This is a genomic window from Streptomyces sp. NPDC021093, assembly GCF_044333135.1.
GTDB lineage: Bacteria > Actinomycetota > Actinomycetes > Streptomycetales > Streptomycetaceae > Streptomyces.
Genome location: NZ_JBIRQJ010000006.1, coordinates 281,387 through 331,223, shown reverse-complemented (window position 1 = coordinate 331,223; position 49,837 = coordinate 281,387). Strand labels below are relative to the sequence as shown.

Annotated in this window: 36 protein-coding genes and 2 tRNA genes (1 of these 38 only partly in view); 32 read left to right on the top strand and 6 right to left on the bottom strand. The window is 70.2% G+C overall.

All coding sequences use genetic code 11. From position 1 onward, the window contains the following. Window positions 1–94: 94 nt before the first annotated feature. Window positions 95–1,207, bottom strand: coding sequence for an acyltransferase family protein (locus ACH4SP_RS20550; RefSeq protein WP_398416877.1), 1,113 nt, complete (start codon window positions 1,205–1,207; stop codon window positions 95–97). Between the two features lie 305 nt (window positions 1,208–1,512). On the opposite strand from ACH4SP_RS20550, the gene ACH4SP_RS20545 reads away from it, so the two are divergent. Continuing rightward, entirely contained in the window at window positions 1,513–1,707 is a 195-nt protein-coding gene (locus tag ACH4SP_RS20545) for a hypothetical protein (protein WP_362410914.1), read from the top strand. Window positions 1,708–1,822: 115 nt separating this feature from the next. On the opposite strand, the gene ACH4SP_RS20540 is transcribed toward ACH4SP_RS20545, so the two are convergent. Beyond that, window positions 1,823–1,893 (bottom strand) — tRNA-Gly (locus ACH4SP_RS20540). A 144-nt stretch (window positions 1,894–2,037) separates the two neighbouring features. On the opposite strand from ACH4SP_RS20540, the gene ACH4SP_RS20535 reads away from it, so the two are divergent. The 5 genes from ACH4SP_RS20535 to clpX all read left to right on the top strand — a co-directional run bounded on the left by ACH4SP_RS20535 (window position 2,038) and on the right by clpX (window position 6,813). Beyond that, window positions 2,038–2,114, top strand: a tRNA-Pro gene (locus ACH4SP_RS20535). Between the two features lie 171 nt (window positions 2,115–2,285). Then, window positions 2,286–3,680: a trigger factor gene (gene tig, locus ACH4SP_RS20530; protein WP_398416874.1), complete on the top strand. Its 1,395-nt coding sequence runs from the start codon at window positions 2,286–2,288 to the stop codon at window positions 3,678–3,680. A 300-nt stretch (window positions 3,681–3,980) separates the two neighbouring features. Beyond that, window positions 3,981–4,586 (top strand): ATP-dependent Clp protease proteolytic subunit, encoded by a 606-nt coding sequence (locus ACH4SP_RS20525; RefSeq protein WP_398417206.1) that lies wholly within the window; start codon window positions 3,981–3,983, stop codon window positions 4,584–4,586. Window positions 4,587–4,638: 52 nt separating this feature from the next. Further along, window positions 4,639–5,316 carry an ATP-dependent Clp protease proteolytic subunit gene (locus tag ACH4SP_RS20520; protein WP_398416872.1) on the top strand — a complete coding sequence of 226 codons (678 nt, stop codon included), beginning with the start codon at window positions 4,639–4,641 and terminating at the stop codon, window positions 5,314–5,316. A 198-nt stretch (window positions 5,317–5,514) separates the two neighbouring features. After that, on the top strand, window positions 5,515–6,813 hold the full coding sequence (clpX, locus tag ACH4SP_RS20515) for an ATP-dependent Clp protease ATP-binding subunit ClpX (RefSeq protein ID WP_398417205.1): 1,299 nt from the start codon (window positions 5,515–5,517) through the stop codon (window positions 6,811–6,813). Window positions 6,814–6,878: 65 nt separating this feature from the next. On the opposite strand, the gene ACH4SP_RS20510 is transcribed toward clpX, so the two are convergent. Further along, the gene (locus ACH4SP_RS20510; protein WP_398416870.1) at window positions 6,879–7,838 is read right to left on the bottom strand and encodes a hypothetical protein; all 960 of its coding nucleotides are present in this window, start codon (window positions 7,836–7,838) and stop codon (window positions 6,879–6,881) included. A gap of 137 nt (window positions 7,839–7,975) precedes the next feature. Between ACH4SP_RS20510 and ACH4SP_RS20505 the strand changes: the two genes are divergently transcribed. Further along, a complete protein-coding gene (locus ACH4SP_RS20505; RefSeq protein ID WP_398416868.1) occupies window positions 7,976–10,600 on the top strand; it encodes a valine--tRNA ligase in 2,625 nt (874 codons plus the stop codon). Window positions 10,601–10,830: 230 nt separating this feature from the next. Then, the gene (locus ACH4SP_RS20500) at window positions 10,831–11,985 is read left to right on the top strand and encodes a sensor histidine kinase (protein WP_398416865.1); all 1,155 of its coding nucleotides are present in this window, start codon (window positions 10,831–10,833) and stop codon (window positions 11,983–11,985) included. A gap of 36 nt (window positions 11,986–12,021) precedes the next feature. On the opposite strand, the gene ACH4SP_RS20495 is transcribed toward ACH4SP_RS20500, so the two are convergent. Further along, window positions 12,022–13,083 carry a rod shape-determining protein gene (locus ACH4SP_RS20495; protein WP_398416863.1) on the bottom strand — a complete coding sequence of 354 codons (1,062 nt, stop codon included), beginning with the start codon at window positions 13,081–13,083 and terminating at the stop codon, window positions 12,022–12,024. Between the two features lie 130 nt (window positions 13,084–13,213). Here ACH4SP_RS20495 and ACH4SP_RS20490 point away from each other — a divergent pair, with 130 nt between their 5' ends. The 20 genes from ACH4SP_RS20490 (at window position 13,214) to ACH4SP_RS20395 (ending at window position 41,146) form a co-directional block, all read left to right on the top strand. After that, on the top strand, window positions 13,214–14,716 hold the full coding sequence (locus tag ACH4SP_RS20490; protein ID WP_398416861.1) for a bifunctional folylpolyglutamate synthase/dihydrofolate synthase: 1,503 nt from the start codon (window positions 13,214–13,216) through the stop codon (window positions 14,714–14,716). Between the two features lie 6 nt (window positions 14,717–14,722). Beyond that, complete coding sequence (locus tag ACH4SP_RS20485) at window positions 14,723–15,061, top strand: DUF4233 domain-containing protein (protein ID WP_398416859.1); 339 nt, start codon at window positions 14,723–14,725, stop codon at window positions 15,059–15,061. A 333-nt stretch (window positions 15,062–15,394) separates the two neighbouring features. After that, the gene (ndk, locus tag ACH4SP_RS20480; protein ID WP_398416857.1) at window positions 15,395–15,808 is read left to right on the top strand and encodes a nucleoside-diphosphate kinase; all 414 of its coding nucleotides are present in this window, start codon (window positions 15,395–15,397) and stop codon (window positions 15,806–15,808) included. Window positions 15,809–16,138: 330 nt separating this feature from the next. Next, window positions 16,139–17,158, top strand: coding sequence for a rod shape-determining protein (locus ACH4SP_RS20475; protein ID WP_185026424.1), 1,020 nt, complete (start codon window positions 16,139–16,141; stop codon window positions 17,156–17,158). Window positions 17,159–17,306: 148 nt separating this feature from the next. After that, entirely contained in the window at window positions 17,307–18,278 is a 972-nt protein-coding gene (gene mreC, locus ACH4SP_RS20470) for a rod shape-determining protein MreC (RefSeq protein WP_398416854.1), read from the top strand. A 12-nt stretch (window positions 18,279–18,290) separates the two neighbouring features. After that, on the top strand, window positions 18,291–18,956 hold the full coding sequence (gene mreD, locus ACH4SP_RS20465; RefSeq protein ID WP_398416852.1) for a rod shape-determining protein MreD: 666 nt from the start codon (window positions 18,291–18,293) through the stop codon (window positions 18,954–18,956). Continuing rightward, window positions 18,953–21,172 carry a penicillin-binding protein 2 gene (gene mrdA, locus ACH4SP_RS20460; RefSeq protein WP_398416850.1) on the top strand — a complete coding sequence of 740 codons (2,220 nt, stop codon included), beginning with the start codon at window positions 18,953–18,955 and terminating at the stop codon, window positions 21,170–21,172. Before mreD ends, mrdA begins: the two co-directional genes overlap by 4 nt. Window position 21,173: 1 nt before the next feature. After that, window positions 21,174–22,376: a rod shape-determining protein RodA gene (gene rodA, locus ACH4SP_RS20455; protein WP_398416848.1), complete on the top strand. Its 1,203-nt coding sequence runs from the start codon at window positions 21,174–21,176 to the stop codon at window positions 22,374–22,376. 116 nt (window positions 22,377–22,492) lie between these two features. Next, window positions 22,493–24,019, top strand: a complete 1,527-nt coding sequence (locus ACH4SP_RS20450; RefSeq protein ID WP_398416846.1) for a CHAD domain-containing protein — start codon at window positions 22,493–22,495, stop codon at window positions 24,017–24,019. A gap of 320 nt (window positions 24,020–24,339) precedes the next feature. Beyond that, window positions 24,340–26,265, top strand: a complete 1,926-nt coding sequence (locus ACH4SP_RS20445) for a TIGR03960 family B12-binding radical SAM protein (RefSeq protein ID WP_398416844.1) — start codon at window positions 24,340–24,342, stop codon at window positions 26,263–26,265. 247 nt (window positions 26,266–26,512) lie between these two features. Continuing rightward, complete coding sequence (locus ACH4SP_RS20440; protein WP_398416843.1) at window positions 26,513–27,904, top strand: hypothetical protein; 1,392 nt, start codon at window positions 26,513–26,515, stop codon at window positions 27,902–27,904. Window positions 27,905–28,225: 321 nt separating this feature from the next. After that, window positions 28,226–29,038, top strand: a complete 813-nt coding sequence (locus tag ACH4SP_RS20435; RefSeq protein ID WP_398416841.1) for a TIGR03936 family radical SAM-associated protein — start codon at window positions 28,226–28,228, stop codon at window positions 29,036–29,038. Between the two features lie 229 nt (window positions 29,039–29,267). Further along, window positions 29,268–33,938, top strand: a complete 4,671-nt coding sequence (locus ACH4SP_RS20430) for a ribonuclease E/G (RefSeq protein WP_398416840.1) — start codon at window positions 29,268–29,270, stop codon at window positions 33,936–33,938. A gap of 236 nt (window positions 33,939–34,174) precedes the next feature. Beyond that, complete coding sequence (galU, locus tag ACH4SP_RS20425) at window positions 34,175–35,083, top strand: UTP--glucose-1-phosphate uridylyltransferase GalU (protein WP_398416838.1); 909 nt, start codon at window positions 34,175–34,177, stop codon at window positions 35,081–35,083. Between the two features lie 80 nt (window positions 35,084–35,163). After that, the gene (locus tag ACH4SP_RS20420) at window positions 35,164–35,901 is read left to right on the top strand and encodes a sugar phosphate nucleotidyltransferase (protein WP_398416836.1); all 738 of its coding nucleotides are present in this window, start codon (window positions 35,164–35,166) and stop codon (window positions 35,899–35,901) included. Further along, window positions 35,889–36,980 carry an iron-containing alcohol dehydrogenase family protein gene (locus ACH4SP_RS20415; RefSeq protein ID WP_398416834.1) on the top strand — a complete coding sequence of 364 codons (1,092 nt, stop codon included), beginning with the start codon at window positions 35,889–35,891 and terminating at the stop codon, window positions 36,978–36,980. The genes ACH4SP_RS20420 and ACH4SP_RS20415 overlap by 13 nt, the downstream gene beginning before the upstream one ends. Before the next feature lie 180 nt (window positions 36,981–37,160). Next, window positions 37,161–37,481 carry a 50S ribosomal protein L21 gene (gene rplU, locus ACH4SP_RS20410; protein ID WP_185026398.1) on the top strand — a complete coding sequence of 107 codons (321 nt, stop codon included), beginning with the start codon at window positions 37,161–37,163 and terminating at the stop codon, window positions 37,479–37,481. A 12-nt stretch (window positions 37,482–37,493) separates the two neighbouring features. After that, a complete protein-coding gene (rpmA, locus tag ACH4SP_RS20405; protein WP_018103204.1) occupies window positions 37,494–37,751 on the top strand; it encodes a 50S ribosomal protein L27 in 258 nt (85 codons plus the stop codon). A 167-nt stretch (window positions 37,752–37,918) separates the two neighbouring features. After that, window positions 37,919–39,358 carry a GTPase ObgE gene (gene obgE, locus ACH4SP_RS20400; protein WP_398416830.1) on the top strand — a complete coding sequence of 480 codons (1,440 nt, stop codon included), beginning with the start codon at window positions 37,919–37,921 and terminating at the stop codon, window positions 39,356–39,358. Window positions 39,359–39,505: 147 nt separating this feature from the next. After that, entirely contained in the window at window positions 39,506–41,146 is a 1,641-nt protein-coding gene (locus ACH4SP_RS20395) for a glycosyltransferase family 2 protein (protein WP_398416828.1), read from the top strand. Window positions 41,147–41,223: 77 nt separating this feature from the next. Here the strand turns inward: ACH4SP_RS20395 and ACH4SP_RS20390 are convergent, their stop codons facing one another. Beyond that, the gene (locus ACH4SP_RS20390) at window positions 41,224–42,369 is read right to left on the bottom strand and encodes a glycosyltransferase (RefSeq protein WP_398416826.1); all 1,146 of its coding nucleotides are present in this window, start codon (window positions 42,367–42,369) and stop codon (window positions 41,224–41,226) included. After that, the gene (locus ACH4SP_RS20385) at window positions 42,366–45,272 is read right to left on the bottom strand and encodes a CDP-glycerol glycerophosphotransferase family protein (RefSeq protein WP_398416824.1); all 2,907 of its coding nucleotides are present in this window, start codon (window positions 45,270–45,272) and stop codon (window positions 42,366–42,368) included. Before ACH4SP_RS20385 ends, ACH4SP_RS20390 begins: the two co-directional genes overlap by 4 nt. A gap of 190 nt (window positions 45,273–45,462) precedes the next feature. Here ACH4SP_RS20385 and galE point away from each other — a divergent pair, with 190 nt between their 5' ends. The 4 genes from galE to ACH4SP_RS20365 all read left to right on the top strand — a co-directional run. Next, window positions 45,463–46,437, top strand: coding sequence for a UDP-glucose 4-epimerase GalE (gene galE / locus ACH4SP_RS20380; RefSeq protein WP_398416821.1), 975 nt, complete (start codon window positions 45,463–45,465; stop codon window positions 46,435–46,437). Window positions 46,438–46,676: 239 nt separating this feature from the next. After that, window positions 46,677–47,828 carry a glutamate 5-kinase gene (gene proB, locus ACH4SP_RS20375; RefSeq protein WP_398416819.1) on the top strand — a complete coding sequence of 384 codons (1,152 nt, stop codon included), beginning with the start codon at window positions 46,677–46,679 and terminating at the stop codon, window positions 47,826–47,828. A gap of 173 nt (window positions 47,829–48,001) precedes the next feature. Further along, window positions 48,002–48,526, top strand: coding sequence for a hypothetical protein (locus ACH4SP_RS20370; RefSeq protein ID WP_398416816.1), 525 nt, complete (start codon window positions 48,002–48,004; stop codon window positions 48,524–48,526). Window positions 48,527–48,811: 285 nt separating this feature from the next. Further along, a protein-coding gene (locus ACH4SP_RS20365; RefSeq protein WP_398416814.1) for a glutamate-5-semialdehyde dehydrogenase crosses the window boundary here: on the top strand, window positions 48,812–49,837 show its 5' portion. It continues 270 nt past the right edge of the window; 1,026 of the gene's 1,296 nt are visible here — the first part of the coding sequence; it begins with the start codon at window positions 48,812–48,814; the stop codon falls past the right edge of the window.

Sequence of the window (49,837 nt, the reverse complement as noted above, 5' to 3'; positions counted from 1 at the left end):
CCCGCCGCCACCCCCCCCCCGGGGCCACCCCCCCCCCCGGGGGGGCGGGCCCCCCCCCCCCCCCGCCCCCGCCCCTCCGCATGCCCGCCCGCCCCTACGAACCCTTCCGGAACGCCCACGACAGATCCGGCTCCGCCACCGCCCGCAGCGCCCGCCGCACCGGCGGCGTGCACAGCACCGTCACCATGGCCACCGCGGCCAGCGTGACCACGACCCGCCCCGGCGGTGTGTCCAGGTGGAGCCGCTCCACCCACCCCGCGTAACCCGCGTACTTGATCACGAAGCCGTGCAGCAGGTAGCCGCCGATCGTGCCCGCGCCCAGCGCCGTGAACCACATCCGCCGCCGGGGCACCCACGCCAGGAAGCAGGCGGTCAGCACCAGCGCCGCACCGAACATCGCGAACGTCATCAGCACCCCCAGCCACCACGGCTGGTCCATCTCCTGCGCACTGTGATTGCGGTACACCCAGTCCAGCTGCGTCCGCGGCGCCGCCCAGTACAGGAAAGCCGCCGACGCCGCGAACACCGGGATCGCAGCCCACCGCACCGACCACCGCTGCACCAGCCGGAAGTGCTGCGGCCGCAGCCGCAGCCCCAGCACGAAGAACGGCAGGAACTGCAGCACCCGCTGCACCGACAACTGCTCGCTCATGCCCGGCGTCACCGACGCCGCCGCCGCGACGAGCAGCGAGATCTGCACCGGCCACCGGACCGCCATGAACAGCGGGGTCAGCAGCCGCCACACGAACAGCGCGAGCAGGAACCACATCAGGAAGTACGGCGACAGCAGATGCGGCGTCATCGGCCCGTCCTCCATGTACGCGAAGAACCCCGCGTACACCGTCTGGAAGACCACGTACGGCACCACCACGCTGGACACGAGCCGCATCAGCTTGTGCGGACGCATGTCGAAGGACCGTGAGAAATAGCCGGAGATCAGGATGAAGGCCGGCATGTGGAAGACGTACACGAGCATGTACAGCGCTTCGGTCGCCCGGCTCCCGGAGAGCACCAGCGGCCATGAGTGGCCCACCGCGACCAGCACGATCGCCAGGTACTTCGCATTGTCGAAGTAGGCGTCCCGTCTGCCTTCGCCCGGTACGGGCACGGGAGCCTTCGCCGATGAACGGGCGGGCCGCAGCGGCGGCACCGGTTCCGTCAGCGGAGGCAGCGGGGCCCTCTGTTGCGCCTGGGGAGACTGGAGCATTTGAGGCACCCTAGTGGCGCCTACAACGATCCGTCACGCATCACCGTTCCGCCGTCGCGCGCCGCCGCGACGGCCGCGCACCGGTTCCGCGGTGATTTCGACAGGCACCCGGCGGCGGCTCCGCGGCGTACGAGCAGGTGCACTACGGCCAAGATCACGTCGTGATCCGGCCATCGGGGCTCATCAACAGTGCGTCACCCGGCAGTCAGTGGTGGGGTGTTGGTGGCACGATGGCCTGGCGGGGGAAGCACTGGGCCGTGTGTCCCCGGGCCGGCAAGGCGGACCGACCAAGGGTGTGATCAGTTGTGGCCATTTCACTGTCAGTGGTGCTGTTGTTGGCAGTCGTTCTCGTGGTGTTGATACGAGGAGGCTCGCTCAAGGCAGGACCCGCTGTCGTCGCGGTGCTCTTCGGGTTCTTCCTTGCCTCCACGGGCATGGCGGACGACATACAGCGTTTCCTCAACTCCCTTGCCAGCACCCTCAACAACATCAAGTTCTGAGGTCGGTACGTGATGGGGACCAGGAGCCGGAGTGCGCGGAGGAACGCCTAGCGGAGGAACACCTGAAAGACCTCCGGCCCGGCGAGCGAACTCACCGGGCCGGAGGCCGTTGCAGAGCGGGCGACGGGAATCGAACCCGCGTAGCTAGTTTGGAAGACTAGGGCTCTACCATTGAGCTACGCCCGCACACGCACCGCAGGGACGCCGGAGCGACCGCGGTACGGAGAGCATCGTAGCGGGTCCTGGAGCGTCGGCGCACACCCCGTATCCACGAGCCGGTAAAGCGGCCGACGCAGTGCCCGCGGGCATGTACCCTACGTGTCGCACCGACGGGGTGTGGCGCAGCTTGGTAGCGCGTCCGCTTTGGGAGCGGAAGGTCGTCGGTTCGAATCCGGCCACCCCGACCAGCAGAATCCTTCTTCAGGTTCCCTCACAAGATCGCATTGTGGGAGCACGTCCGCTTGCCGTTACTATGCAAGCTGCGTGCCCGTGTGTCTGATACCGGGCCCGATCAGCAGGACCGCCCACTGAAGCGGTTCGGCAGAACCCAAGAAGTCAGCCACCAAGGAGACCGAACCGTGAAGAGCGCCGTGGAGACCCTGAACCCGACCCGGGTTCGGCTCAGCATTGAGGTGCCCTTCGAGGAGCTCAAGGACAGCCTCGACGCGGCGTACAAGAAGATCAACCAGCAGGTCACGGTGAAGGGCTTCCGCAAGGGGAAGATCCCGAACCGAGTCATCGACCAGCGGTTCGGCCGTGGCGCTGTTCTGGAGGAGGCCGTCAACGACGCCCTCCCGAAGTTCTACACCGAGGCCGTCAACGAGGGTGAGCTGAACCCGCTGGGTCAGCCCGAGGTGGACATCACGGAGCTGAAGGACGGCGAACTGCTGTCCTTCACCGCCGAGGTCGACATCCGCCCGACGATCGAGATCCCGGACTACTCCGGCATCGAGGTCGAGGTCGACGCCGTCACCGTCTCCGACGAGGACGTCGAGAAGGCTGTCGAGGACCTGCGTGGTCGCTTCGCCTCCACCAACCCGGTGGAGCGCGCCGCCGCAGACGGCGACGTCGTCACGATCGACCTTGAGGCCAAGGTCGACGGCGAGGTCCTGGAGGACGGCGTGGCCGAGGGTGTTTCGTACACCATCGGCTCCGGCGAGCTCCTCGAAGGCATCGACGAGGCAGTCAAGGGCCTGGAGGCCGGTGGCGAGGCCACCTTCACCTCCGAGCTCAAGGGCGGCTCCGCCGAGGGCAAGGAAGCGGAGGTCACCGTGAAGGTGTCCGCCGTCGCCGCCCGTGAACTCCCCGAGCTGGACGACGAGTTCGCCCAGATGGCGAGCGAGTTCGACACCCTGGAGGAGCTGAAGGCGGACAGCCGCAAGCGCCTTGAGGGCACGAAGCAGTACGACCAGGCCACCCAGGCCCAGGAGCGCGTGCTCGACAAGCTCATCGAGCTCGTCGAGGTCCCGATCCCCGAGAACCTCCTCGCGGACGAGGTCAAGACCCGCAAGCACAACCTGGAGCACCACCAGCTCGGTCAGATGGGCCTCGACCTCGCGAAGTACCTGGAGATCCAGGGCAAGACCGAGGAAGAGTTCGACGCCGAGACCGCCGAGCAGGCGATCAAGGGCATCAAGACCCAGTTCATCCTCGACGAGCTGGTCAACAAGGAGAAGCTGAACGTGAACCAGGAGGAGCTCACCGAGCACCTCATGCGTCGCGCGCAGTCCTCCGGCATGTCCCCGGACCAGTTCGCCCAGGCCGTCGTCGAAGGCGGCCAGGTGCCGATGCTCGTCGGCGAGGTCGCCCGCGGCAAGGCGCTCGCCGTCGTCGTCGAGGCCGCCACGGTCAAGGACACGAACGGTGAGCTCGTCGAGCTCGACGACGACGAGGACGAGACCGCCGAGACGGTCGACGCCGACGCCGCCGCCGAGGGCGAGGCCGACGTGAAGGACGCCGCCGAGGCCAAGTAGGCCCCGACAGCCCCTGAGCACAGCCCCAGAGTCACGACGACGGGCCCGGACGCACCACTTGCGTCCGGGCCCGTCGCCGTCCGCCCGGCAGCCCCCCACGCCCCGTACGACAGGCCCGCACACCTGATCCCACGACCTTGCGCTCCCAGCGAACAGTTCCGGTAGCGGGATGGCGTTGTCCTACCTGCGCGTTAGGGTCCATGAGTAGGCGGGTTGGGTGGGATACCCGACTCCCCGTACGAAGACGCTGAGACGGCCGGAGCCGTCAGAGACGAGCAGGTGGAATACGTGACGAATCTGATGCCCTACGCCGCCGGCGAGCAGTTCCTCGGTGGAGGCCTCGGCGACCAGGTCTACAGCCGACTGCTTGGCGAGCGCATCATCTTCCTCGGCCAGCAGGTCGACGACGAAATCGCCAACAAGATCACGGCGCAGCTCCTCCTCCTGGCCGCCGAGCCGGAGAAGGACATCTACCTCTACATCAACAGCCCCGGTGGCTCGGTCTCGGCCGGCATGGCGGTCTACGACACCATGCAGTACATCCCGAACGACGTCGTGACGATCGGTATGGGCATGGCGGCCTCCATGGGCCAGTTCCTGCTGACCGGCGGCACCGCGGGCAAGCGCTTCGCGCTCCCGCACACGGACATCCTGATGCACCAGGGCTCCGCGGGCATCGGGGGCACGGCCTCGGACATCAAGATCCAGGCCGAGTACCTGCTGCGTACCAAGAAGCGCATGGCGCAGATCACCGCCAGGCACTCCGGTCAGACCGTCGAGACGATCATTCGCGACGGCGACCGCGACCGCTGGTACACCTCCGAGGAGGCCAAGGAGTACGGCCTCATCGACGAGATCATCTCCGCCGCTTCGGGCGTTCCGGGCGGCGGCGGCACCGGGGCCTGACCCCCGCGGCCGACCCCCTCCGCAACTCCGCCCACCCCAGAACGCCACCAGGATGGTGAACACCCACATGAGTAACTTCTCCGCCCCCGGCGGCCTCTACACCGGCCCGCAGGTGGACAGCCGCTACATCGTCCCGCGCTTCGTCGAGCGCACCTCGCAGGGCGTCCGCGAGTACGACCCGTACGCCAAGCTCTTCGAAGAGCGCGTGATCTTCCTCGGCGTGCAGATCGACGACGCGTCCGCCAACGACGTCATGGCGCAGCTGCTGTGCCTGGAGTCGATGGACCCCGACCGCGACATCTCGATCTACATCAACTCGCCCGGTGGCTCCTTCACGGCGCTCACCGCGATCTACGACACGATGCAGTTCGTGAAGCCCGACATCCAGACGGTCTGCATGGGCCAGGCGGCCTCCGCCGCCGCCGTCCTGCTCGCCGCCGGTACGCCGGGCAAGCGCATGGCGCTCCCGAACGCCCGCGTGCTGATCCACCAGCCGTCCTCGCAGACCGGCCGTGAGCAGCTCTCCGACCTGGAGATCGCGGCCAACGAGATCCTGCGCATGCGGACCCAGCTGGAGGAGCTGCTCGCGAAGCACTCCACCACGCCGATCGAGAAGATCCGCGACGACATCGAGCGCGACAAGATCCTCACGGCCGACGACGCCCTGGCGTACGGCCTGGTCGACCAGATCGTCTCGACCCGCAAGACCACGGCCGCGGTCGCGGCCTGAAGCCCCGGGCCTGAAGCTCCGGGCCTGAAGCTCCGGCCGAGTGAAGTAACGGGTCCTGCCCACCCCTTGGCACGGTGCATGTCATCGTGAACCGTGCCAAGGGGGGCCCGAACGGGGGGTCGGGCAAGGTACCGTCGAAGATTGAGGCACCAGGAGCCGCTGTACCAGGCGGCTTCCCAGGCGAAGGGGATTCACCTCGTGGCACGCATCGGTGACGGCGGAGACCTGCTGAAGTGCTCGTTCTGCGGAAAGAGCCAGAAGCAGGTGAAGAAGCTCATCGCAGGTCCCGGTGTGTACATCTGCGACGAGTGCATCGATCTCTGCAACGAGATCATCGAGGAGGAGCTCGCCGAGACGAGCGAGGTCCGCTGGGAAGAGCTTCCCAAGCCTCGCGAGATCTACGAGTTCCTTGAGGGGTACGTCGTCGGGCAGGAGCCCGCGAAGAAGGCCCTCTCGGTGGCGGTCTACAACCACTACAAGCGCGTCCAGGCCGGTGAGAACGGCGGCGGTGCGAACCGCGAGGACGCGATCGAGCTCGCCAAGTCCAACATCCTGCTGCTCGGCCCGACCGGCTCCGGCAAGACACTGCTCGCGCAGACCCTGGCCCGCATGCTGAACGTGCCGTTCGCCATCGCCGACGCCACGGCCCTCACGGAGGCCGGTTACGTCGGCGAGGACGTCGAGAACATCCTCCTGAAGCTGATCCAGGCGGCCGACTACGACGTCAAGAAGGCCGAGACCGGGATCATCTACATCGACGAGATCGACAAGGTCGCCCGCAAGAGCGAGAACCCGTCGATCACCCGCGATGTCTCCGGCGAAGGCGTTCAGCAGGCACTCCTCAAGATCCTCGAAGGCACCACCGCCTCGGTGCCTCCGCAGGGCGGGCGCAAGCACCCGCACCAGGAGTTCATCCAGATCGACACGACGAACGTGCTGTTCATCGTGGGCGGCGCGTTCTCCGGCCTGGAGAAGATCATCGAGTCGCGGGCCGGCGCCAAGGGCATCGGCTTCGGCGCGACGATCCGCTCCAAGCGCGAGATCCAGGCGAGCGACCAGTTCTCGGAGATCATGCCGGAGGACCTGGTGAAGTTCGGGATGATCCCCGAATTCATCGGCCGTCTCCCCGTGATCACCTCGGTCCACAACCTGGACCGCGAGGCGCTCCTCAAGATCCTCGTCGAGCCGCGCAACGCACTGGTCAAGCAGTACCAGCGCCTCTTCGAACTCGACGGCGTGGAGCTGGACTTCGACCTCCCGGCGCTGGAGGCCATCGCCGACCAGGCGATCCTGCGCGGCACCGGCGCACGTGGCCTGCGGGCCATCATGGAGGAGGTCCTCCAGTCGGTGATGTACGAGGTGCCGTCCCGCAAGGACGTCGCCCGGGTCGTCATCACCGAGGAAGTCGTCCACTCCAACGTCAACCCGACCCTGGTGCCGCGCGAGCCGCGGATCATCGGGAAGGGCGACGGCGGGCGGCACGAGAAGTCGGCGTAGCGGTTCCTGACGTACGAGGAGGGCCCGGCCGGTAGCTACCGGCCGGGCCCTCCTCGTACACGGAACTAGTTCTTGACACGGACCTCGTTGCGGAGCTTGGCGACCTGCTCCGCGGTCTCCTCCATGCTCAGCGGCTGCTGCCCCACGCCGGCGGAGCCCCCGGCGAGCGTGCTGTAGTCGGCCCAGAAACAGATGTGGTTCGTGACGATCGCCCCGGTCTGCTTCTGCTTGCCCTGGATGGACTGGCACTTCATGAGGGCGTTGTCGAGCGAGCTCGGGCTGACGCTCTCGGGGCTGCCCAGGAGCTTGGGGCTGTCCTTCTTGGCGGCGTCCTTGTCGGCATCGGCCTTCAGCTTGGCGAAGAAGTTGTCGAGTGCCTTCGCGGGGTCGCTGATCTTGCCGTAGGCGCCTTTGAAGGAAACCGACTTCGCCGTCTTCGCCTTCTCGAGCGAGCTGGGGTCCGTCGGGTTCAGCTTGGACATGTCGAAGTCCGAGTAGGTCATGCCCACCAGCTGCGGGTTGGCGACGCCCGCCGCGGCGAACTCCGCCACGGACTTGTCGTCCTTCGACGTTCCGTCGTCCTTCTGCACCTTCTTGTACGTGCCGCCGAACACCGTGTCCGACGCGACCAGCTTGTGCGGGCCGTCGTCCGAGATGCCCTGGAAGAACGCGAAGTACGCGCCCGCGCCCGCCGCCGCGAGGACGACCACCGCGAGGGTGACGATCAGGCCGGTCTTCTTTTTCTTCGGGGCCTCAGGGACACCCGGGTACGGCTGCTGGCCGTACGGGCCCTGCGGGGGCTGCTGGCCGTACGGAGGCTGCGGCTGCTGGCCGTACGGCTGCTGCTGCGGGGGAGCCTGCTGCGGGTAGCCGTAGCTCGGCGGCGGCGCCTGCTGGGGGTAGCCGTAACCGGGCTGGCCCTGCGGCTGCTGCGGCTGACCGTAGGGGCCGGGCTGCTGGCCTCCGTACGGGTTCGGCTGCTGCGGCTGCTGGCCGCCGTACGGACCCGGCTGGTTGTAGCTCATGTACGGAGTTCCCCTCCAGATGCTTATGCGTCCCGAACATCCTGGCGGACGGGTGCGACGGGTGGGCTTCCGGGGGCTGCACTGTTACCAAAGAAACGCGTTTCGGAGCGGTGCCCCAGGGCCCTTAAACTGGCGGCGTGACCGAGAACTCTCAGACTCCGCAGCCCGCACCCGCCCCCGAACTGCCGACGACCTACACGCCGGCCGATGTAGAGGGGCCGCTGTACGAGCGCTGGGTAGAACGCGGTTACTTCACGGCCGACGCCAAGAGCGACAAGCCCCCCTTCACCATCGTCATCCCGCCGCCGAACGTCACCGGCGCCCTCCACCTGGGCCACGCCTTCCAGGTCACGCTCATGGACGCGCTGACCCGCCGCAAGCGCATGCAGGGCTTCGAGACCCTCTGGCTGCCCGGCATGGACCACGCCGGCATCGCCACCCAGAACAAGGTCGAGCAGCAGCTCGCCGAGGAGGGCAAGTCCCGCCACGACCTGGGCCGCGAGGAGTTCACCAGCCGCGTCTGGCAGTGGAAGGAGGAGTACGGCGGCCGCATCCTGGGCCAGCTCCGCCGCCTCGGTGCCGGTCTCGACTGGTCGCGCGAGCGCTTCACGATGGACGAGGGCCTCTCCCGCGCCGTCCAGACGATCTTCAAGAAGCTGTACGACGACGAGCTGATCTACCGCGCCGAGCGCATCATCAACTGGTGCCCGCGCTGTCTGACGGCCATCTCGGACATCGAGGTCGACTACCAGGACGACAACGGCGAGCTGGTCTCGCTGAAGTACGGCGAGGGCGACGACACGCTCGTCGTCGCGACGACCCGCGTCGAGACGATGCTCGGTGACACCGCGATCGCCGTCCACCCCGACGACGAGCGCTACGCCCACCTCGTCGGCAAGCGCATCAAGCTGCCGCTGACCAACCGCACCATCCCGGTCGTCGGCGACACCCACGTCGACCCCGAGTTCGGCACGGGCGCGGTCAAGGTGACCCCGGCCCACGACCCGAACGACTTCGCGATCGGCCAGCGCCACGGCCTCGAATCCATCACGGTCATGGACGAGCGCGCCATCATCACCGTCCCCGGCCCGTTCGAGGGCCTGGACCGGTTCGAGGCACGGTCCGCGATCGTCGAGGCCATGCGCGAGCAGGGCCGCGTCGTCGCCGAGAAGCGCCCGTACGTCCACTCCGTCGGCCACTGCTCGCGCTGCAAGACCACCGTCGAGCCCCGGCTGTCCCTCCAGTGGTGGGTCAAGGTCGAGACGCTCGCCAAGGCCGCCGGTGACGCGGTCCGCGACGACAGCGTCAAGCTCCACCCCAAGGAGATGGAGAAGCGGTACTTCGACTGGGTCGACAACCTCAACGACTGGACGATCTCCCGCCAGCTCTGGTGGGGCCACCGCATCCCGATCTGGTACGGGCCCGAGGGCCAGGTCGTCTGCGTCGGTCCCGACGAGGAGGCGCCCACCGGTGAGGGCTGGCACCAGGACCCCGACGTCCTGGACACCTGGTTCTCGTCGGGCCTGTGGCCGTTCTCGACCCTCGGGTGGCCGGAGGAGACCCCGGACCTGGAGAAGTTCTACTCGACCGACGTCCTGGTCACGGGACACGACATCATCTTCTTCTGGGTCGTGAGGATGATGATGTTCGGCCTGTACGCGATGGACGGCGAGGTTCCGTTCAAGACCGTCGCGCTGACCGGCCTCGTCCGCGACGAGTTCGGCAAGAAGATGTCGAAGTCCAACCCCAACGCCGTCGACCCGATCGACTGGATGGACGCGTACGGCTCCGACGCCGTCCGCTTCACCCTCGCCAAGGGCGCCAACCCGGGTGCGGACGTCCCGATCGGCGAGGACTGGGTCCAGGCCTCCGGCAAGTTCGCCAACAAGATCTGGAACGCGACGCGCTTCGCGATGATGAACGGCGCGACCGTCGAGGGCCCGCTGCCGCCCGTCGAGCAGCTGACGACGACGGACCGCTGGATCCTCTCGCGGCTCAACACGACGGTCGCCCAGGTCGACGCCCTCTATGAGGACTTCCAGTTCGCCAAGCTCAGCGAGAACCTCTACCACTTCGCGTGGGACGAGGTCTTCGACTGGTACGTCGAGCTGTCGAAGACGACGTTCTTCGCGGGCGGTGAGCAGGCCAAGGTGTCGGCCCGCGTCCTGGGCGAGGTCCTGGACGTCATGCTGCGGACGCTGCACCCGGTCATGCCGTTCCTGACGGAGACGCTGTGGACCAACCTCACCGGCGGCGAGTCCCTCGTCGTCGCCGACTGGCCCAAGGACTCCGGCTTCCGCGACACCGCCGCCGAGCAGGAGATCGAGCTCGTCCAGCAGGTCGTCACCGAGGTCCGCCGGTTCCGCTCCGACCAGGGCCTGCAGCCCGGCCAGAAGGTCCCGGCCGAGCTCACCCTGACCGGGACGGCGCTCGCTCCTCATGAGGCCGCCATCCGGCAGCTGCTGCGGCTCCAGCCGGCCGGCGAGGGCTTCCACGCCACCGCCTCGCTGCCCGTCGCCGGTGCCACGGTCGCCCTCGACCTCTCCGGCACCATCGACGTCGCCGCCGAGCGCAAGCGCCTCACCAAGGACCTGGAGGCCGCCAAGAAGGAGGTCGCCCAGGCGAACGGCAAGCTCGGCAACGAGGCGTTCCTCGCCAAGGCCCCCGACAACGTCGTGGACAAGATCCGCGGCCGGCTGAGCAAGGCCGAGGCCGACATCGCGCGCATCACCGCGCAGATCGAGGCGCTGCCCGCCCAGTAGGCGCACGTACGACAGCGAGGGCCCCGCACCGAACAGCTGGTGCGGGGCCCTCGGCGTGTGCCCGGCGGGCGCGCCGACGCACCCGCGGCGCGGGCGTCGTCGTCCGACGGACGCGGGCGTCGTCGTACCCCGGGCGTGTGCGTCGTCGTACCCGGGCGCGTGCCGCAAATCACGCGTAACGGGACGGAAGCCCGTCGAAACAGGGCGAAAGTCCCTGCATTATGGAGCGTATGCACGACAAGCCCGCCGCCTCGCCGGTACACCGGGCCTGGGCGGCCGGCCGGCGTCGGCTGGACGGCGCCAGGGTCCATCCGCGCACCCTGGACCTGCTGGTTCCGCTGATCTGCTTCGGCCTGATGCTGCTGGACGTGCCCGGCCTGGCGGAGGCCGACAACTCCCTCAACCGCCTCTCCGCCACCGCCGTCCTCGCCCTCGGCGCGCTCTCCCTGCTGCTGGGCCGCAGGCTGCCCTGGATCCCGTACGTCGTCGCGCTCGGCCTGCTCGGCTGGCTGCACGAACTCACGCTGATGCAGTTCGCCCTGTACAAGATCGGCCGCTACCGGGGCCGGACCGCCGCGACCCTGGCGACGCTGGGCTACGTGGTCTTCGCGTACGTGATCTACCTGCTCCAGAAGTGGCCCGAGAAGCAGGCCGACACGCTCATGGAGTTCCTGAGCCTCATCGTGCCCATCGGGGTACTCGCCGCAGGCGTCGGCGTCGCCGCCAACCGCCAGGACCTCGTACGCGAACTGGAGATCCAGAAGGGGCACGCGGCCGGGCTCCGGGCCGTCCAGCAGGAACGGCTGTCGGTCGCCCGCGACGTGCACGACTTCGTGGGGCGGGAACTGACCCTGCTCGCCGTACGGGCCGAGGTGCTGGCCGTACGGGCGCGGGGCGAGGCCCACCAGAAGGACTTCGACGAGCTGTCCGAGACCGCCCGCAAGGCACACCGCATCCTCAACGAGATCATCGTGCAGCGCGCCCAGGAACGGGACGCCACCCCCGGCATCGAAGCCCTGGCCGTGCTCGCCGTCGAGGGGGAGCAGGCCGGCAGCCCGGTGGTGCTCGACATCGACGGGCGCGCCGCCGCACTGTCGCCGCTGCGCCAGGCGGCCGTCTACCGGGTCGTCCAGGAGTGCCTCACGAACGCCGTCAAGCACGCGCCGGACGAGGCCGTACGGGTACGGATCGCGCTCGACGGCCTGCACCTGCGCATCGAGGTCTGCAACGACCTGCCCAGCACGGCGCCCGCCAAGCGGCCCGTGTCGGCGGGCACCGGCACCTTCTCGATGGAGGAGCGGGTGCAGGCCATGGGCGGCACCCTTGAGGCGGGCCACCACGACGGGAAGTACCGGGTGGTCGCGGTGCTGCCCGCCGGGGTCTAGCGCTCAGGCCCGGCCCGCCCCGACCGGAGCCCCGCGCTAGCTCGCCTTGAGCAGCTTCTGGAGGTTGTCGAAGTCCTCCACGCACTTCCCGGAGCCCAGCGCCACACAGTCCAGCGGATTGTCCGCGACGTGGACCGGAATGCCGGTCGCCGCCGAGATCCGCAGATCGAGCCCCGGCAGCAGGGCGCCGCCGCCGGTCAGCACGATGCCGTGCTCCATGACGTCGCCCGACAGCTCCGGCGGGCACTCCTCAAGGGTGGTGCGCACCGCCGCGATGATCGCCTCCACGGGCTCGTGCAGCGCCGCCCGCACCTCCGCCACCGAGAGGTCGAGGGTCATCGGCAGACCGCCGACCTTCTGCCGGCCCCGGATCGGATACGTCTCCTGCTCCAGCTCCGGCCGCGCGGGCACCTGCCCCGCCGAACCGATCGCGACCTTGATGTCCTCGGCGGTGCGCTCGCCGATGAGCAGCTGGTGCTCCTTGCGCACGTAGTCGGTGATCGCGGTGTCCATCCGGTCGCCGCCGACCCGCAGCGACCGGGCGGTCACGATGCCGCCCAGCGAGATCACGGCGACCTCCGTCGTACCGCCGCCGATGTCCACCACCATCGAACCGCGCGCCGACGACACCGGGAGACCCGCGCCGATCGCCGCCGCCATCGGCTCCTCTATGAGGTGCACGGCGCGGGCACCGGCCCGGTCCGCGGCGTGCACGATGGCCCGCCGCTCCACGGGCGTCACGCCGCTCGGCACGCACACGACCATGCGGGTGCGCGGGCGGCGGCCCGGGACGGCCTTGCGGACGAAGTGCCGGATCATCTCCTCGGCCGCCTCGTAGTCGCTGATCACACCGTCCTTGAGGGGGCGGATCGCGGTGATGGAGCCGGGGGTGCGGCCGATCGTCTCCTTCGCCTCGGTGCCGACGGCCAGCGCCGTCGTCGAACCGGCCTTCACCGCCACCACGGAGGGCTCGTTGAGGACGATGCCGTGCCCCCGCATGTACACCAGGGTGTTCGCCGTACCCAGGTCGATGCCTATGTCCCGGCTGCCACGGCCACCACGCGTGCGTACAGCGGGCTGCGTCGTCTCGTCGCTCACTCGATATCCTCCCGAATCGTGATCTACCAGGGTCACACACTCGTTCGGTATGGAAGGGATAAAAAGTCCCCGCGGGTACCGGTCGAAGGTCCTGTCCGCCGTTGTCGTACCTCCTCCGTAGACTGACGGGGTGAGTGACCTCCCCCCGAACGACGACCATGCTTTCGAAGAGATCGTGGAGGCCGAGACCGGCCGCGATCCCGACCTCGCCGTCATCGAGGCCGGCAGCCGCACCCTGCGCACCCAGGGCGGCGCCCCGGCCGGCGACGGCCTGCCCGCCCGACCCGCGGACCCGGAGGTGGACAAGGCACTGCGCGCGGTCGAGACCGAGCTCGCGGGCCGCTGGGGCGAGACCAAGCTCGAACCCTCCGTCACCCGGATCGCCGCCCTGATGGACGTCCTGGGCGAGCCCCAGAAGGCGTACCCCGCCGTCCACATCACCGGCACCAACGGCAAGACCAGCACGGCCCGCATGATCGAGGCCCTCTTCGGCGCCTTCGAGCTGCGCACCGGCCGCTACACCAGCCCGCACGTGCAGTCGATCACCGAGCGCATCAGCCTGGACGGCCTGCCGATCAGCGCCGAGCGCTTCGTCGAGACGTACGAGGACATCAAGCCGTACGTCGAGATGGTCGACGCCGCGCAGGAGTACCGGCTCTCCTTCTTCGAGATCCTGACCGGCATGGCGTACGCGGCCTTCGCCGACGCACCCGTGGACGTGGCGGTCGTCGAGGTCGGCATGGGCGGCACCTGGGACGCCACCAACGTCATCGACGCGGCCGTCGCCGTCGTCACCCCCATCTCCCTCGACCACACCGACCGGCTCGGCACGACGCCCGGCGAGATCGCCACCGAGAAGTCCGGGATCATCAAGCAGGACGCCACCGTCGTCCTGGCCCAGCAGCCGGTCGACGCGGCACAGGTCATGCTCAAGAAGGCCGTCGGCGTCGACGCGACGGTGGCCCGCGAGGGCATGGAGTTCGGCGTCGTCGCCCGCGAGGTCGCCGTCGGCGGCCAGCTGGTCACCCTGCGCGGACTCGGCGGGGAGTACGAGGAGATCTTCCTCCCGCTCCACGGCGCCCACCAGGCGCACAACGCGGCGGTCGCGCTCGCCGCCGTCGAGGCTTTCTTCGGCATCGGCGCGGAGCACGCCCGCACCCTGGACATCGACACCATCCGCAAGGCGTTCGCCTCGGTGACGTCCCCCGGCCGGATGGAGGTCGTACGGCGCAGCCCGACCGTCGTCCTGGACGCCGCGCACAACCCCGCGGGGGCACGGGCGGCGGCCGAGGCGGTCGGCGAGGCGTTCAGCTTCAGCCGGCTGATCGGAGTCGTGGGCGCGAGCGGCGACAAGGACGTACGGGGCGTGCTCGAAGCGTTCGAGCCGATCTTCGCGGAAGTGGTCGTGACGCGGAACTCGACCCCGCGCTCCATGGACGTCGACGAGCTCGCCGCGATCGCCGTCGAGGTGTTCGGCGACGACCGCGTCCAGGTCGAGCCGCGGCTCGACGACGCCATCGAGGAGGCGATCACGCTGGCCGAGGAGGACGGCGAGTTCTCCGGCGGCGGCGTGCTGGTCACCGGATCGGTGATCACTGTGGGAGAGGCCCGGCTGCTGCTGGGGAGGGGCTGAGTTCCTGTGCGTACGCTCTGTGCTTCGACGCTGATCGGCGAGTTCTTCGTGATCGGCTTCGCCGGGCTCGTCGCGATGAAGTCCGACGACCTGTCGATGGCCACGGTCTGGACCGTGTGCGGCATCGCGATGCTGCTGTCCGTGCTGCTGTGCGGAATGATCACGCGGCCGGGAGGGCTCCAGCTGGGCTGGGCCCTGCAGGCCGGACTGATCGTCAGCGGCTTCTGGGTGCCGTCGATGTTCTTCCTGGGCGCGGTCTTCGGAGGACTGTGGTGGGCGTCGATCCACTACGGCCGCAAGATCGACGAGGCGAAGGCAAGGTGGGCGGCGCAGGCGGAGGCATAGCGCCCTCAAGGGGCGCGGGGCCGTATGGGACATGCGGCTTCGCCGCGTGGGCGCGACCAGCCACGACGCACCCGCAGGAATCGCACCGCGCCCGGACGGGCAACCCCGGGGTCCGGGCGGAGCCCGGGGAACGGTGGAAGGGCGGGGAGGGGCACAGCGCCGCAGGCACACCGCACCCACGTCGCGCCCGCACCGTGCTCCCTCCGTAATCCTCCGCACCCCACCCCCCACGCCTGACGCTGCGTAACGGGTCCCCCGTACGGCCCTGTAATCTGCGACCCACCGCGTCCGTAGCGCACCCCGCACCACCCGCACACCCAAGGAGCCCGCACCGTGACCCAGCGCACCCTCGTCCTGCTCAAGCCCGACGCCGTCCGCCGCGGACTCATCGGCGAGGTCATCGGCCGCATCGAGCGGAAGGCAGGCTGGACGATCAGCGCGCTGGAGCTGCGCAGCCTCGACCAGGACACCCTCGAAGCGCACTACGGCGAGCACAAGGGCAAGCCCTTCTACGAGCCGCTCGTCGCCTTCATGTCGTCCGGCCCGATCGTCGCCCTCGTCGTCGAGGGCGAGCGCGTCATCGAGGGCGTACGCCAGTTGGCCGGTCCGACCGACCCGATTGCCGCCGCTCCCGGGTCCATTCGGGGCGACTTCGGCACCATCGTCCGCGAGAACCTGATCCACGCCTCGGACTCCGAGGAGTCCGCGACGCGCGAGCTCAAGCTGTTCTTCCCGGGCCTCGTCTGACCCGAACGGCCACGGCGCACGCCGACGGAATGTCAGCCGAACAGCGCCGCATGTCTGGGGCGACCGAAGTAATTCGGTCGCCCCTCGGCATATGCACCGTGCCGAAGGGAACGCATCCCCCCGACACAGCGTCACCATGGGTGAGGCGGGTAGGTGTTCCGCCCACAATGGCGAAGGACCCTCGCGCGGTGAGCGCACATGCAGCACTACGATGGAAGTCACCGCGCCCGCAGCATCCGGCGCACCACCCACTTCGCCTACCGATACAAGCCATCGCACGCTCCACTCGGGAAGGCCCGACGCATCCTCATGGGGAAGAAGAGGGAACCAATGTCGTTCATCGGCCGTGATATGGCTGTCGACCTCGGGACCGCCAACACGCTGGTGTACGTCAGGGGTAAGGGCATCGTGCTCAACGAGCCCTCGGTCGTCGCCATCAACACCAACACCGGCGGCATCCTGGCCGTCGGCTCCGAAGCCAAGAAGATGATCGGCCGTACGCCGGGCAACATCGTTGCCGTACGGCCCCTGAAGGACGGCGTGATCGCCGACTTCGAGATCACGGAGCGGATGCTCCGCTACTTCATCCTGAAGATCCACAAGCGGCGCTACCTGGCCCGCCCGCGCGTCGTCGTCTGCGTGCCCTCCGGCATCACGGGGGTCGAGCGCCGCGCCGTGATCGAGGCGTCCACACAGGCCGGTGCCCGTCAGGTGCACATCATCGAGGAGCCCATGGCCGCGGCCATCGGCTCCGGCCTGCCCGTCCACGAGGCCACCGGCAACATGGTCGTGGACATCGGCGGCGGCACCACCGAGGTCGCCGTCATCTCGCTCGGAGGAATCGTCACGGCACAGTCGATCCGCGTCGCGGGCGACGAGCTGGACAACGCGATCATCCAGCACATCAAGAAGGAGTACAGCCTCCTCCTCGGTGAGCGCACCGCCGAGCAGATCAAGATCACCATCGGTTCCGCGTACGACCTCGACAAGGACGAGCACACCGAGATCCGCGGCCGCGACCTCGTCTCGGGCCTCCCGAAGACCGTCGTGATCTCCGCCGCCGAGGTCCGCAAGGCCATCGAGGAGCCCGTCAACGCGATCGTCGACGCCGTCAAGACGACGCTCGACAAGTGCCCGCCGGAACTCTCCGGCGACGTCATGGACCGCGGCATCGTCCTCACCGGCGGCGGCGCCCTGCTGCGCGGCCTCGACGAGCGGCTGCGCCGCGAGACCGGCATGCCGATCCACATCGCGGAGGACCCGCTGGACTCCGTGGCACTCGGATCCGGCAAGTGCGTGGAGGAGTTCGAGGCACTCCAGCAGGTGCTGGACGCCCAGCCGCGCAGATAGCACGACACACCACCAGTACCCGGGGCCACCTGCCGGCCCCGGGCACTGCAGAAGAAATCCGCCGTACGGGACCCTGCCGTCCTGTGCGGCGGATCGTTGATATACACGCATACGCATTTTTCCGACGAGGAAGGCACGGCCGCCGCACGTGAGGGACACACGAGAGAGCCGGCTGCTCCTGGTGCTGCTGATCGCCGTAGCGTTCGCGCTGATCACGGTCGACATCCGCGGCGGCGAACAGTCACCCGTCGACGGAGCACGGCAGGCCGCGGCCGCCGTCTTCGGACCGGTGGAGAAGGGCGTCGCCACCGCGGTCGACCCGATCGGCAACGCGATCGGCGCGGTACGGGAATCCGGGGACAGCCACGACCAGCTCAAGGCGCTGGAGCGGGACAACCAGGAACTCAAACTGCGGCTCGGCAGCGACGACCGCAACCAGAGCCGGGTGCGCGAGCTCGACGGCATGCTGAAGAAGGCGGGCGCCGGACAGTACGGCATCAAGGGCGCCGAAGTCATCGCCATAGGAGCGTCCCAGGGCTTCTCCTGGACCGTCACCCTCGACGTCGGCAGCAACGACGGCATCAAGCGCGACATGACCGTCATCAACGGGGACGGCCTCGTCGGCCGCATCACCACCGTCGGCCCCGGCACCGCGACCGTACTGCTCGCCAACGACCCCAAGTTCACCGTCGGCACGCGCATGGAGAAGACCAACGAGCTGGGCTTCGCGACCGGCCAGGGCGACCGCCCGCTCAGCGTCCAGTTCCTCAACGGCAAGGCCAAGGTCAAGCCCGGCGACCGCCTGGTGACCTTCGGCTCGCGCGCCGCCAAGCCCTTCGTACCGGGCGTCCCGGTCGGCGAGGTGGTCCGCGTCGACCCGTCCGGCGGCGACCTCACCCGGACCGTCTACGTCCGCCCGTACGTCGGCTTCACCAAGCTCGACATCGTCGGCGTCGTCGTCCAGGCCCCGCGCACCGACCCCCGCGACACCGTCCTGCCGAACAAGCCCAAGCCCGCCCCGACGGTCACCGTCACCGTGACACCGAAGCCCCCGAACGGCGAGAACAACGGCGCCGACAACGGGGCGAACAACGTCAACGGCAACGCCGCCGACCAGTAGGAGCTGAACCTGATGCGCTTCAACCGGATTCTGCTCTCCGCCACCCTGGTGGTCGTCGCCCTGGTCGTCCAGGTCACCGTCCTCGCCAGACTCCAGCTCCCCGGCGCCGTCCCCGACCTGACCCTCCTCGTCGTCCTCGGCCTGGCCTTCGTGTACGGACACGTCAGCGGCGCCCTCATCGGCTTCGGCGCGGGCCTCCTCGCCGACCTCGCCCCGCCCGCCGACCACGCCGCCGGCCGCTACGCCCTCGTGCTCTGCGTCATCGGCTACCTCGCCGGCCTCGTCAAGCCCGAGAACGGACGGCTCCGCTCCGCCACAGGACCGATGCTGGTCGTGGTCGCGGCCGCGATCGGCTCCACCCTGCTGTACGCGGGTGTGGGCGCCCTCGTCGGCGACACCGCCGCCCGCCACGTGGGCCTCGGCGGACTGCTGTTCACAGCGGCGCTGTACGACCTGCTGCTCGCCCCGTTCGTCGTCCCCGGCATCATGGCGCTCGCCAGACGCGCCGAGAACGACCCGCTCTCCGAGTCCTCCTCCGGCGGCGCCGACGTCTCCGCCGGCTGGCTCTCCTCCGGCACCGGGCTGCGCATCGGCGAACAGAAGGGCGGACTGCGCCTGCGCGCCGCCCGCTCCAGGGCCTCCAAGGCCGGACGCATCAAGGGAGTGAAGCGCCTGTGACCAACATTCCGGAGACCGGCCGGACCCCCCGGGTCAAGATCCGGCTCATCGTCCTCCAGGTCCTCGTCTTCTCCCTGCTGCTCACCCTCGGCGGGCGCCTCTGGTACCTCCAGATCCGCAACGGCGACGAGTACACCGACGAGGCGAAGAACAACCACGTCCAGCAGGTCGTCCAGCCCGCGGTCCGCGGCTCCATCCTCGACGCCCGCGGCGTCCCGCTCGCCGACAACGAGTCCAAACTCGTCGTCTCCGCGTCCCGCACCGAGCTCATGAAGATGAAGGACGACGGCAAGGCGGTCCTCACCCGGCTCGCCGAAGTCCTCGACATGGCGCCCAAGGACGTCATCGACAAGGTGCGTCTCTGCGACTCCAAGACCCCCCAGCCCTGCTGGAACGGCTCGCCCTACCAGCCGATCCCGGTCACCAGCAAGGCCACCGAACAGCAGGCCCTCCAGATCATGGAGCGCGCCGAGGACTTCCCCGGCATCACCGCCGAACCCACCGCCGTGCGCCGCTACACCGCCCCCGGCAAGGCCAACACCGCCCAGGTCCTCGGCTACCTCTCGCCCGTCACCGACGCCGAGATCGAGAAGGCCAAGGACTCCGAGTCCCCGTACCTGCGCTCCGACCAGGTGGGCCGCTCGGGCCTGGAGCGCACGTACGACAAGGACCTGCGTGGCAAGGCGGGCGTCACCCGCTACGAGGTCGACAACCTCGGCCGCGTCATCGGGCTCGCCAAGGCCGACAAGGCCGAGCCCGGTGCGAACGTCGTCACCAGCATCGACGCCCGGGTGCAGGCCGTCGCCGAGTACGAACTGCTCGACGCCATGAAGGAGGCCCGCAAGGGCTTCGACAAGAACACCAACACCAACTACAAGGCGGACGCGGGCGCCGTCGTCGTGATGGAGGCCAGGACCGGCCGGGTGGTCGCGATGGCCTCCAACCCCACCTACGACCCCAACTCCTGGGTCGGCGGCATCTCCGGCAAGGACTACGCGGCCCTCACCGGCAAGGACTCCAACTTCCCGCTGCTCAACCGGGCCATCCAGGCACAGGCCGCCCCCGGCTCGATCTTCAAGGTGATCCCGACGACCGCCGCCGTCAACGCCGGATACGACTTCAACGGCAACTACCCCTGCCCCAGCTCGTACTCCATCGGCGGCCAGACCTTCACCAACTACGAGTCCAAGGGCCACGGCAACATCAGCCTCGGCGGCGCCCTCGAAGTCTCCTGCGACACCGTCTACTACGCCCTCGCCCACCAGCAGTGGCAGCGCGACGGCGGCACCAAGCCGAAGAAGAACGCCAAGGACTGGTTCTACCGGACGGCCCACCAGTTCGGCCTCGGCAAGGAGACCGGCATCGACCTCCCCAACGAGGTCTCGGGCCGGGTCCCCGACCGCCAGTGGAAGCAGCGGTTCTGGGCGGCCAACAAGGACGCCTGGTGCAAGCAGGGCAAGAAGGACGGCACCTTCGTCGAGAAGATCGCCTTCGAGAACTGCATCGACGGCAACCAGATGCGCGCCGGTGACTCCGTCAACTACTCCATCGGACAGGGCGACACCCTCGTCACGCCCATACAGATGGCTTCGATCTACGCGTCCATCGCCAACGGCGGCACCATCCACACCCCGTCCGTCGGCAAGGCCGTCGTCAGCGCCGACGGCAAGCACGTCAAGGAGATCAAGCCGAAGTCCCAGGGCCGGCTGCCGATGAACGCGAGCACGCACAAACTGATAGACGAAGCCCTCGCGGGAGTCGCCACCCGGGGCACCGCCGCCTGGAGGTTCCAGGGCTGGCCCCAGGACAAGATCCCGATGCACGCCAAGACGGGCACCGCCGAGGTCTACGGCAAGCAGACGACCTCGTGGTTCGCCACGTACACCAAGGACTACTCGATCGTCATGACGATCGCGCAGGGCGGCACCGGCTCCGGCGCCTCGGGACCTGCCGTACGGAAGATCTACAACGCGCTGTACGGACTGGACGACGCCGGAAAGTTCGACCCGAAGAAGGCCCTGCTGCCGCAGCCGCAGCAGAACCTCCCCAAGATCGAGGCGGACGGCTCCATCGACGCCCCCGCCGTCAAGCCGTACGTCCCCCAGCCCAAGGAGCCCGTCGAGCCGGTGGGGGTCGCAGGACCCCCGGCGACCGGCCAGGGCCGCCCCGGCGCAGGCGGCGCCGCGGGCCGCAACGTCCAGCGGGTGGGGGACTGAGATGGCGAACAGCACACACGGCTTCTCCGTCCAGCGGTACGCACCCGAGCGCGGCGCCTTCGCCAAGCTCGCCGCCCGCGACTCCCTCGTCCGCAGGCTCGACTGGCCGCTGCTGCTCTCGGCGGTCGCCCTGTCGGGCATCGGCGCGCTGCTCGTGTGGTCGGCGACCCGCGGCCGTGACTCGCTCACGCACGGCGACCCGTACTACTTCCTCTTCCGGCACCTGCTCAACACCGGCATCGGCTTCGCCCTGATGGTCGGCACGATCTGGCTCGGCCACCGCACCCTGCGCGGCGCGGTGCCGATCCTCTACGGGCTCTCCGTCGTCCTGGTGCTCGCGGTGCTCACCCCGCTCGGCACCACGGTCAACGGTGCGCACGCGTGGATCGCGGTGCCCGGCGGCTTCTCGCTCCAGCCCTCCGAGTTCACCAAGATCACGATCATCCTGGGCATGGCGATGCTGCTCGCGGCCCGGGTGGACGCGGGCGACCAGGCCCACCCCGACCACCGCACGGTGCTCAAGTCGCTGGGCGTCGCCGTCATCCCGATCATGATCATCATGCTGATGCCGGACCTCGGCTCGGTCATGGTCATCGCCATGATCATCCTGGGGGTGCTGCTGGCCTCGGGAGCCTCCAACAGGTGGGTGTTCGGCCTGGTCGGCGCGGGTGCGCTCGGGGCCGTCCTGGTGATGGTCCTCGGCCTGCTCGACGAGTACCAGATCAACCGCTTCGCCGCCTTCGCCAACCCCAACCTCGACCCGGCGGGCGTCGGCTACAACACCAACCAGGCACGCATCGCGATCGGCTCCGGCGGACTCACCGGCACGGGCCTCTTCAAGGGCTCGCAGACGACGGGCCAGTTCGTCCCGGAACAGCAGACCGACTTCGTCTTCACGGTGGCGGGCGAGGAACTCGGCTTCCTCGGCGCGGGCCTGATCCTCGTCCTCCTCGGCGTCGTGCTCTGGCGGGCCTGCCGGATCGCCCGCGAGACGACCGAGCTGTACGGCACGATCGTCGCGGCCGGGATCATCGCCTGGTTCGCCTTCCAGTCCTTCGAGAACATCGGGATGACCCTCGGCATCATGCCGGTCGCGGGCCTCCCGCTCCCCTTCGTCTCGTACGGAGGATCGTCGATGTTCGCGGTGTGGGTGGCGATCGGACTGCTGCAGTCCATCAGGGTGCAGCGGCCCATGACGGCATAGCGGCCGAAACCGGCGCGGGCACCGCCCGCCGTCCGCCCGCCGTCCGGCCGCCGCCCTGCCGCCGTCCCGCTGCAGTCCCTCTGTCTGCAGGCCCGTATCGCGTCTAGATTCATGTCATGGCGGACACCAAGCGCGAGATCGAGCGGAAGTACGAAGCCACCACGACCGATACCGAGGGCCGACCCCGGCTGCCTGATCTCCTCAAGGTGGCCGGGGTTTCGTCCGTCGCGGACCAGGGCGTCGTCGACCTCGACGCCGTCTACTACGACACCGGCACCCTTGCCCTCGCCGCCCACGCGATCACCCTGCGCCGCCGCACCGGCGGCGACGACGCGGGCTGGCACCTGAAACTCCCCGTCTCCCCGGACGTGCGCGACGAGATCCGCGCCCCCCTGGGCGCGGCGGGCGACGTGCCGCGCACCCTGGCCGGTCTCGTACGGGCGCGGACCCGCGGGGAGCCGCTGCTGGCGACCGTACGGCTGAAGTCCTCGCGGCGGATCCGCCATCTCCTGGACGGGGCGGGGGAGCTGCTCGCCGAGGTGAGCGTGGACGCGGTGACGGCCGAACGGCTCGGCGGGGCCGGACCGCGGGCCGCCACCTGGACGGAGATCGAGGTGGAGCTCGCCGACGACGGCGACCCGGCGTTCCTCGACGCGGTGGAGAAGAAACTGCGCAAGGCGGGCGTGCTGCCTTCCCCGGCGGCCTCGAAACTGGCGCGGGCGCTGGAGGAGACGGGCGGCGGGCCGGCCCGCACGGCCGACACGGACACTGCCGCGGACGACGGCTCGGCGGGAGCGCAGGTACTCGCGTACGTACGGCAGCAGGCCGAGGCCGTCGCCGCGTACGACCCGGCGGTACGGCGGGACCTGCCGGACTCGGTGCACCAGATGCGGGTGGCGACGCGCCGGATGCGCAGCGCCTTCAAGACCTACCGGAAGGTCCTGGACCGTGGCGTCACCGACCCGATCGGCGACGAACTCAAATGGCTGGCGGGCGAGTTGGGCGTCGACCGCGACCAGGAGGTGCTCGCCGCCCGGCTGTCCGCCCGGCTGTCCGCCCTGCCCCGCACACTGCTCCTCGGGCCGGTACGGGGGCGGCTGCGGATCTGGTCGGTGGCACGCCGCAGCGGATCCAGGCGGCGGACCCTCGCCGTCCTGGACTCCCGGCGCTACCTGGACCTGCTGCACTCCCTGGACGCCCTGCTCGCGGACCCGCCGCTGCTGAGGACGGCGGCGAAGAACGCGGCCCCGGTACTGCGCGAGGCGCTCGCCAAGGACCACGCACGCCTGGCCGACCGTACGGAACACGCACTGTCCCTCGCCCCGGGCGGCGAACGGGACATCGCCCTGCACGAGGCCCGCAAGGCCGCGAAACGCCTGCGCTACGCGGCGGAATCGGCCCAACCGGTACTGGGCAAACCGGCGAACCGGCTGCGCAAGCGGGTCAAGGAGGTCCAGACGGTACTGGGCGACCACCAGGACAGCGTCGTCGCCCGCACCGAACTCCGAAACCTGGCGGTCCAGGCCCACGCGGCGGGCGAGACGACCTTCGTGTGGGGCCTGCTGTACGGCCAGGAGGAGCGGGTGGGTGCGGAACGGGAAAGGGAGCTGGAGGGAGTCTGGGGAAAGGTGCCGGGCCCTTAGGGGCGCGGGGCTGTACTGGACATGCGGCTCCGCCGCGTGGGCGCGACCAGCCCCGACGCACCCGCAGAACCCTGACCCCGCCCAGCCGGGCACCCCGGGGGTCCGGGCGGAGCCCGGAGAACGGGTGAAGGGCGGGTAGGGGATCCGCGCCGCAGGCAACCCGCGCCCCCGCAGCACCGCCCCCGCCCCGCTGTCGGCGGCCGGCGGGCGGCGGTGGCCGCGACGGGCAGAGGGGTGCCTCTCAGGGCAGCCCGTACAAACCCACTCCCCACCCGAGTTAGGCTTGAGGGTCCCCCTGCCCGCTCATGAGAGACACCGCGATGCCTGTTGAGTCGGTCTTCCCCCGCCTGGAAGCCCTCCTGCCGCACGTGCAGAAGCCCATCCAGTACGTCGGCGGTGAGCTGAACTCCACCGTCAAGCCGTGGGAGAGCTGCGACGTCCGCTGGGCGCTCATGTACCCGGACGCGTACGAGGTCGGGCTGCCCAACCAGGGCGTCATGATCCTCTATGAGGTGCTCAACGAGCAGGAGGGCGTCCTCGCCGAGCGCACCTACAGCGTGTGGCCCGACCTCGAAGAACTGATGCGCAAGCACGACGTGCCGCAGTTCACCGTGGACGCCCACCGCCCGGTGAAGAACTTCGACGTCTTCGGACTGTCCTTCTCCACCGAGCTCGGCTACACCAACATGCTGACCGCGCTCGACCTCGCCGGCATCCCCCTGAACGCCGCCGACCGCACCCTGGACGACCCGATCGTCCTCGCGGGCGGCCACGCGGCGTTCAACCCGGAGCCGATCGCCGAGTTCATCGACTGCGCGGTCATCGGCGACGGCGAGCAGGCCGTCCTCGACATGACGGCGATCATCCGGACCTGGAAGGCGGAGGGCCGCCCCGGCGGCCGCGAGGAAGTCCTCTTCCGCCTCGCCAGGACCGGCAACGTCTACGTCCCCGCGTTCTACGACGTCGAGTACCTGGCCGACGGCCGCATCGCCCGCGTCGTACCGAACAAGTCCGGCGTGCCGTGGCGGATCTCCAAGCACACCGTCATGGACCTCGACGAGTGGCCCTACCCCAAGCAGCCCCTCGTCCCGCTCGCGGAGACCGTCCACGAGCGCATGTCTGTAGAAATCTTCCGCGGCTGCACCCGCGGCTGCCGTTTCTGCCAGGCCGGCATGATCACGCGCCCCGTGCGGGAGCGAAGCATCACCGGCATCGGCGAAATGGTCGAGAAGGGTCTGAAGGCGACCGGCTTCGAAGAAGTCGGCCTGCTCTCGCTCTCCTCCGCGGACCACACCGAGATCGCCGAGGTCGCCAAGGGCCTCGCCGACCGGTACGAGGAGGACAAGATCGGCTTGTCCCTCCCGTCCACCCGGGTCGACGCCTTCAACGTGGACCTCGCCAACGAGCTGACCCGCAACGGTCGCCGCTCGGGCCTCACCTTCGCCCCCGAGGGCGGCAGTGAGCGCATGCGCAAGGTCATCAACAAGATGGTGTCCGAGGAAGACCTCATCCGGACCGTCTCCACGGCGTACGGCAACGGCTGGCGCCAGGTGAAGCTGTACTTCATGTGCGGCCTCCCCACCGAGACCGACGAGGACGTCCTCCAGATCGGCGACATGGCGGTCAACGTCATCGCCGAGGGCCGCAAGGTCTCCGGGCAGAACGACATCCGCTGCACCGTCTCCATCGGCGGCTTCGTGCCCAAGCCGCACACGCCCTTCCAGTGGGCCCCGCAGCTCAGCGCCGAAGAGACCGACGAGCGACTCACGAAGCTCCGGGACAAGATCCGCGGCGACAAGAAGTACGGCCGCTCGATCGGCTTCCGCTACCACGACGGCAAGCCCGGCATCGTCGAGGGCCTGCTCTCGCGCGGCGACCGCCGCATCGGCTCGGTCATCCGCGCCGTCTACGAGGGCGGCGGCCGCTTCGACGGCTGGCGCGAGTACTTCTCGTACGACAGGTGGATGCAGGCCGCGGCCAGGACGCTGCCGGAATTCGGCGTCGACGTCGACTGGTACACCACCCGCGAGCGCACCTACGAAGAGGTCCTGCCCTGGGACCACCTGGACTCCGGTCTCGACAAGGACTGGCTCTGGGAGGACTGGCAGGACTCGCTCGACGAGACCGAGGTCGAGGACTGCCGCTGGACGCCGTGCTTCGACTGCGGCGTGTGCCCGCAGATGGACACTAGTATCCAGATCGGACCCACCGGGAAGAAGCTGCTTCCCCTTTCGGTCGTCAAGTAGCACCTGAGCAGCGTCTGAGCAGCGCCTGCCGTACGGAGGTCCGGCCGAGGGAACCACACCCTCGGCCGGACCTCTTCGCGTACCGGGCATTGATCGGAACGGGATCCGAACGGACCGCTGACGCGTCCTGGAGGGGAAACGGGGAGGACCGGACATGGACCTTGAGAAACAACAGCCGCCTGTGCCTGCACCCGCGCCTGTGCCTGCACCCGCGGCTGTGCCTGTGCTCACGCCTGTGCCCCCGCCCGTGCCTGTGCCCGCGCGGCAGGAAGGCTGTCTGACGGCCTTCGTCAGGATCCCGGTGCGGATCGTGGTGCTGGTCCTCGTCGTACCCGTACGAGTGGTGTGGGACCTGCTCCGCACCGGCGGCGAACTGGTCCACAGGACGGTGCCGCGCGTGGCGCACGCACTGTTCGTGGCGCCCTGGGTGTGGCTGTACGCAGCGGTCCTCACGCCGGTCGGCCACGGCCTGCGGTGGCTCGGCCGGGCGGTGTTCGTCACCCCGTGGGCGGCGCTGTGGCGACACGTACTCCGCCCGCTCGCCCGCGGCCTCTATGAGGCGGTGCTGACCCCGGTGGGCCACGGGCTGCGGTGGCTGGGACGAGGCCTGCGCCGGCTCGGGCAGCACGTGGGTACCGGGCTGGCCGCCTGCGGGCGCGGTCTCTGCGCGGGCGTGGTCCGGTGCGTGATGCGGCTCGGCGTCGCGCCGGTGGTGTGGGTGTACCGGTCGCTTCTGACGCCCGTCGGCCACGGGCTGCGGTGGCTCGGCCGGAACCTCGGAGCCGGGACCGCCGCCGTCGGCCGTGGACTGTGGACCGGGCTGAAGTGGACCGGCCGGACCCTGCTCGTCGTGCCGGTGGTGTGGTGGTACGAGGCGGTGCTGACACCGGTGGGCCACGGGCTGCGGTGGCTGGCGAAGGCGGTCGGCGCCGGGTGCGGGTGGTGCGTGCGGACACTGCTGGTGGTGCCGGTCGGGTGGGTGTACCGGACGGTGCTGACACCGCTCGGCCACGGCGTCACATGGGCGGCGCGCGGCCTTGGGAACGGGGTGGCGCGGGCGGCGCGCGGCTTCGGGAACGGGGTGGCGTGGGTCGTGGTGACGCTGCTGGTGGGACCGGTGGTGTGGGTCGTGACGACGCTGCTGGTGGGACCAGTGGTGTGGCTGTGCCGGGAGGTCGGGGCCGCACTGGGGATCTGCTGGCAGGTCGCCGGGTACGTGTCGCGGGCACTGGGCCGGGGCGTGAAGTGGCTGGCGTGGAACCTGATGGGACGGCCGGTGCGGTGGGTCTACCGGAGCGTCTTCACCCCGGTCGGGCACTGGGTGCTGGACGGTGTGTGGCGGCCCACGAAGAGGGTCGCCGTCGAGGCGGGCCGGAGCGTGGGGGACGCGGTGCGGTCGGCGGCGCGGACGGCGCGGCAGGCGGTGCGGGAGGCGAGGACTTCGGTGCGGGAGGCGCGGAGGGGGGCCTGGCGGGCGTTGGTGGGAGGAGCGGAACCGGCTCCCGCTCCGGTACTGGGTGCGGGTGCGGGTGCGGGTGCGGGTGCGGCCCCGGCCCCGGCCCCGGCGCCGGCCCCGGCCCCGGCGCCGGCCCCGGCCCCGGTTCCTGCTCCGGGGGAGCGCGTGCCGGAAGTGAAGTAGTTGTGTGGGTGCGGGTGCGTCGTGGCTGGTCGCGCAGTTCCCCGCGCCCCTGGCTCCCGATGCCCACCCCTCTTGGACAGCGGGGCCGCCCCGGGAACCATCCCCGCCACCGGCGCGTACTCTGGGTAGTACAACGACTGACCCCGGCGCAGCCCCCGGCCCCGAGACCCCCCTGCTCAGCGCAGCGGAGGACCGGACGGGAACCGCCGCGCGGGGACATCCCCAACTGGCCCGTGGGCGCGCGGAAGACGCGCCGCCCCGCACCGAGGAGAAGAACCACTGGGCAAGCGACAGCCCGAAGGCCCGCCGCCCGCACCGGCGGTGCAGCGCATCCGACTGCGCTACACCAAGCGAGGCCGCCTCCGGTTCACCAGCCACCGTGACTTCCAGCGCGCCTTCGAGCGGGCCCTGCGCCGCGCCGAGGTGCCCATGGCGTACTCGGCGGGCTTCACCCCGCACCCCAAGGTGAGCTACGCCAACGCCGCACCCACCGGCACCGGCTCCGAGGCCGAGTACCTGGAGATCGCGCTCACCGCGCCCCGCGACCCGCAGATCCTGCGCGGACTGCTCGACGAGTCGATGCCCGACGGCCTCGACATCGTCGACGCGGTCGAGGCCCGCACCTCGGGTCTCGCCGACCGGCTGACCGCCTCCATCTGGGAGCTCCGGCTGAACGGAGTGGCGCAGGAGGACGCGGCCAAGGCCGTCGAGACCTTCCTCGCCGCCGAGACCGTCGAGGTCCAGCGCCGTACGAAGAACGGCATGCGCAGCTTCGACGCACGCGAGGCCGTCGTCGAGATGGCGTCCGTACCGCTCGCCGAGAGCGTCGCCCGTCCACAGGGGGAAGCGGGCGATAGGCCTGCGGCGGAGCCCTGTGCGATACTGCGGCTGGTAGTGCGGCACATGACACCCGCCGTACGACCCGACGACGTCCTTTCCGGTCTCCACGCTGTGGCCGACCTGGCGCCGCCGGTCCCCGCAGCGGTGACCAGGCTGGCGCAGGGGCTTCTCGACGAGGAGTCCGGATCGGTGACCGACCCGCTCGCGCCCGACCGCGAGGCGGTGACGGCAGGCTCTACCACAGCCCCCGCACCCGCCGCCGCGAAGGCGTCGGAAGGTTCCGGTTCCGCTTAAGGGCGGTCGTTGTAGCGCAGCCCTGGTACTCGGGAGCCACCTGGGTCGGGCCGCGTACTGACCAGGACTTTCGCCAGGCCGTACGTCTTCGTGCGTACGGAACCGGCGAGCTAGAGATCAGCTCCCGTGCGGCGCCCGCGCCCCGGACGGTGGCCCCGCGCACCGCGCGTGGGCCGCGGCCGGACCGGATTCAGGCGCGGCGCCCGGGAGCGCGACGGGAGAACCCCGCATGCTTGAGCCGATCGACTCCGCCGAGGCCGAGAACACTTCGCCCAGCGACACACTGCCGCCGCGCCGCAGGCGCCGCGCGGCCTCGCGTCCCGCCGGACCCCCCGGGGCCGGCGCGACCAAGCAGGACCAGCCGGACCAGTCGGATGCCGCCAAGACCGTAGAGGCCGCGGCTCCGGCCATACCGGCCGGAGAGGGTGCCGTGACCGACACCACTGACAACGCCAACAACACCAACCCCACCGGCGGCGACAGCGCCGAGGGCGCTGCTCCGGCGCGCCCGCGCCGTCGCGCCGTGCGCAAGGCCACCGCACCGGCGGGCTCGCCCGCGCCGGTCGCCGGGACGGCCCCCGCCGCTGAGACCGCCGCCACCGGGACGGCCGCCGCCGCTGTCGCCGAGACCGCCGCACCCGCCGCGGACGAGGCCCCTGCGCCGCGTGCCCGCCGTCGTGCCGTGCGCAAGGCCACCGCTCCGGCCGGTGCGCCCACCGAGCCTGCTACCCCCGCCGAGCCCGTGACCGCCGCCGAGGAGGCGCCGGCCGCCGAGGCCGCCGCCACCGGGACGGCTGCTCCGGCACGCCGCCGGGCGACGCGCAAGGCCACCGCGCCCGCCGGTTCCCCGGCCGCCGAAACCGTCGAGGCTCCGGCTGCCGCAGCGGCGTCCGCCGACGACGAGGCCCCCGCACCGCGTACGCGCCGTCGCGCCGTGCGCAAGTCCACCGCCCCGGTCGCCGAAGAGGTTCCGGCCGCGGTCGAGACCCCGGCCGACTCCCCGGCCGAGCCCGTCGCCGTACCGCAGGAGGCGGAAGCGGCCGAGGCGGCCGCCGAGGCGGCTCCGGCGCCGCGTGCCCGCCGTCGTGCCACCCGCAAGGCGACCGCACCGGCGGGCTCGCCCGCTCCGGCGGAGGAGGCCCCGGCCGCCGCTGCGGCTCCGGCCGTCGAGACCCCGGCCGAGCCCGAGCCCGTTTCCGTACCGCAGGAGCAGGCCGAGGCGGCTCCGGCGCCCCGTGCCCGCCGTCGCGCCACCCGCAGGGCGAGCGCACCCGAGGGTGCCCCGGCCGCTGCCGCGGCTCCGGTCGAGGCCGAGCCCGTGGCCGTCACCGCGGAGGCCGCTGTGACGGAGACCGCAGCGACGGAGACCGCCGAGCAGGACGAGGCGCCGCGCGGACGTGCGCGCCGTCGGGCGAGCCGCCCGGCCGCCACCCCGAAGTTCACCGCCGAGCCGGTGGCGGCCGCCGCCGCGCCCGCAGCGGCGAAGAAGGCCGACGAGAAGCCTGCGGACAAGCAGGCCGAGAAGCAGGCCGAGAAGCAGGCCGACGAGCCCGCGCCGCGTTCGCGCCGCCGTGCGCAGCGGCCCGCCGTCGCCGTGTTCCAGGCGCCCGTCTTCGCCGAGCCGATGTTCCAGACCCCGGAGACCGCGGCCATGATCGCCGCTGCCGCCGCCCCGGCCGAGGAGCCGGAGGAGGACGAGGACGAGGAGGCCGTGACCGAGGCAGAGGCCGTCGTCGAGGCGCCGGTCCAGGACCCCGAGCCCGCACTGTCCGGTGGCCGCCGCCGTCGCCGCCGCCGCGGTGAGGCCGCAGCCGAGCCGCAGCCCCGTCACGACGTCCAGGAGGCCCCGCAGGACGAGGCCGACGCGGCCGACGGGTCCGACGAGGACACGGCGCAGGGTCACGAGGCCGAGGGCCACGACGAGTCCGACGACGCCGACGACCGCAGGGCGCGCCGTCGCCGTCGCGGTGGCCGCCGCCGCCGTCGCGGCGAGGCCCTGGACGCGGAGGAGTCCGAGGGCGGCCGCCGCTCCGACCGGACCGTCGAGGACACCGCCGAACCGCAGCAGGAGACGGACAACTCCTCCGACGAGGACGAATCCGACGACCACGACGACGACCACCAGGGCGCCGGTTCGTCCAGCAGCCGTCGCCGCCGTCGCCGTCGCCGTCGCAGCGGTGACTCCGGCCACGACGACTCCTCGGTGAACGGGTCCGACGACCCGGAGCGCACCGTCGTCAAGGTCCGCGAGCCCCGCAAGAAGGAGACCGCCGCCGAGCGCGAGCCGGGCACCGGCTTCGACGAGGTCCAGTCCATCAAGGGCTCGACCCGCATGGAGGCCAAGAAGCAGCGCCGCCGCGAAGGCCGCGAGCAGGGCCGCCGCCGCGTCCCGATCATCACCGAGGCCGAGTTCCTGGCGCGCCGCGAGGCCGTCGAGCGCGTCATGGTCGTCCGCCAGAACGGCGAGCGCACCCAGATCGGCGTTCTTGAGGACAACATCCTCGTCGAGCACTACGTCAACAAGGAGCAGTCGACGTCCTACGTCGGCAACGTCTACCTCGGCAAGGTGCAGAACGTCCTCCCGTCCATGGAGGCCGCGTTCATCGACATCGGCAAGGGCCGCAACGCCGTCCTGTACGCCGGTGAGGTCAACTTCGAGGCGCTCGGCATGGCCCACGGGCCGCGCCGCATCGAGACCGCCCTCAAGTCGGGACAGTCCGTCCTCGTACAGGTCACGAAGGACCCGATCGGCCACAAGGGCGCACGCCTGACCAGCCAGGTCTCGCTGCCCGGCCGCTACCTCGTGTACGTGCCCGAGGGCTCCATGACCGGCATCAGCCGCAAGCTCCCGGACACCGAGCGGGCGCGTCTGAAGACCATCCTCAAGAAGATCGTCCCCGAGGACGCGGGCGTCATCGTGCGCACCGCCGCCGAGGGCGCGAGCGAGGACGAGCTGCGCCGCGACGTCGAGCGTCTGCAGGCCCAGTGGGAGGACATCCAGAAGAAGGCGAAGAGCAACGGCGCCAGCAACGCGCCGACCCTGCTCTACGGCGAGCCGGACATGACCGTCCGCGTCGTCCGCGACATCTTCAACGAGGACTTCTCCAAGGTCATCGTCAGCGGTGACGAGGCCTGGCAGACGATCCACGGGTACGTCGCCCACGTCGCGCCGGACCTCAACGACCGGCTGTCGAAGTGGACGTCGGAGGTCGACGTCTTCGCGACGTACCGGATCGACGAGCAGCTGATGAAGGCGCTGGACCGCAAGGTCTACCTGCCGTCCGGCGGTTCGCTGGTCATCGACAAGACCGAGGCGATGATCGTCGTCGACGTCAACACCGGGAAGTTCACCGGCCAGGGCGGCAACCTCGAAGAGACCGTGACGAGGAACAACCTCGAAGCGGCCGAGGAGATCGTGCGCCAGCTGCGGCTGCGCGACCTGGGCGGCATCGTCGTCATCGACTTCATCGACATGGTCCTGGAGTCCAACCGCGACCTGGTGCTGCGACGCCTCCTGGAATGCCTGGGACGCGACCGTACGAAGCACCAGGTCGCCGAGGTCACCTCGCTGGGTCTCGTCCAGATGACCCGCAAGCGGGTCGGCCAGGGCCTCCTGGAGTCCTTCTCCGAGACCTGCGTCCACTGCAACGGGCGCGGCGTCATCGTGCACATGGAGCAGCCCACCGCGGTCGGCGGCGGCGGTGGCTCCAAGCGTGCGAAGAAGCGTGGCAAGGGCGGCAGCGGCTCCGACCAGGGCCACGAGCACGAGCACGGCCACGAGGGCGGCCAGGACCACGGTCACGCCCACGACGACGTGCCCGAGCCTCTTGAGGCCGAGACGGAGGCGGAGGTCGCTGCCGAGGTGGCCGCGCCGATCGCGCTGCCCTCGCCCGACTTCGTACCGGACGAGGAGCTGTACAGCAGCGCCGCGGAGGCCGAGGCCGCCGCCACGCGCGGCCGCGGCCGCCGTCGGGCGTCCCGCAAGGCGTCGGCTCCGGCCGGTGCGCCGCGCGGGAAGACCTCGCCGGCCGACTACATCGAGCACGCGTCGCCGATGAGGACGAGGGCTTCGGCAGCGGCCGAGGCGGCGCCTGCGGCTGAGGTGGCACCGGTTGCCGAGGTGGCGCCCGAGCCGGTGGTCGAGGTTCAGGCCGAGGCAGTGGTGGAGGCCGTGGCCGAGGCTGCAGCTGTTGCCGAGCCCGTTGCCGAGAGCGTCGTCGAGGCTGCCGAGGAGGCCGCTCCGGCGCCTCGTGGCCGCCGTCGGGCGACCCGTAAGGCGTCGGCTCCGGCCGGTTCGCCGAAGAGCGCCCAGGCGCCCGCGGCCGAGGCGACCGCGGTGGAGACGGCTCCGGCCGTCGAGACCCCGGCGGCCCCGGCGGCCGAGGCGACCCCGGTGACTCCGGTGGTCGAGGTGGCCGCGTCCGAGCCGGTGGAGGCACCGGCCGAGGCGCCCGTCGAGGCCGCCCCGCCGCGGGCCCGCCGCAGGGCGACCCGCAAGGCCACCGCCCCCGCGGGCTCGCCCGCCGGGTCGGCCGAGGCCGCCGTGCTCGTGGTGGAAGCCGCGCAGCCGGTGACCGAGAAGGCCGAGGCGGCGCCCGTCGAGGCGGCGCCGGCCGCCGCCGCACCGGTCGAGGCAGCACCGGTCGCCGCATCCGAGGTCGACGAGGCTCCGGCACCGGCCAAGAAGACGGCACGCAAGACCGCCGCCAAGAAGGCCGCGCCCGCCAAGAAGACCGCAGCCAAGAAGACGGCCGCCAAGAAGACCGTCGCGAAGAAGACGGCCGGCAAGACGGCCACGAAGACGGCTGCCAAGTCGACGACGGCCAAGAAGGCTGCGAAGAAGACGGCCGCGGCGGACCAGCAGACGCTGCCGTCCGTGTCCGCCCCGGCGCAGGACTGACGCAGCACCAGCAGCACCAGCAGTACCCGCGGTACGCGGTGGTACCGGCAGTACGGAACCACCGCGGCAACGCACCAGCAGTGACGCAGCATCCGCAGTACCCGGCGGAACCGGCCCCGGCCGGACCCGGGGTGGCCAGTGCCGATCAGGCACTGGCCACCCTGGTATCCGGGACCCGGGCCCGCGCGACCCGCAGGCCGTGAAATGCCCCTGAACGACGGAGAGTTCGTAACCCCATGAGCAACAGCGCCACCCCCCGCCCCATACGCAAGGCCGTCATCCCGGCCGCGGGTCTCGGCACCCGCTTCCTGCCGGCGACCAAGGCGACTCCCAAGGAGATGCTGCCGGTCGTCGACAAGCCCGCGATCCAGTACGTGGTCGAGGAAGCCGCCGGGGCGGGACTCTCCGACGTACTCATGATCACGGGCCGCAACAAGCGCGCTCTTGAGGACCACTTCGACCGCAACTACGAGCTGGAGTCCGCCCTCACCAAGAAGGGCGACGCCGACCGCCTCGCCCGCGTCCAGGAGTCCAGCGACCTGGCGACCATGCACTACGTCCGCCAGGGCGACCCGCGCGGCCTCGGCCACGCCGTCCTGTGCGCCGCCCCGCACGTCGGCGACGAGGCCTTCGCGGTCCTCCTCGGCGACGACCTGATCGACCCCCGCGACCCGCTGCTCTCCCGCATGGTCGAGGTCCAGCAGACGTACGGCGGCAGCGTCGTCGCGCTGATGGAGGTCGACCCGGAGCAGATCCACCTGTACGGCTGCGCGGCCGTCGAGACCACCACCGACGGCGACGTCGTCAAGATCAACGGCCTGGTCGAGAAGCCCGCCACCGAGGACGCCCCCAGCAACCTCGCCATCATCGGCCGCTACGTCCTGGACCCGGCCGTCTTCGACGTGCTGCGCCACACCGCGCCCGGCCGCGGCAACGAGATCCAGCTCACCGACGCCCTCCAGACGATGGCCGCCGACGAGAAGGTCGGCGGCCCGGTGCACGGCGTCGTCTTCAAGGGCCGCCGCTACGACACCGGCGACCGCGGCGACTACCTGAAGGCCATCGTCCGCCTCGCCGCCGAACGCGCGGACCTCGGCCCGGAGTTCAAGACCTGGCTGCGCGGCTACGTCGCGGAGGAGATGTAGGCCGCCACCCCCTGCCCCGGGTGGGGCACACCCCCTGCCCCACCCGTACCCCCTGCTCGACCCGCACGAAGGAGAACCCCATGATCGGCCTGGTACTGGCAGCGGGCGCCGGACGGCGTCTGCGTCCCTACACCGACACGCTGCCCAAGGCGCTCGTCCCCGTGGACGGCGACACCACCGTCCTGGACCTGACGCTGGGGAACTTCGCGAAGGTCGGGCTGACCGACGTCGCGATCGTCGTCGGCTACCGCAAGGAGGCCGTCTACGCCCGCCAGGCCGAGCTGGAGTCGAAGTACGGCGTGAAGATCACGCTCATCGACAACGACAAGGCCGAGGAGTGGAACAACGCCTACTCCCTGTGGTGCGCCCGCGACGTCCTCAAAGAGGGCGTGATCCTCGCCAACGGCGACACGGTCCACCCGGTCTCCGTCGAGGAGACCCTCCTCGCCGCCCGCGGCAAGGGCCAGCAGATCATCCTCGCCCTCGACACGGTCAAGAACCTCGCCGACGAGGAGATGAAGGTCGTCACGGACGGCTCCGGCGCCGTCCAGAAGATCACCAAGCTGATGGACCCGGCGTCCGCGACCGGCGAGTACATCGGCGTCACCCTCATCGAGCCGGAGGCCGCCGAGGCCCTCGCCGACGCGCTGAGGACGACCTTCGAGCGGGACCCCGACCTCTACTACGAGGACGGCTACCAGGAGCTCGTGGGCCGCGGCCTGCGCATCGACGTGGCACCGATCGGCGACCTCAAGTGGGTCGAGATCGACAACCACGACGACCTCGCCAAGGGCCGGGAGATCGCGTGCCTGTACTGACCCGGCTGATCCCCTCGCCGGTCGCCGTCGACATCTCCAGGGGCGCCCTGGACGATCTCGCGGGCCTCCTGGCGGACCAGCGGATCTCCGGCTCGGGCGCGCTCGCCGTCGCCATCAGCGGCGGGTCGGGACGGGCGCTCCAGGAGAAGCTGGCGCCCGTCCTGCCCGGCGCCGACTGGTACCCGGTCACCGACGGCACCATCGACGCGGCGGTCCGGCTCGCCGAGGAGATGAAGGGCCGCAAGCGGTACGACGCGGTCGTCGGACTCGGCGGCGGAAAGATCATCGACGTCGCCAAGTACGCCGCCGCCCGGATCGGCCTGCCCATGGTCGCCGTCGCGACGAACCTGTCGCACGACGGCCTGTGCTCCCCGGTGTCCATCCTCGACAACGACAACGGCCGGGGCTCCTACGGCGTGCCCACGCCCATCGCGATGCTCATCGACCTCGATGTCATCCGCGACGCCCCGCCCCGTTTCGTACGTTCCGGAATCGGCGACGCCCTCTCCAACATCTCGGCCGTCGCCGACTGGGAACTCTCCCACCGGATCAACGGCGAGAAGGTCGACGGCCTGGCCGCCGCCATGGCCAGACAGGCCGGCGAGGCCGTCCTGCGCCACCCAGGCGACGTCACCCAGGACGCCTTCCTCACCGTGCTCGCCGAGGCGCTCGTCCTGTCCGGCATCTCCATGTCGATCAGCGGCGACACCCGGCCCTCCTCGGGCGCCTGCCACGAGATCAGCCACGCCTTCGACCTGCTCTTCCCGAAGCGGGCCGCGCTCCACGGCGAGCAGGTCGGCATCGGTGCGGTCTTCGCGATGCACCTGCGCGGTGCCCACGAGGAGGCCGGGCTGTTCGCGGACGTCCTGCGCAGGCACTCCCTGCCGGTCCTGCCGGGCGACATCGGCTTCACGGTCGAGGAGTTCGTGACCGCGGTGCAGTACGCGCCACAGACCCGCCCGGGGCGCTTCACGGTGCTGGAACACCTGGATCTGCCGGCGGACGGCATCAGGGACGCGTACGCCTCCCTGGTGAAGGCCGTCGGCGAGTCGGGTGGACAGCCGGGCAGCGGGCGTTAGCCCGGTTTGACCCACCGGTCGGGGTCCCGTAACTTTGACCGTCGGCGTCTTTTTGTGCGCCAAACCCCTGAGCAACCCCCTCCCGGATCACTTCGGTGCGCCGGGAGAGGCCGCTCGTCCTGTTCGCGCCGGAAGCGGCTGGCATCAGGGGTCCCGTCTTCGAGTGAGAGTGAGATCCGCGTGTACGCCATCGTGCGCAGCGGTGGTCGCCAGCACAAGGTTGCTGTCGACGACATCGTTGAGGTTGACAAGATTTCCACTGCCAAGGTTGGCGACACGGTCGAGCTTTCGACTCTGCTCGTTGTCGACGGCGACTCCGTCACCAGCGACCCGTGGGTCCTGGCCGGGATCAAGGTCACGGCCGAGGTCGTGGACCACCACAAGGGCGAGAAGATCGACATTCTCCGCTACAAGAACAAGACCGGCTACCGCCGTCGCCAGGGTCACCGCCAGCAGTACACGGCGATCAAGGTCACCGGTATCCCCACGGCTGCGAAGTAAAGGGACTGAGACATGGCACACAAGAAGGGCGCATCGTCCACTCGGAACGGTCGCGACTCCAATGCCCAGCGGCTCGGCGTGAAGCGCTTCGGCGGTCAGGCCGTCAACGCCGGTGAGATCCTGGTCCGCCAGCGCGGCACCCACTTCCACCCGGGCACGGGCGTCGGCCGTGGCGGCGACGACACGCTGTTCGCCCTCGCCGCCGGTGCGGTCGAGTTCGGCACGCACCGTGGTCGCAAGGTCGTGAACATCGTTCCGATCGCCGGCTGAACAAGCCAGCTTTCTTCACGGACACCGCCTCTTTGAGGCGACGGTCCTGAGCGATACACAGCACGTTCCGAGGGCGGACGCTCTTTCCCGGCTTACCGGGGAAGCGTGTCCGCCCTCGGCGTGTTACGTATGTAGACATTCCGCATTACCTGTACTGGAGGACACCCATGACCACCTTCGTGGACCGCGTCGAACTGCATGTCGCCGCGGGTAACGGAGGCCACGGCTGCGCCTCCGTACACCGTGAGAAGTTCAAGCCGCTCGGCGGCCCGGACGGCGGCAACGGCGGACGCGGCGGCGACATCACCCTTGTCGTCGACCAGGCCGTGACCACCCTGCTCGACTACCACCACAGCCCGCACCGCAAGGCCACCAGCGGCCAGCCCGGCGCAGGCGACAACCGCTCCGGCAAGGACGGCCAGGACCTCGTCCTGCCCGTACCGGACGGCACCGTCGTCCTCGACAAGGACGGCAACGTGCTGGCCGACCTCGTCGGCCACGGCACCACCTACATCGCCGGTGAGGGCGGCCGCGGCGGCCTCGGCAACGCCGCCCTGTCCTCGGCCCGCCGCAAGGCCCCCGGCTTCGCCCTCCTCGGCGAGCCCGGCAAGTCCGCCGACATCGTCCTGGAACTCAAGACCGTCGCCGACGTGGCCCTGGTCGGCTACCCGAGCGCCGGCAAGTCCTCGCTGATCTCGGTGCTCTCCGCGGCCAAGCCGAAGATCGCGGACTACCCGTTCACCACGCTGGTCCCCAACCTCGGCGTCGTCACGGCCGGCTCGACCGTCTACACCATCGCCGACGTCCCCGGCCTCATCCCCGGCGCCAGCGAGGGACGGGGCCTCGGCCTGGAGTTCCTGCGCCACGTCGAGCGCTGCTCGGTCCTGGTCCACGTGCTCGACACGGCGACCCTGGAGTCCGACCGCGACCCGATCTCCGACCTCGACGTCATCGAGGAGGAGCTCAAGCTGTACGGCGGCCTGGACGACCGGCCGCGCCTCGTCGTCCTCAACAAGGTCGACATCCCGGACGGCCAGGAACTCGCGGACATGATCCGCCCCGACCTCGAAGCCCGCGGCTACAAGGTCTTCGAAGTGTCCGCCGTCTCCCGCACGGGCCTGAAGGAACTGTCCTTCGCCCTGGCCCAGGGCATCGCCAAGCTCCGCGCCCGCAAGCCGAAGGAGGAGGCGACCCGCATCGTCATCCGACCCAAGGCCGTCGACGACAGCGGCTTCAAGGTCGTCCTGGACGAGGAGGAGAACGTCTACCGGGTGCGCGGCGAGAAGCCCGAGCGCTGGGTGCAGCAGACCGACTTCAACAACGACGAGGCCGTCGGCTACCTCGCCGACCGGCTCTCCCGCCTCGGCGTCGAGACCGCACTGATGAAGGCCGGCGCCCGCGCGGGCGACGCCGTCGCGATCGGCTCCGACGAGAACTCCGTCGTCTTCGACTGGGAGCCGACCGTCATGGCCGGCGCCGAAATGCTGGGCCGCCGCGGCGAGGACCACCGCCTCGACGAGCCGCGCCCCGCGGCCACCCGCCGCAAGGACCGCGACGCCGAGCGTGACAATTCGCAGAAGGAATACGACGAGTTCAAGCCGTTCTAGCCGCTCCGGCGACTCCCGGAAGTACACCGTGAGTCGATGACGTGAGAAGACAGTGAGAAGGGGGCCCCGCAAGGGCCCCCTTGTCCGGTTTCCGGAGTTGACAGGCCAGGATGGGAGAGGACAGCAACGACCCAGGGGAGTGGCACGGTGGAATCCCGCACAACGGACCTTGTGGGCAACGCGGACGGTACGGTCAGCGTCGTCGTCATCGTCTACAACGACGCCGCCCACATCGCCACGGCCGTCGAGTCCGTGCTCGCACAGGGCACCGCCGTCGGCGAGGTGATCGTGGTCAACGACGCTTCCACCGACAACACCCGTGCGGCAGTCGACGCACTCGCCGCCCGGCACCCCCAGGTCAGGCCCCTGCACCGCACGGAGAACAGCGGCGGCTGCGGCAGCCCCCGCAACGACGGCATCACCGCCGCCACACACCCGTACGTGATGTTCCTCGACAGCGACGACGTCTACCCGGCGGGCGCGGTGGACGCCCTGCTGGCCGCCGCCGACGGCGTCGACATGGTCGCGGGCCAGTGCGTGCGCCGGGAACTTCCCGAGGACCGCGACACCGTGTGGGCCCCCGGCCTCTACGACCCCGCAGCCGGTGCCACCCTGCCGGGCACCGTCATGGACGGCATCGGCGCCCACCCCGAGTTCCTCCTCGACACGCTCTCCGTCAACAAGCTCTACCGCCGCGACTTCCTCACCGAGCACACCGTCCGCTTCCCCGACGGCGCCTTCCACTACGAGGACTTTGTCTTCACCGCACAGGTGTACGCGGCAGCCCCCCGCACCGCGGTCGTCGCCACCCCGGTGTACGTGTGGCACGTCCGCCGGGACGCCGCCGAACTCTCCATCTCCCTGCGCCGAGCCACCATCGCCAACTGGGAACATCGCGTGGAGGCCCACCGCCGCGTCGTCGAGGTGTTCCGCAAAGCCGGCCTCGACACGCTCGCGACGGCCGCACAGACAAAGTTCCTCGACTACGACCTGCCCATGTACGTACGGGAGCTGCCGCAGCGCAGCGCCGCCTACCGGGCCGACTGGTGGCGTGCCACACGCGCATACCTCGCCGCCTTCGACGAGACGGCGTACACGGCCGCCGAAGCACCCTCCCGCTGGCTGGCCCGCGCCGTCGTCGCCTGGCAGGCCCCGGCCGAACTGGAACGCGTCGTGGCACTGGCCGCGCAGCCGCCCCGGCTGCTGCCGCCGTCGTACACGACGGACTCCGGCCAACCGGTGCTCGCCGAAGGACTGCCCGAGGTGGAACTCGACGGGCTCACCGAACTGCCCCCCGGGAAACTCCCGTTGACCGTCAACGGCACCGTGGCCGTCGGTCGCTCGCTCGGGTTCACTCTGACCGTACGGGAACTGCACGGCCTGCTCGGCCCGTTGAAGCCACAACGGGCCGTGCTGCGCCTCGTCGACCAGCGGGAGGACCGTCCCGCCCTGGAGCGCGAGCAGCCCCTGCGGTTCGCGGGCGCCGGAGCCTGGCAGGCGGAATTCGCCGTGAGGACACGTGACCTGGCGGTCCACGAACGGCTGATGTGCTGGCGGGTGCGCGCCGAAATCGTGTGCGCCGACGGCACCCGCATCCCCGCCGAAGTGCGGGCCGCCGCCCCGGGCGCGGCCCGGCGCAGTGTCGTCCTCGGCGCCGGTCTGCCCCTGCTCGTACAGGCACACGTGACGCCGCGGCAGGCCCTGATGGTGCGCGTGGTCGGCGGCGTACAGGGCGGAATCGACGTCGCGGGCCGCCGCCTCAAGAGGCTGGCGCGCAAGGTGAAGTAGCACGGAGAAGGAGAGAAAGAGAGGGGCCCTGCCCGCGGCTGCGGACAGGGCCCCTCCCCTCTTTGAGGTCGCGGTGGCTACCGCTCCAAGAACGTGAAGAGCTCTTCCCACCGCTGGGTGATCGACTCGGGGGAGTACCGCTGCACGTTCTCCCGGGCCAGGTCGCCCATCCGGTCCCGCATCTCCTGGTCCTGCATCATCCGCACCAACTGCCGCGACAGCTCAGGGGTGTTGCCGGGCCGGGCCAGCAACCCGTCCACACCGTCCTGGACGATCTCGTGCACGCCCGGCGCACAGTCGAACGCCACGCACGGCACTCCGCACGCCATGGCCTCCAGCAGCGCGAGCGGAAAGCCCTCGCCGCGCGAGGACTGCGCGAAGACGGACGCCCCGTGCAGCGCACCGACCACGTCACGGGTCTGCCCGGCCCACTCCACCGAACCGTCCAGGCCGAGATCCGTGGCCTGCTTCTTGAGCGACTGCTCAAGCTCCCCGGCGCCGTACAGCTTCAGCTTCCAGCCCGGCACCTGCGCGGAGGCCTCCGCCCAGGCGTCGAGCATCATGTCGAGGCCCTTCTGGTGGCTGAGCCGCCCGATGCTGACGACGGTCTTCTCCGTACGGGGCGAGACGGTCTCCGGCATCATCGGCAGCGGGTTCGGCATGAACCCGACGTTGTTGAGCCCCTTCACCGCCCACAGGTCGGCGTCCTCCTGCGTGAGCAGCAGCAGCCGGTCCACGTCCTTGAAGTGCTGCTGGACGCGCCCGAAACGGGAGGACTGCCGGGAGTACTCGTAACTCTCGTGGCTCATCCCGACGACCGGGTGCCCTGCGGTGTCGGCGAGCGCCACCCACTCCATCGCCCACACCTGGGTCACGACGATCATCGCGCCGGGTGCGGCCGTCCGGAACATCCGGGACAGCTTCGCGGAGGCCTCCCGCATCCCGGCCTCGCGCCGCGAGTTGTGGAGGCGGGCGGTCATGTCGACCGTGCCGCGCAGCCCGGCGACGGGCTTGCGGCCCTCGGGCCTGACGTCGTACAGCGTCACCGTCTTGAACGGGGGGTCCTCCCCGAGGTTCATGGCGACCTCGGCCGGCGCGATGCCGACGAGCGTGACCCGGTGCCCGAGCCCGGCCAGCAAGGACGCCATCTGGGCCTGCCAGCGGGCCACCCCGCCGAGCTCGTCGACCTCGTTGGCCACGAAGAAGATGTCGCGTCGAGTCACCTGGCCCGGCCCTTTCCTCCGAAGAAGCGGTCGGCGATCCGGGCTGCGGCGTCACCGTGGTCGTACTCGCCGTACTTGTCCACGAACTCCTTCACCTGCGGCCCGTACTGCGTCCGCACACCGTCCAGGTCCTCCAGCACCTCGTACAGCGACTCCTCGTCGCGCGGCACGGGGCCCGGCGCCGTCTCCAGGAGGTTGAAGTACGTGCCGCGGATGTCCTGCGAGTACTCCTCCCAGTCGTACGCGAAGAAGACCATCGGCCGCTGCAGCAGCGCGTAGTCGAACATCACGGAGGAGTAGTCCGTGATCAGCACGTCCGAGGCCAGAAGCAGCGGCGTGATGTCCGGCTCCTCCGAGACGTTGACGACCCGCCCCGCCATCGCCGGCGGCAGCGACACCTGGTTCAGGTAGTGCGTGCGCACCAGGAGCGTGAACCTGTCCCCGAAGTGCTCGGCGAACTTCTCGATCTCGAAGGGGAACTCGAACTTCTGCACCTTGCCCTGGGCGTTGGCCCGGAACGTCGGCGCGTACAGCACCACCGGCAGGTCCGGGCGGATGCCCAGGCGTTCCTTGACCTCCTTCACCTGCGGGCTCTCCACAGAGGCGTCACGCGCCTTCACCAGGGCGTCGTTGCGCGGGTAGCCGGTGCGCAGCAGCTTGCTCTCCGGCATCCGGTACGCGCGTGCCAGCGTGCTCACGTCGTGCTCGGTACGCACCACGAAGTGGTCGAACCGGTCCAGCGACGCCTGGTACGCGGCCTGCTCGCCCTCCGACATCAGCCGGTAGCCGGGCTCGTCGAAGCCCATGCGCTTGAGCGCGGAACCGTGCCAGGTCTGGATGTACGTCGTCTCGGGACGCTTGCGGAGCTTCAGCGGGAAGCCCTGGTTGTCGATCCAGAACTCGGCCTGCGCGAGCGCCTTCAGATACTTCCAGGACCACCTCTGCACCAGTTCCACGTCGTCCGGGAAACCGGTCGGCTTCGCGCCCGCGTACGACCAGATCGCGTGGATCGGGGCGCCGCGCCGCTTCAGCTCCTCATAGATGGCGCGGGGGCTGTCGCTGTACTGCTTGCCGAGGTGGCTCTCGAAGACGACGGTGCCCTTGCGAATGGGCAACGCCTTGATCATGCGGTGGTAGCCGTCGATCTTGCGGGCGCCGGAGTTGAGGTCCTTGCGTACGTCACGGGCCTTGCGGTACGTCTTCTTGGCGATCCGGGCGGGCAGGCTGTCCATGTTGTCGCGGATCAGCGCACGCGCCTTCTGCGAGGCGGTGCTGTGCTGCACGATGTGGAACGCCAGGTGACCGCGCCCGGAGACCTCCGCCTCTATGCGGTCGCCCGCCAGCCGCGTCAGCCGGGGCCTGACCTGGATGATGCCGGTCCGCTCGATGTCGGCGGAGCCGACGGTGACGGCGCTCACCGTGGTGCGGCCGTCGATCGACAGATGCATCCGGACGTTCCAGACGTCGTCCACGATGCCCAGCGGACGCAGCTCCTTGGCCAGCGGCAGGGACGCTTCCCAACGCACCCGGTCGCCGTCGACACGGAGGCTGCGGACGGGGAAGCGGAACGTCTGGAGGCTGGTGCGGCGCGCCTTGAGGACGATCTCGGCGGACAGCTTCGAGTCGGGCTTGATCCTGTCCAGCGGATTGACGACCGCACCGCCGAGCACGACCTCGGTGGGCCTCTCGTCGTAGCCGGTCAGGCTGTTGCGCAGGTCCAGCCGCTCGACCGGCCTGGTGTGGTAGCCGAGGTCGGTCACGTCGAGCAGGGTGCGGGCGTGCGGGTCCTCCAGGTGCTCCTCGCACCAGTAGATCCGGCCGTCCTTCTCCACCAGCGGCACCGCGAGCTTGTTCCTGTTGAGGAGCATGTCGATCGCGGGCATCAGGTTGTCCCAGTCCTCCTGGAGGAGGAGGTACGCGCAGATCGCGTGGGCGGGGTGCAGTTCGTTGTACGCCTCGGGGGCGAAGCTCTGGACGTAACTGCGGGCCATCTCGGCGAAGGCGTGCCGGTAGTCGTCGTCCAGGAACGGCAGTTCGCGCAAGTAGAGGACCAGATCGTGCTTCAGGAACTTGATGTCCTTGTGAAGCTTTAGGTCGTCCATGGAGCGGGACTTGAGGATTTTGTCGATCCGACGGTGGATCTCCACCCGGTCCGCAAAGTTGTTGATCTCATTGCGGCGATTACTGATCGATTTTTTCTCGGTCTTCTCGACCACATTCCAGTAATAGACCGTGTTCGGAATGAGGGTGATGCGGGAAGCCGCCAGATATGCCTGGGCGGAGAAAAGCAGGTCCTCGTAATGAATCCGCTTCGGGAAAGTGAGGTTGCTTTCGATCAGGAATTCGCGCCGGTAACACTTGTTGGTCGACAGGGTGTCGAATACCAGCAGGTCGGGGAGTTCCGCAACGGAGTCGATCGTGCGCGTGGAGTTGTAGAGCCAGCGGTACCACTCGGTCGTCTTGCCGTGCCGGCTGTCGACGTGGACCCGCAGACACATGCCGGACACCAGGTCCGCACCGGTGCTCTCGGCGGCCTCCAGCATGTTGCGGCACGCGTTGAGCTCAAGCGTGTCGTCACTGTCGAGGAACATCACATAGCGGCCGCGGGTCACTGCGATGCCCTGGTTGCGCGGCTCGCCGCAACCGCCGCTGTTCTCCTCCAGTTGGATCGCCCGGACCCGGTCGGGGTGTTCGGCCGCGAGGCTCCTGGCCACGGCATACGAACCGTCGGTGGAGCAGTCGTCCGCGACGATCACTTCGACGTTGTGCAGCGTCTGATCCAGGACCGACTGCACGGCGGCGGGCAACCGGTCGGCATCGTTGTAAACGATGACGACAACACTGATGTCCGGCACGGTCGTCGGCAGGCTGTCCGGCGAGGGAGACGGGCTTGACAAGGCCACCTCTGTGTTCACGTCCTCGGTACGTTTCGATTACTGATCCCTCACAACTGCGGTGGGTGAGGGACGGCCAACTAGATGAGCCTTGAAGGATTTCGACACTCCTGGCCAGGCTAGCCTACGGGCGAAGGCGCCCGGCCCCTGCCCAGAGATGCCTTGATCAGTGATCATTGCGCCTCTGTATAGTGCCTCTATGACTTGGCTGGTAACTGGCGGTGCGGGATACATCGGTTCACACGTGGTAAAGGCGCTCGCCGAAGGCGGGGAAAGCGTCGTCGTGCTGGACGACCTGAGTACCGGAGACGTGGCCCGTATTCCCGCGGGTGTTCCCCTGGAGCGCGGCTCGGTGCTCGACCGCCCGCTCCTCGACGACGTACTGCGCAGGCACACCGTCACGGGTGTGGTGCATATCGCCGCGAAGAAGCAGGTCGGCGAATCCGTTGAGCGACCGCTGTTCTATTACCACGAGAACGTGGTCGGACTGCAGACCGTGCTGGAGGCCTCCGCGGCCGCCGGTGTGAAGCAGTTCCTCTTCTCGTCCTCCGCCGCCGTGTACGGCATGCCCGACGTCGACCTCGTCACCGAGGACACCCCCTGCCTGCCCATGAGCCCGTACGGCGAGACCAAGCTGGCCGGTGAGTGGATGGTCGAGGCCGTCGGCAAGGCACACGGCATGGCCACCGCCTGCATGCGCTACTTCAACGTCGCGGGCGCCGCATCGCCCGAACTCGGCGACCCCGGGATCTTCAACCTCGTACCGATGGTGTTCGAACGGCTCGACGCCGACAAGTCGCCGCTGATCTTCGGCGACGACTACCCGACCCCCGACGGCACCTGCGTCCGCGACTACATCCACGTCGCCGACATCGCCTCCGCGCACGTCGCCGCCGCCCGCAAGCTGGTCGCCGACCCCGACGCCCGGCTGATCCTCAACATCGGCAAGGGCGAAGGCGTCTCGGTCGCCGAGATGATCGACATCATCCGCGAGGTCAGCGGCCGCCAGGACATCAAGGCCGAAGTCGCCCCGCGCCGGGCCGGCGACCCCGCCCGGGTCGTCGCCTCCGCCGACCGGATCCACACCGAACTGGACTGGGAAGCCCGCTACGGCGTACGGGACATGGTCGAGTCGGCGTGGGCGGGCTGGCGCCACCGCCACCCGCAGGGCTGACCGGCCGCGACCTCGACGGGTTGACGCCCACCACATCTTGAGGGCCACAACAGCCCGACAGCACCACAGTCCGACAGCACCACGACCCGACGGCGGGCCCCGGAACCTTCCGGGGCCCGCCGTCCCGCGTCCGCCACCGGACACCCGGCCCGGGTGTCCGTGGACCGGAACCCGAAGGCGGCACGGCGCCCCCCTCACGTACATTGCGGGAAACAGGGCTGAGCAAGGGGATGACGTACGTGTCAGGGGAAAGCGGCCGGGCGGTACAGGGCACGAGGCAGGGCGTCACCGAAGCACGCAGAGTCGTGATCAAGGTCGGCTCCTCCTCGCTGACGACCGCAACGGGCGGCCTGGACGCCGACCGGGTGGACGCCCTCGTCGACGTACTCGCCAAGGTCAGAAGCGGTGGCGCCCGGGAGATCGTGCTGGTCTCCTCCGGCGCCATCGCCGCCGGGCTCGCCCCCCTCGGCCTCGCCCGCCGCCCCAAGGACCTGGCCCGCCAGCAGGCCGCCGCCAGCGTCGGCCAGGGCCTCCTCGTCGCCCGCTACACCGCCTCCTTCGCCCGCTACGGCGTCCGCGTCGGCCAAGTGCTGCTCACCAGCACCGACACCAGCCGCCGCGCCCACTACCGCAACGCCTACCGGACCCTCGACCAGCTCCTCGCCATGGGCGCCCTGCCGGTCGTCAACGAGAACGACACCGTCGCCACGGACGAGATCCGGTTCGGCGACAACGACAGGCTCGCCGCCCTCGTCGCCCACCTCGTGCGCGCCGATCTGCTGGTGCTCCTTTCGGACGTCGACGGTCTGTACGACGGAGATCCGGCCAAGCCCGGCACCTCCCGCATCGCCGAGGTCACAGGACCCGACGACATCGCCCACGTCCAGATCGGCAGCGCGGGCAAGGCGGGCGTCGGCACCGGCGGCATGGTCACCAAGGTCGAGGCCGCCCGCATCGCCGCCGCCGCCGGCATCCCCGTCGTCCTCACCTCCGCCACGTACGCCGCCGACGCCCTCGCCGGACGCGACACCGGCACCTACTTCCACCGCACCGGCCGCCGCAGCGCGGACCGGCTGCTGTGGCTCGCGCACGCCTCCACCCCACAGGGCGCCCTCACCCTCGACGACGGGGCGGTACGGGCCGTCGTCGAGCGGCGCACGTCGCTGCTGCCCGCCGGGATCGCCGCGGTCGAGGGCGACTTCGGCGCGGGCGACCCGGTGGAGCTGCGCGACAGCACCGGCCGGGCCGTCGCCCGCGGCCTGGTCAACTTCGACGCGAAGGAACTCCCGCAGCTGCTCGGCCGCTCCACCCGCGACCTCGCCAGGGAACTCGGGCCCGCGTACGAACGCGAGGTCGTGCACCGCGACGACCTGGTGCTGCTGCACCGCTGACAGACAGGCCGGCACGGCCGCCGAAGCGTCCCCGAATCCCCTCCGGGCGTCCACGAAACGGCCGAAAGTCCAGCCTCCCGGTGGAGACCTTCAGGAAAACCCCCCGCATCCGGCCCAGGACTGGTCAACTTTGTTGCGGGGGTACAGCACACAAACGCATCAGGAGGCCGCCGGTGAGACGAGCGCGCCCGGGGGCGCCGCCCCGAGGGACAGCCGAGCGAGCCTTGACGAGCGTCGGGGCGGGCGCGGACTTCGACGACGGCGAAGACTTCGACGACGGCCGGGACGGCCCCGACGCCGCCGATGCCGCAGACGGCAGGGAACCCCGCCCCGGCCGGCGTCGGCAGGACACGGAGGAGTCCCGCCTCTGGTACATCACGCTCAGCGTCTCGGGCGCCGAGACGCCCCTCAAAGAGGTGCGCCGCGGCCTCGAACAGCTCGCCCACGACCACCCCTTCCTGCTGACCAGCCGCTACGCGGGCGACCACGCGGAGATCCGCTACTGGGAAGAGGCCCGCGACCTGCACGACGCCGCGGCCGTCGCCCTGCGCCTGTGGGGCGAACACCGGTCGACGGCGAAGCTGCCGCCCTGGGAGATCGTCGGCCTCGAAGTCATCGACCGCGACACCTACCACCAGCGGGTCGCCGAGGGATACGGACCACCCCCGGCGGCACCCGTCGGCGTACACCCGTACTGAGCCCGAGGTGCACGGGTACTGAGCCCGGCGTGCACCGGCACTGAGTCTCACGTGGCCTTGTGCTGAGCCCGGCGTGCCCTTGTGCTGAGCCGGGACGCGACAGGGTTGAGGACCCGGGTCCGGTGGTGGCCTGCGGTGACCTGTGGGGTCTTGTGGCGCCCTGTGGGTTCCATGGGCGCCTGGGGCGCCCGGGGTGGCCGTGGGGCGGTCCGCCGACCGTCCCGTGGCGTCTCGGAGTCCGGGACGGCGGACGGACCGCCGGTGTCACCGGATTACCCTGCGGACATGACCTCGCACACCGCTCCCGCCGACGCCACCGCCGACCGTTCCCCGGTCCTCGCCGCCGCCTCCCGGGCCCGGGAGGCCGCCGCCGCGCTCGCCCCGCTGCCGCGTGCCGCGAAGGACGCGGCCCTCCTCGCCGTCGCCGACGCCCTCCTCGCCCGTACGGACGAGATCGTCGCCGCCAACGGGGAGGACGTCACCCGCGCCCGGGAGGCCGGCACCGCGGAATCGGTCGTCGACCGCCTCACCCTCACCCCCGAGCGTGTGCGGGCCATCGCCTCCGACGTACGGGACGTGGCGGCACTGCCCGACCCGGTCGGCGAGGTGGTGCGCGGCTCGACCCTGCCCAACGGGATCGACCTGCGACAGGTACGGGTACCGCTCGGCGTCGTCGGCATCATCTATGAGGCGCGCCCCAACGTCACCGTCGACGCCGCCGCCCTGTGCCTCAAGTCCGGCAACGCGGTACTGCTGCGCGGCTCCTCCTCGGCATACGCCTCCAACACCGCACTGGTGGGTGTGGTCCGCGACGCCCTCGAAGAAGCAGGACTGCCCGCCGACGCCGTACAGCTCGTCCCCGGCGAATCCCGCGATTCGGTACGCGAGTTGATGCGCGCCCGCGGCCTGGTCGACGTCCTCATCCCGCGCGGCGGCGCCTCCCTGATCCGTACCGTCGTCGAGGAGTCCACCGTCCCCGTCATCGAGACGGGCACCGGCAACTGCCATGTGTACGTGGACGCAACCGCCGACCTCGACATGGCCGTCGACATCCTGGTCAACTCCAAGGCACACCGCGTCAGCGTCTGCAACGCCGCCGAGACCCTCCTCGTCCACAAGGACATCGCGGACACCTTCCTGCCCCGTGCGCTGGACGCCCTCGCAGAGGCCGGAGTCACCGTCCACGCGGATGCGAATGTCCTGACATTTGCCGGGGGTTCGAAGGCCACCGTCGTACCGGCCGTCGAGGAGGACTGGGAGACCGAGTACCTCTCGTACGACATCGCCGCAGCCGTTGTCGACTCCCTCGAC

What these genes read in the sequence shown, in the direction of transcription:
- ACH4SP_RS20550 (WP_398416877.1), bottom strand. Translation starts at nt 1,207, where the DNA reads ATGCTCCAGTCTCCCCAGGCGCAACAGAGGGCCCCGCTGCCTCCGCTG.
- mreD (WP_398416852.1), top strand. Translation starts at nt 18,291, where the DNA reads ATGCGCTTCAACCGGATTCTGCTCTCCGCCACCCTGGTGGTCGTCGCC.
- rodA (WP_398416848.1), top strand. Translation starts at nt 21,174, where the DNA reads ATGGCGAACAGCACACACGGCTTCTCCGTCCAGCGGTACGCACCCGAG.
- ACH4SP_RS20520 (WP_398416872.1), top strand. Translation starts at nt 4,639, where the DNA reads ATGGTGAACACCCACATGAGTAACTTCTCCGCCCCCGGCGGCCTCTAC.
- ACH4SP_RS20500 (WP_398416865.1), top strand. Translation starts at nt 10,831, where the DNA reads ATGCACGACAAGCCCGCCGCCTCGCCGGTACACCGGGCCTGGGCGGCC.
- ACH4SP_RS20525 (WP_398417206.1), top strand. Translation starts at nt 3,981, where the DNA reads ATGCCCTACGCCGCCGGCGAGCAGTTCCTCGGTGGAGGCCTCGGCGAC.
- obgE (WP_398416830.1), top strand. Translation starts at nt 37,919, where the DNA reads ATGACCACCTTCGTGGACCGCGTCGAACTGCATGTCGCCGCGGGTAAC.
- rpmA (WP_018103204.1), top strand. Translation starts at nt 37,494, where the DNA reads ATGGCACACAAGAAGGGCGCATCGTCCACTCGGAACGGTCGCGACTCC.
- ACH4SP_RS20450 (WP_398416846.1), top strand. Translation starts at nt 22,493, where the DNA reads ATGGCGGACACCAAGCGCGAGATCGAGCGGAAGTACGAAGCCACCACG.
- galE (WP_398416821.1), top strand. Translation starts at nt 45,463, where the DNA reads ATGACTTGGCTGGTAACTGGCGGTGCGGGATACATCGGTTCACACGTG.
- ACH4SP_RS20420 (WP_398416836.1), top strand. Translation starts at nt 35,164, where the DNA reads ATGATCGGCCTGGTACTGGCAGCGGGCGCCGGACGGCGTCTGCGTCCC.
- ACH4SP_RS20510 (WP_398416870.1), bottom strand. Translation starts at nt 7,838, where the DNA reads ATGAGCTACAACCAGCCGGGTCCGTACGGCGGCCAGCAGCCGCAGCAG.
- ACH4SP_RS20445 (WP_398416844.1), top strand. Translation starts at nt 24,340, where the DNA reads ATGCCTGTTGAGTCGGTCTTCCCCCGCCTGGAAGCCCTCCTGCCGCAC.
- galU (WP_398416838.1), top strand. Translation starts at nt 34,175, where the DNA reads ATGAGCAACAGCGCCACCCCCCGCCCCATACGCAAGGCCGTCATCCCG.
- ACH4SP_RS20430 (WP_398416840.1), top strand. Translation starts at nt 29,268, where the DNA reads ATGCTTGAGCCGATCGACTCCGCCGAGGCCGAGAACACTTCGCCCAGC.
- ACH4SP_RS20475 (WP_185026424.1), top strand. Translation starts at nt 16,139, where the DNA reads ATGTCGTTCATCGGCCGTGATATGGCTGTCGACCTCGGGACCGCCAAC.